The 54,906-nt window shown below is 70.5% G+C and carries 54 protein-coding genes and 4 pseudogenes (1 of these 58 running past the window's edge); 20 read left to right on the top strand and 38 right to left on the bottom strand.

Features of this window, described 5'->3' with window-relative positions; all coding sequences use genetic code 11:
- Positions 1 to 311 carry the 5' portion of a hypothetical protein gene (locus tag OHS33_RS36375; RefSeq protein ID WP_330334700.1) on the bottom strand. Its footprint begins 163 nt before the window's first position, so 311 of the gene's 474 nt are visible here — the first part of the coding sequence; the start codon lies at positions 309 to 311; its stop codon lies off the left edge, out of view.
- Between the two features lie 104 nt (positions 312 to 415).
- Here OHS33_RS36375 and OHS33_RS36370 point away from each other — a divergent pair.
- Together OHS33_RS36370 and OHS33_RS36365 are read left to right on the top strand one after the other, a co-directional pair.
- Positions 416 to 1,113, top strand: a pseudogene (locus OHS33_RS36370) (transposase); the annotation flags it as partial.
- Positions 1,114 to 1,245: 132 nt separating this feature from the next.
- The gene (locus OHS33_RS36365; protein WP_330334699.1) at positions 1,246 to 1,968 is read left to right on the top strand and encodes a hypothetical protein; all 723 of its coding nucleotides are present in this window, start codon (positions 1,246 to 1,248) and stop codon (positions 1,966 to 1,968) included.
- Positions 1,969 to 2,010: 42 nt separating this feature from the next.
- Here OHS33_RS36365 and OHS33_RS36360 read toward each other — a convergent pair whose 3' ends face one another.
- Complete coding sequence (locus tag OHS33_RS36360; protein WP_330334698.1) at positions 2,011 to 2,424, bottom strand: hypothetical protein; 414 nt, start codon at positions 2,422 to 2,424, stop codon at positions 2,011 to 2,013.
- A 223-nt stretch (positions 2,425 to 2,647) separates the two neighbouring features.
- Here OHS33_RS36360 and OHS33_RS36355 point away from each other — a divergent pair, with 223 nt between their 5' ends.
- Positions 2,648 to 3,655 carry a competence protein CoiA family protein gene (locus tag OHS33_RS36355; RefSeq protein ID WP_330334697.1) on the top strand — a complete coding sequence of 336 codons (1,008 nt, stop codon included), beginning with the start codon at positions 2,648 to 2,650 and terminating at the stop codon, positions 3,653 to 3,655.
- Between the two features lie 286 nt (positions 3,656 to 3,941).
- Here the strand turns inward: OHS33_RS36355 and OHS33_RS36350 are convergent, their stop codons facing one another.
- The gene (locus OHS33_RS36350; protein ID WP_330334696.1) at positions 3,942 to 5,600 is read right to left on the bottom strand and encodes a carboxylesterase/lipase family protein; all 1,659 of its coding nucleotides are present in this window, start codon (positions 5,598 to 5,600) and stop codon (positions 3,942 to 3,944) included.
- A 239-nt stretch (positions 5,601 to 5,839) separates the two neighbouring features.
- On the opposite strand from OHS33_RS36350, the gene OHS33_RS36345 reads away from it, so the two are divergent.
- Positions 5,840 to 6,811, top strand: coding sequence for a MerR family transcriptional regulator (locus tag OHS33_RS36345; protein WP_330334695.1), 972 nt, complete (start codon positions 5,840 to 5,842; stop codon positions 6,809 to 6,811).
- 915 nt (positions 6,812 to 7,726) lie between these two features.
- Here OHS33_RS36345 and OHS33_RS36340 read toward each other — a convergent pair.
- The 11 genes and pseudogenes from OHS33_RS36340 to OHS33_RS36290 all read right to left on the bottom strand — a co-directional run.
- Positions 7,727 to 8,155: pseudogene (locus OHS33_RS36340) on the bottom strand (chitinase C-terminal domain-containing protein); the annotation flags it as partial.
- Between the two features lie 65 nt (positions 8,156 to 8,220).
- Positions 8,221 to 8,829 carry a DJ-1/PfpI family protein gene (locus tag OHS33_RS36335; protein ID WP_330334694.1) on the bottom strand — a complete coding sequence of 203 codons (609 nt, stop codon included), beginning with the start codon at positions 8,827 to 8,829 and terminating at the stop codon, positions 8,221 to 8,223.
- A gap of 920 nt (positions 8,830 to 9,749) precedes the next feature.
- Positions 9,750 to 10,271, bottom strand: coding sequence for a hypothetical protein (locus tag OHS33_RS36330; RefSeq protein ID WP_330334693.1), 522 nt, complete (start codon positions 10,269 to 10,271; stop codon positions 9,750 to 9,752).
- Positions 10,272 to 10,391: 120 nt separating this feature from the next.
- Entirely contained in the window at positions 10,392 to 10,928 is a 537-nt protein-coding gene (locus tag OHS33_RS36325) for a MepB family protein (protein WP_330334692.1), read from the bottom strand.
- Positions 10,925 to 14,503: an ABC transporter ATP-binding protein gene (locus OHS33_RS36320; RefSeq protein ID WP_330334691.1), complete on the bottom strand. Its 3,579-nt coding sequence runs from the start codon at positions 14,501 to 14,503 to the stop codon at positions 10,925 to 10,927. Before OHS33_RS36320 ends, OHS33_RS36325 begins: the two co-directional genes overlap by 4 nt.
- A gap of 11 nt (positions 14,504 to 14,514) precedes the next feature.
- A complete protein-coding gene (locus OHS33_RS36315; RefSeq protein ID WP_330334690.1) occupies positions 14,515 to 15,015 on the bottom strand; it encodes a hypothetical protein in 501 nt (166 codons plus the stop codon).
- An 83-nt stretch (positions 15,016 to 15,098) separates the two neighbouring features.
- A complete protein-coding gene (gene queD, locus OHS33_RS36310) occupies positions 15,099 to 15,452 on the bottom strand; it encodes a 6-carboxytetrahydropterin synthase QueD (RefSeq protein WP_330334689.1) in 354 nt (117 codons plus the stop codon).
- The gene (queE, locus tag OHS33_RS36305) at positions 15,453 to 16,100 is read right to left on the bottom strand and encodes a 7-carboxy-7-deazaguanine synthase (RefSeq protein ID WP_330334688.1); all 648 of its coding nucleotides are present in this window, start codon (positions 16,098 to 16,100) and stop codon (positions 15,453 to 15,455) included.
- Entirely contained in the window at positions 16,100 to 16,735 is a 636-nt protein-coding gene (locus OHS33_RS36300) for a hypothetical protein (RefSeq protein ID WP_330334687.1), read from the bottom strand. Before OHS33_RS36300 ends, queE begins: the two co-directional genes overlap by 1 nt.
- Positions 16,736 to 16,786: 51 nt before the next feature.
- The gene (queC, locus tag OHS33_RS36295) at positions 16,787 to 17,587 is read right to left on the bottom strand and encodes a 7-cyano-7-deazaguanine synthase QueC (protein WP_330334686.1); all 801 of its coding nucleotides are present in this window, start codon (positions 17,585 to 17,587) and stop codon (positions 16,787 to 16,789) included.
- Positions 17,587 to 17,925 carry an NHLP leader peptide family RiPP precursor gene (locus OHS33_RS36290; RefSeq protein ID WP_330334685.1) on the bottom strand — a complete coding sequence of 113 codons (339 nt, stop codon included), beginning with the start codon at positions 17,923 to 17,925 and terminating at the stop codon, positions 17,587 to 17,589. Before OHS33_RS36290 ends, queC begins: the two co-directional genes overlap by 1 nt.
- A gap of 216 nt (positions 17,926 to 18,141) precedes the next feature.
- On the opposite strand from OHS33_RS36290, the gene OHS33_RS39900 reads away from it, so the two are divergent.
- A complete protein-coding gene (locus OHS33_RS39900; RefSeq protein WP_443065393.1) occupies positions 18,142 to 18,615 on the top strand; it encodes an FAD-dependent monooxygenase in 474 nt (157 codons plus the stop codon).
- A 160-nt stretch (positions 18,616 to 18,775) separates the two neighbouring features.
- Here the strand turns inward: OHS33_RS39900 and OHS33_RS36280 are convergent, their stop codons facing one another.
- From OHS33_RS36280 to OHS33_RS36270, 3 genes are all read right to left on the bottom strand, one after another.
- The gene (locus OHS33_RS36280) at positions 18,776 to 18,898 is read right to left on the bottom strand and encodes a hypothetical protein (protein ID WP_330335354.1); all 123 of its coding nucleotides are present in this window, start codon (positions 18,896 to 18,898) and stop codon (positions 18,776 to 18,778) included.
- Between the two features lie 117 nt (positions 18,899 to 19,015).
- The gene (locus tag OHS33_RS36275; protein WP_330334684.1) at positions 19,016 to 19,174 is read right to left on the bottom strand and encodes a hypothetical protein; all 159 of its coding nucleotides are present in this window, start codon (positions 19,172 to 19,174) and stop codon (positions 19,016 to 19,018) included.
- Positions 19,175 to 19,190: 16 nt separating this feature from the next.
- Positions 19,191 to 21,431: an MMPL family transporter gene (locus tag OHS33_RS36270; protein WP_330334683.1), complete on the bottom strand. Its 2,241-nt coding sequence runs from the start codon at positions 21,429 to 21,431 to the stop codon at positions 19,191 to 19,193.
- A 143-nt stretch (positions 21,432 to 21,574) separates the two neighbouring features.
- On the opposite strand from OHS33_RS36270, the gene OHS33_RS36265 reads away from it, so the two are divergent.
- Both OHS33_RS36265 and OHS33_RS36260 read left to right on the top strand, forming a co-directional pair.
- Positions 21,575 to 22,297 carry a TetR/AcrR family transcriptional regulator gene (locus OHS33_RS36265; RefSeq protein ID WP_330334682.1) on the top strand — a complete coding sequence of 241 codons (723 nt, stop codon included), beginning with the start codon at positions 21,575 to 21,577 and terminating at the stop codon, positions 22,295 to 22,297.
- Positions 22,298 to 22,550: 253 nt separating this feature from the next.
- On the top strand, positions 22,551 to 23,072 hold the full coding sequence (locus tag OHS33_RS36260; RefSeq protein ID WP_330334681.1) for a hypothetical protein: 522 nt from the start codon (positions 22,551 to 22,553) through the stop codon (positions 23,070 to 23,072).
- A 64-nt stretch (positions 23,073 to 23,136) separates the two neighbouring features.
- On the opposite strand, the gene OHS33_RS36255 is transcribed toward OHS33_RS36260, so the two are convergent.
- From OHS33_RS36255 to OHS33_RS36225, 6 genes and pseudogenes are all read right to left on the bottom strand, one after another.
- Positions 23,137 to 25,812 carry a glycosyl hydrolase gene (locus tag OHS33_RS36255; RefSeq protein WP_330334680.1) on the bottom strand — a complete coding sequence of 892 codons (2,676 nt, stop codon included), beginning with the start codon at positions 25,810 to 25,812 and terminating at the stop codon, positions 23,137 to 23,139.
- Between the two features lie 142 nt (positions 25,813 to 25,954).
- Complete coding sequence (locus tag OHS33_RS36250) at positions 25,955 to 26,281, bottom strand: hypothetical protein (RefSeq protein ID WP_330334679.1); 327 nt, start codon at positions 26,279 to 26,281, stop codon at positions 25,955 to 25,957.
- Between the two features lie 13 nt (positions 26,282 to 26,294).
- Positions 26,295 to 27,143 (bottom strand): dienelactone hydrolase family protein, encoded by an 849-nt coding sequence (locus tag OHS33_RS36245; RefSeq protein ID WP_330334678.1) that lies wholly within the window; start codon positions 27,141 to 27,143, stop codon positions 26,295 to 26,297.
- A gap of 41 nt (positions 27,144 to 27,184) precedes the next feature.
- Positions 27,185 to 27,658: pseudogene (locus tag OHS33_RS36240) on the bottom strand (FAD-dependent monooxygenase); the annotation flags it as partial.
- Between the two features lie 32 nt (positions 27,659 to 27,690).
- Positions 27,691 to 28,011, bottom strand: coding sequence for a hypothetical protein (locus OHS33_RS36235; protein ID WP_330335353.1), 321 nt, complete (start codon positions 28,009 to 28,011; stop codon positions 27,691 to 27,693).
- Positions 28,012 to 28,322: 311 nt separating this feature from the next.
- Positions 28,323 to 28,952, bottom strand: a complete 630-nt coding sequence (locus tag OHS33_RS36225) for a 2'-5' RNA ligase family protein (protein ID WP_330334677.1) — start codon at positions 28,950 to 28,952, stop codon at positions 28,323 to 28,325.
- A 354-nt stretch (positions 28,953 to 29,306) separates the two neighbouring features.
- Here OHS33_RS36225 and OHS33_RS36220 point away from each other — a divergent pair, with 354 nt between their 5' ends.
- Positions 29,307 to 30,014: a DUF4232 domain-containing protein gene (locus tag OHS33_RS36220; RefSeq protein WP_330334676.1), complete on the top strand. Its 708-nt coding sequence runs from the start codon at positions 29,307 to 29,309 to the stop codon at positions 30,012 to 30,014.
- 13 nt (positions 30,015 to 30,027) lie between these two features.
- On the opposite strand, the gene OHS33_RS36215 is transcribed toward OHS33_RS36220, so the two are convergent.
- On the bottom strand, positions 30,028 to 31,023 hold the full coding sequence (locus OHS33_RS36215) for a quinone oxidoreductase family protein (protein ID WP_330334675.1): 996 nt from the start codon (positions 31,021 to 31,023) through the stop codon (positions 30,028 to 30,030).
- Between the two features lie 116 nt (positions 31,024 to 31,139).
- Between OHS33_RS36215 and OHS33_RS36210 the strand changes: the two genes are divergently transcribed.
- Positions 31,140 to 31,466: an ArsR/SmtB family transcription factor gene (locus tag OHS33_RS36210; protein WP_330334674.1), complete on the top strand. Its 327-nt coding sequence runs from the start codon at positions 31,140 to 31,142 to the stop codon at positions 31,464 to 31,466.
- 484 nt (positions 31,467 to 31,950) lie between these two features.
- Here OHS33_RS36210 and OHS33_RS36205 read toward each other — a convergent pair whose 3' ends face one another.
- On the bottom strand, positions 31,951 to 33,141 hold the full coding sequence (locus tag OHS33_RS36205; RefSeq protein ID WP_443065493.1) for an IS110 family transposase: 1,191 nt from the start codon (positions 33,139 to 33,141) through the stop codon (positions 31,951 to 31,953).
- A gap of 237 nt (positions 33,142 to 33,378) precedes the next feature.
- Positions 33,379 to 34,218 (bottom strand): SDR family oxidoreductase, encoded by an 840-nt coding sequence (locus OHS33_RS36200; protein WP_330334673.1) that lies wholly within the window; start codon positions 34,216 to 34,218, stop codon positions 33,379 to 33,381.
- A 92-nt stretch (positions 34,219 to 34,310) separates the two neighbouring features.
- On the opposite strand from OHS33_RS36200, the gene OHS33_RS36195 reads away from it, so the two are divergent.
- The 3 genes and pseudogenes from OHS33_RS36195 (at position 34,311) to OHS33_RS36185 (ending at position 36,756) form a co-directional block, all read left to right on the top strand.
- Positions 34,311 to 34,682 (top strand): winged helix-turn-helix transcriptional regulator, encoded by a 372-nt coding sequence (locus tag OHS33_RS36195; protein WP_330334672.1) that lies wholly within the window; start codon positions 34,311 to 34,313, stop codon positions 34,680 to 34,682.
- A gap of 30 nt (positions 34,683 to 34,712) precedes the next feature.
- Positions 34,713 to 34,952: pseudogene (locus tag OHS33_RS36190) on the top strand (snapalysin family zinc-dependent metalloprotease); the annotation flags it as partial.
- Positions 34,953 to 35,124: 172 nt separating this feature from the next.
- Complete coding sequence (locus OHS33_RS36185) at positions 35,125 to 36,756, top strand: IS1634 family transposase (RefSeq protein WP_330334671.1); 1,632 nt, start codon at positions 35,125 to 35,127, stop codon at positions 36,754 to 36,756.
- 87 nt (positions 36,757 to 36,843) lie between these two features.
- On the opposite strand, the gene OHS33_RS36180 is transcribed toward OHS33_RS36185, so the two are convergent.
- The 3 genes from OHS33_RS36180 to OHS33_RS36170 form a co-directional block, all read right to left on the bottom strand.
- Positions 36,844 to 37,563: a DinB family protein gene (locus tag OHS33_RS36180; RefSeq protein ID WP_330334670.1), complete on the bottom strand. Its 720-nt coding sequence runs from the start codon at positions 37,561 to 37,563 to the stop codon at positions 36,844 to 36,846.
- 314 nt (positions 37,564 to 37,877) lie between these two features.
- Positions 37,878 to 38,144, bottom strand: coding sequence for a hypothetical protein (locus OHS33_RS36175; protein ID WP_330334669.1), 267 nt, complete (start codon positions 38,142 to 38,144; stop codon positions 37,878 to 37,880).
- 141 nt (positions 38,145 to 38,285) lie between these two features.
- The gene (locus OHS33_RS36170; RefSeq protein ID WP_330334668.1) at positions 38,286 to 38,864 is read right to left on the bottom strand and encodes a hypothetical protein; all 579 of its coding nucleotides are present in this window, start codon (positions 38,862 to 38,864) and stop codon (positions 38,286 to 38,288) included.
- A 181-nt stretch (positions 38,865 to 39,045) separates the two neighbouring features.
- Here OHS33_RS36170 and OHS33_RS36165 point away from each other — a divergent pair, with 181 nt between their 5' ends.
- Positions 39,046 to 39,342, top strand: coding sequence for a DUF7489 domain-containing protein (locus tag OHS33_RS36165; protein ID WP_330334667.1), 297 nt, complete (start codon positions 39,046 to 39,048; stop codon positions 39,340 to 39,342).
- A gap of 526 nt (positions 39,343 to 39,868) precedes the next feature.
- Here the strand turns inward: OHS33_RS36165 and OHS33_RS36160 are convergent.
- Positions 39,869 to 40,474 carry a dihydrofolate reductase family protein gene (locus OHS33_RS36160; RefSeq protein WP_330334666.1) on the bottom strand — a complete coding sequence of 202 codons (606 nt, stop codon included), beginning with the start codon at positions 40,472 to 40,474 and terminating at the stop codon, positions 39,869 to 39,871.
- A gap of 669 nt (positions 40,475 to 41,143) precedes the next feature.
- Here OHS33_RS36160 and OHS33_RS36155 point away from each other — a divergent pair.
- Positions 41,144 to 42,040 (top strand): alpha/beta hydrolase, encoded by an 897-nt coding sequence (locus tag OHS33_RS36155; RefSeq protein ID WP_330334665.1) that lies wholly within the window; start codon positions 41,144 to 41,146, stop codon positions 42,038 to 42,040.
- 149 nt (positions 42,041 to 42,189) lie between these two features.
- Here the strand turns inward: OHS33_RS36155 and OHS33_RS36150 are convergent, their stop codons facing one another.
- Positions 42,190 to 42,357: a hypothetical protein gene (locus tag OHS33_RS36150; RefSeq protein ID WP_330334664.1), complete on the bottom strand. Its 168-nt coding sequence runs from the start codon at positions 42,355 to 42,357 to the stop codon at positions 42,190 to 42,192.
- 134 nt (positions 42,358 to 42,491) lie between these two features.
- On the opposite strand from OHS33_RS36150, the gene OHS33_RS36145 reads away from it, so the two are divergent.
- A complete protein-coding gene (locus tag OHS33_RS36145; protein ID WP_330334663.1) occupies positions 42,492 to 43,148 on the top strand; it encodes a class I SAM-dependent methyltransferase in 657 nt (218 codons plus the stop codon).
- 128 nt (positions 43,149 to 43,276) lie between these two features.
- Positions 43,277 to 43,531: a hypothetical protein gene (locus OHS33_RS36140; protein ID WP_330334662.1), complete on the top strand. Its 255-nt coding sequence runs from the start codon at positions 43,277 to 43,279 to the stop codon at positions 43,529 to 43,531.
- A gap of 212 nt (positions 43,532 to 43,743) precedes the next feature.
- Here the strand turns inward: OHS33_RS36140 and OHS33_RS36135 are convergent, their stop codons facing one another.
- Positions 43,744 to 45,084, bottom strand: a complete 1,341-nt coding sequence (locus tag OHS33_RS36135) for a DUF3533 domain-containing protein (protein ID WP_330334661.1) — start codon at positions 45,082 to 45,084, stop codon at positions 43,744 to 43,746.
- Positions 45,085 to 45,215: 131 nt separating this feature from the next.
- Here OHS33_RS36135 and OHS33_RS36130 point away from each other — a divergent pair, with 131 nt between their 5' ends.
- Positions 45,216 to 45,884, top strand: coding sequence for a MerR family transcriptional regulator (locus tag OHS33_RS36130; protein WP_330334660.1), 669 nt, complete (start codon positions 45,216 to 45,218; stop codon positions 45,882 to 45,884).
- A 561-nt stretch (positions 45,885 to 46,445) separates the two neighbouring features.
- Here OHS33_RS36130 and OHS33_RS36125 read toward each other — a convergent pair.
- On the bottom strand, positions 46,446 to 46,730 hold the full coding sequence (locus OHS33_RS36125; protein WP_330334659.1) for a ribosomal protein L7/L12: 285 nt from the start codon (positions 46,728 to 46,730) through the stop codon (positions 46,446 to 46,448).
- A 150-nt stretch (positions 46,731 to 46,880) separates the two neighbouring features.
- Between OHS33_RS36125 and OHS33_RS36120 the strand changes: the two genes are divergently transcribed.
- Positions 46,881 to 47,342: a hypothetical protein gene (locus tag OHS33_RS36120; protein WP_330334658.1), complete on the top strand. Its 462-nt coding sequence runs from the start codon at positions 46,881 to 46,883 to the stop codon at positions 47,340 to 47,342.
- A 146-nt stretch (positions 47,343 to 47,488) separates the two neighbouring features.
- Here the strand turns inward: OHS33_RS36120 and OHS33_RS36115 are convergent, their stop codons facing one another.
- Together OHS33_RS36115 and OHS33_RS36110 are read right to left on the bottom strand one after the other, a co-directional pair.
- A complete protein-coding gene (locus OHS33_RS36115; RefSeq protein ID WP_330334657.1) occupies positions 47,489 to 48,007 on the bottom strand; it encodes a hypothetical protein in 519 nt (172 codons plus the stop codon).
- Positions 48,008 to 48,016: 9 nt separating this feature from the next.
- Positions 48,017 to 49,678, bottom strand: a complete 1,662-nt coding sequence (locus OHS33_RS36110) for an ISL3 family transposase (RefSeq protein ID WP_330334656.1) — start codon at positions 49,676 to 49,678, stop codon at positions 48,017 to 48,019.
- A gap of 570 nt (positions 49,679 to 50,248) precedes the next feature.
- On the opposite strand from OHS33_RS36110, the gene OHS33_RS36105 reads away from it, so the two are divergent.
- A complete protein-coding gene (locus OHS33_RS36105; protein WP_330334655.1) occupies positions 50,249 to 50,473 on the top strand; it encodes a hypothetical protein in 225 nt (74 codons plus the stop codon).
- Positions 50,474 to 50,707: 234 nt separating this feature from the next.
- Here OHS33_RS36105 and OHS33_RS36100 read toward each other — a convergent pair whose 3' ends face one another.
- Positions 50,708 to 51,184 carry a MarR family winged helix-turn-helix transcriptional regulator gene (locus tag OHS33_RS36100; protein ID WP_330334654.1) on the bottom strand — a complete coding sequence of 159 codons (477 nt, stop codon included), beginning with the start codon at positions 51,182 to 51,184 and terminating at the stop codon, positions 50,708 to 50,710.
- Between the two features lie 42 nt (positions 51,185 to 51,226).
- Between OHS33_RS36100 and OHS33_RS36095 the strand changes: the two genes are divergently transcribed.
- A complete protein-coding gene (locus tag OHS33_RS36095) occupies positions 51,227 to 52,129 on the top strand; it encodes an alpha/beta hydrolase (RefSeq protein WP_330334653.1) in 903 nt (300 codons plus the stop codon).
- Between the two features lie 105 nt (positions 52,130 to 52,234).
- Here OHS33_RS36095 and OHS33_RS36090 read toward each other — a convergent pair whose 3' ends face one another.
- Together OHS33_RS36090 and OHS33_RS36085 are read right to left on the bottom strand one after the other, a co-directional pair.
- Positions 52,235 to 52,966: an SDR family NAD(P)-dependent oxidoreductase gene (locus OHS33_RS36090; RefSeq protein WP_330334652.1), complete on the bottom strand. Its 732-nt coding sequence runs from the start codon at positions 52,964 to 52,966 to the stop codon at positions 52,235 to 52,237.
- Between the two features lie 311 nt (positions 52,967 to 53,277).
- Positions 53,278 to 54,864, bottom strand: a complete 1,587-nt coding sequence (locus OHS33_RS36085; protein WP_330334651.1) for an FAD-dependent monooxygenase — start codon at positions 54,862 to 54,864, stop codon at positions 53,278 to 53,280.
- Positions 54,865 to 54,906 lie beyond the last annotated feature (42 nt).

The raw sequence follows: 54,906 nt of genomic DNA, 5'->3' as shown, positions 1-54,906 counted from the left end.
GCATCGAGCAGGGGCGAGTGGTCGACGGCCACGGCGACCTGCTCGCCGAGGACATCTTCTGTCTCGACGACGGACCACGCGTCCTGGACTGTCTGGAGTTCGACGACCGTCTTCGCCACGTCGACGGTCTCGACGACGCCGCCTTCCTCGCCATGGACCTGTATCAGCTCGGTGCACCAGAGGCCGGAGCCTTCTTCCTCGCCCAGTACACCGAGTATTCCGGCGACCCCGCGCCGCCGTCCCTGTGGCATCACTGCGTCGCCTACCGCGCGTTCATCCGTGCCAAGGTATCCCTGATCCAGGTACGCCAAGGCGCGCCCGGCGCGCGGGCGGCGTCGCGGCGACTGGTCACCACGACGGCAGCGGGAAGTCCACGCTCTCGGGCGCACTGGCCGACCGTCTGGGCGTCACGCTGCTCAGCAGCGACCGCCTCCGCAAGGAGCTGGCAGGCATCCCGGTGGAGAGATCCGCGGCCGCCGGCTATGGCGACGGCCTGTACACGCCCGAGTGGACCAACGTGACGTACGCGGCCCTGCTCGACCGCGCGGCCACTCTGCTGTCCTGCGGCGAGTCCGTCCTCCTGGACGCCACCTGGACGAACGCGGGCAGCGCGAAGCCGCGCGGCGCATGGCCGAACGCGCCGGCGCCGACCTGGTGGCCCTGCGCTGTCAGGCTCCGGGCGAACTGTCTCGGGGCCGACGGTCGACGTGTCGATCCAGTGGGTACCGGGGCGCAGCTCGGGCAGCAGTGGGGGCGGAGTTCATCGCCTGCACTGGGGGTGACATGGACGCCTTCGGCAGCGCGGGCCGGCTCGCTGGCGTCGCCGGTCTCGCTCCGGTCCCACGGGACTCCGGTCGCATCAGCGGCAACATGCGCCCGCCACACCGCCACCACCGCAGACTCCTGCGCGTCTTCTACCTCTCGGCCCAGATTGCCGCCCGCTTCTGCCCCACCTCGAAAGCCTTCTACGACCGCAAACGAGCCGAGGGCAAGAGCCACAAGCAGGCGATTCTCGCGCTCGCCCGCCGTCGCCTCGACGTCCTGTGGGCTCTCCTCCGCGACCAACGCCATTGGACGGCCCAACCACCCCAACCAGAAGCAGTGGCCGCATGAACATTCCGGCTCAGCACAAGTCTGCCGGGACGGCCTGCGGGTGACGGTCACTTCGCTGACTTTGGGGCCGGTCTGACGCCTAGCCTGAGGCCAGGCCCTCATCGGGCCATCCAACCCAGGGAGGGCAACCGAATGGCGCTGGAGATAATCCCCGATCGAGCAGGCCGGGAAGTCGCCTTTGAATCCATGCTGGATGAGCTCCTCACGGCGTTCTCCCCTGGCTGGGAGTTGCCACCGATCATGGAAGGCGAAGAACGATACCACTGCAACGAGGTCAAGCGTTTTCAGGTCGGCGAGGCCGCAACGCAAGATCTCGAAGCCACACGGCAATACGCAGACCTCCTCATACGGGCGGCCGTGCACGATCAGTGCCGGAGCGGTATTCGGCAACTGATCGAGCCCCTGGTGAAGGCGATCGGTCACCGACAGGTCCAGTCGGCGATCGTCGACTACATGAGGACCGGCTCCGACGTTGAGAAGGTCGGTGCCTCCATGGCCTGGTACTTCGCCCGGCCCGGTCTTCAGTACGCCTCCATGGAGGATCTCCGCCGAGGAGTCCCCACACAGGAGAGCAAATCGGAACTGGAGGCACTGGCCGACCTTCGCGACGACTACCGCGCGGCCTGCCTCTCCGCTTTCCTGACCTGCGAAATCCCGGAGACACGCCAGGACCTCTCCCTCGACCTCAGCCTCGACGCGACGAGCTACCCCGCAGCTCTCCAGGACAGCCACGAGAAGGCAAGGCGCATCATCCTGGCGGACCCCGAACGGTATCGCTTGCTCCTGGAACGCTGCACGCATGCGTCATCGCCCATCGAGAACCAACAAGATCGACCGACCGATCCGCACGCTTGACAACGATGATTGGAAATCAGTCACAGTGGCTGCGACTGAGCATCAGTTGGCGGATGAGTGACCTGGCTGACGAGTTGGTCCGCCAGAGACCAGCCACCGCCAGCGTCGGCGCTCCGCGACCAGAGTAGCGGTGGCCAGCAGGGTCACGGGGCCGGCCGCCCACACAGGCCAGGCCAGCCATGAGGACGTCACGGCCGCGGCGAGTTGGAGCAGCATCAGAAGGATCGTGACCCAGCCCGGCACCGCGATGATCACCTGCGCTTTGTCACCCGGCGTGGAGAAGCACGTGGGAAGGCCGACCAGGAGCACCACGGACAGAACGGCAAGCAGCCAGGAGTGGCCGACCAGCACCCAGGGCGTCGCAACCCATGCGACGAGTTCCACCGCGAAGCGCAGAACGGACGCGGCGCGGTCGTCCGGTCGGGCCGAAATCGGATCCCCCTCAGCATTGATCACCTGTGGACGGTTTCACCGCCCACACCCAACGGTCAAGTGTCTGAGCGCCGTTGCGCCGTCCGGCCCGCGCGTTTCTGACAGTGACACGGCGTGTTCGACTGTGGCCCCCGCTCGGGCCGGGGTGCAAGCGCGTCGAGTTCCGGCCGTCCGTCCGAATTCTGCGGTCTCGACTGCCAGTGGCTGACGTAACACTCTGAGCTGATTGTCGTATCGAGAGGGGCCCATGTCGTTTCGGGCTGTGCACGCGAACTGGGGAACCGTCTTCGTACATATGCCGGACCTCGGCTGCGGACAGGCGTGGGAGGCGGTCTGGAGGGTGAAGCCGCCCCCGCCGATCTCTTGCGCGCAGTACCGGCACCCGATGTACGCGAAGACCTCCCGGGCGGGGATGAGGTTCTTCGCCCACGCCCCGCACGCCCCCGACTGCGAAATAGCGCGCGAGGGGGAATCGGAGGCCCACCACCTCCTCACGCTCGAACTCGCCTGGGCCGCGCGCGATGCGGGCGCCCACGCCGAGCTGGAGGTACGGGCGCCGGACGGGTCCTGGCGTGCGGACGTGTTGGCCTCGGCCCCGGACGGCTCCTGGCGGATCGCGCTGGAGGCCCAGCTGTCGCCCATCACCGACACCGACATCACGGCCCGGACGGAGAGGATGCGCCAGCACGGCGTCGCCGCCTGCTGGTTCAGCGACCGCCCCGGCCCCCCGTGGCTGGGCGCGGCCCCCTCCGTACGCGTGGCCCGCGAACAGGACGGCGGCCCCCTGGCCGTCGCGGAGGGCCTGGTCCGCTTCGACGGCCGGTCCTGGCGCATGGTCCGGGCGGCCGCGCTGCCCGACCTCCTGCGCTGGGTCTTCTACGGGCAGGCCGTGCCGCATTCGGTGAAGAGCAGCTACGCGTACGAGGACGGGTTGCGCAGCCTGCCGGTGGCGTGGACGCACCCGCGGTACATCGCGGCCGAGGAAACACGCCTCAGGTCTGCGGCGGCGCGTACAAGCTGCCCTGGCGCCGGGTCGTTCCCGCGGCTCCGGACGGTACCGCGGCGTCACACCCTGAGCGGCCCGGCAGCCAATCGCCTTCCTCTTCCTCGGCTCCGAAGGGGAGACCGGGGTCCTCGCCCTCAACATGGGGGCCTTCCTGCGGGTGCCGGCCCACGGCTTTGGCCCACGGGAAGCAGCAATGGCACACGACCCGGAGTCCGACCATGCAGAACCGTTCCTGTCCCGGCTCGTTGAAAGAGCCGAGCTCACCCGGAGCGCCGCGTACGCCATCCCCCCGGCGTTCCCGCCGCGTTGTGATGAGCTCATGGCACACGGACCGCGGTGACAGGACCGCCCCTCGTGCCACGCGCCTGGCAGCCCACCCCCTCCCCGGACTGCCAGGCGCCCAACCGCCGAAGCCCCCCAGCAAGTACCGCAAAGGTTGTGCGGGGCCTGACCGCAGACGGCGGGAGCCGCGTTCGCCGGCACAGCGGCGGCGACGCCGTGGGCGCGGCGTTCAGCCACCCGGTTCCCCGGCGGCTCACTTCGCCAGGCGGTCCCACAAAGAGCAGCCGTGCGCGGCGAACGCGTCGACGGGGCGAATCCCACCCGGTCCCGAAGCCAGCGACTGCACCGACGGCCCCAGCGGGGACGGCACGCGGAAAGCGGGCCAGCGAGGTGCGCCGGCGGTGTTCGGGTTGCCTGTGCGCGCGAAGTTCGTCCAGTAGCCGACCATCCGGTCCGACAGGGCGGACTGCTCATCGGTCAGCGGTCGTTCGGTGGGGAAGGAGGGGAACAGGAACGGCATCTCGAAGCCGTGCGCGGCGCCGTAGGGGAAGTCGGGGTTCGCCGGCAGGCCGGCCAGAACGGGAGCCTCCGGGTCGCTGAACTCGTAGGCGTACAGCGGCAGGTCCGGGGCGCGGGCGGCGATGGCGCGGCCCGCTGCCAGAGTGGTGCACGTGAAGGACCGGTCGGTCAGCGCCGCGGCCCAGGCCAGCGCGGGAGAGCCATGGCGTGCTGCCGGGTATTGCGCCTCGACGGCCGCGGCCGCGGGCCCGAAGGCCTCCGCCAGTCGGGCGCGATAGTCGCTCTCGGTGCGGATGGGGAACGCGGCGAGCGACGCGCCGACGAACATCCGCATCTCGTCGTGGTTGGTGCCCAGGACGACCGGCACGCGGTGGAAGCGTCCCGATCGCAATGCCTCGCCCGGTGCAACCGGCAGCAGCCCGTTGCCGTAGACGGGACGGTTGAATGACTGCATCAGCTGCGCGGTGGCGAGGCGTCCGGTGCTCTGCCCGCGCAGGCACGCGAGCACCTCGTTGGCGCCGCCCTCCGTGCAGCCCAGGTGCCGGGCGGCTTCCGCGCCGGCCGTCTGGACCTCAGTCTGCGTGGCGAACGGCTCGTACGCCGGTGTTCCGGGCGCGAGGGCTCCCCGCGGGAAGGACGTCAGGCAGGAACCGCTCTGGAGGACGGCGCTCTGGAAGAGGCCCGCGGCCGTCGGTGAGGTGAGGTGCGCGCAGATGCCGAGGGCACCCGCGGACTCGCCGAACAGCGTGACCTTGCCCGGATCTCCGCTGAAGCGCGCGGCGTTGGAGCGGACCCAGCGCAGGGCGGCCTGCTGGTCGGCCAGGCCGAACGGCGGGGCGGTGCCCAGTGCGGCGTGTCCGAAGTAGCCGAAGATCCCCAGGCGGTAGTTGACCGTGACGACGACGGCGTCACCCTGGACCGCCAGGCGTTCCGCGCCGTAGTCGCTGCCGGAACCGCCCAGGAACGCGCCGCCGTGCATCCACACCAGCACGGGCCGCTTCTTCCCCGCTGGCTGCGTCGCGGGCACCGTGACGTTGAGGTAGAGGCAGTCCTCCGAACCGACGACAGCGCCCGCATCCGAGGGCCCGTCCGCCCCCGTACCCGGTGCCGGCATCTGCACACAGCGCTGCGCCGGCTGTGTCGCGTCCCGGACGCCCTGCCATGCGGCGGCGGGCACGGGTGCCTGCCAGCGCAGCGGTCCGGTCGGCGGCGCGGCGTAGGGCAGGCCTCCGAAGGTGGCGTACGCACCATGCGACACGCCACGCACCAGGCCCAGCTCGGTTCGGACGACGGGACCGCCCCGCCCCGCGGAGTCGAAGGGACCGGGACGTGCGTCGGCTGGTGTGACGGCGGCCGTGAGCAGGGCCGCCGCGCTCAGAAACGGGAGGAGCACCCTGCGAAGAGCGGCTCTCCGGCCGGAACTCGTTGCGGTCGTGGTCGGGGACATGCGCTCCCACCATTCTTGGGTCGGGGACGGCACGGGACAAGGGCGTACGGGGCCGCAATCGGTCGTACGCGGACACACCGGTCAGGCCCGGCCGCGTACATGCTCTGAACAGCGGCATCGGCGCGGACGGACGCCGCCGGTGATCAATACGCTAGAACCTCCCGCGCGCTGGAGGTTCAAGAGCTGTGACGCAAGACACGTGGAGCATCGGTGAGCTCGCGGCCGGAACGGGCCTCCCCGTCAAGACGGTCCGCTACTACTCCGACAGCGGCCTGCTGCCCGTGGCCTCCCGTAGCAGCGGTGGCCATCGCCGCTACGGCCCCGAGGCGTGGGAGCGGATCCGGCTCATCAGACGCCTGCGCGCGCTGGACACCCCCATCGCGACCATCACCCAAGTGGTCACAGGCGAGCGCACGCTCGACGAGCTGGTGTCGTCCGAGCTCGGAGCAGTGCGGGAACGCCTGGCCGAACTGCGGTGGCGCGAGGCGACGCTCAAGGCCCTGGACCACTGTGCGGGGGAGGAGCGTCTGCGGCGGCTGGAGATGCTCTCACTGGTGCAGAGGCTACCGGAGGCGCAGCACACGCTCACCGGGCACTGGTACCGGGAGCTGTCCGCAGCCATGCCCCGACGCCGACTCGACATCATGATCGCCATGTTGGCCCCGGAGCCACCACAGGACCCCACCCCCGTCACGGCCCTGGCCTACGCCGAGCTGCATCTGCTCATCGCCACGCCCGGCTTCACCCGCTGGACCCAGGACCACGGCGCGGAGATGCGCGACGGCCCGGCCTTCTACGCGGAGATCGACGAAGCCGCGGCCCTGACGGCCGCCGCCCTCGCCCGGGGGCTGCCGCCCGGGGCGGGACCCGTGGTGGACGCGTTCGTGTCGGCCCACGCCCGAGCCCGCCGGGAGTCGGACACCCCTGCCTTCCGCGCCTACCTGCACGGGCTGGTGTCACGGTCGTCGGCTTTCGATCCCCGCCTGGAACGGTACTGGTCCCTGGTCGGCACCGTCACGGGCGGCCGCGTGCTGAACATGACGGTGGCTCATCGATGGCTGACTGACGGCCTGTATCTCTCGATCACCGGCACCGGCACCGGCACCGGCACCGCCCCCGGCACCCCGCCGTCCCGGACGCCTCTTCACACGGCATGATGGCTCGCTGAACCGTGCGGACGCCGCCACGCTCGCCGGCGCATCGGAACCCGCCGAGGGCGTGATCGTCCGGTTCGTCCGAGCGATGCTCCCCCATTTCGGCCGGTGGCGGTGCGTGCTGGTCTGTTGCAGGCCCGGGCGAACACGCCGGCGATGGCATAGCGGCGGAGCGGAGCCAGCAACTCCCCCCTCCCTGGGCCAACCGATGAGCAGAACCAGTTGGCCGGACATCGCTGCACGCGCGGTGTCCGGCCAACTGATCTTCACTGTTACGGCGTCGGGCTCAGCCTTCTTCCAGGGCCGGCCGCCGTTGGCCTCCGCCGTGCCGGGGGCGGCGGCGGTGTACCACTGGGCGTACCAGTAGGAGCCCTGGTACTTCACGAACGCGGCCGTCGAGGCGGCCGGGTCGCCGGTGAGGAGGTGGGTTTCCCGGGCGGTGGCGCCGCCGCCGACCTCGATGTCGTTGCCCGCGGTGGAGCGGAGCTTGAACAGGCCGTTGTGCTTCGGCCCGCCGGGTGTTCCCTCGCTGCCGTTGTCGGCGATCGGGACGAGCTGCCACTTCTGCTCGTTCCGTCCGTCGCAGCCGAGGGAGGCGATGTCCTGGCGGGAGGCGGTGGCGGTCAGGCACCTGCCACCGCCGGCGATGGTGTAGAGGCCGCCTCCGGCCGACTGGATCTGCCAGTACTGGTTGGGGTTCTGTTCCGTCAGTTCCACGAGGTGGGCGCGGGACTGGTCGGGGTTGTTGTCGATCATCATGGGCTTTCCGGCGGGGCTGTCGCCGTACTCGAACATCCAGCCCTTGTCCCCCTTGTCGTACATCCGCCACAGCCGTCCGCCGTCGGGCCGGTAGACCTGGCCTTGCTTCCAGTCCGGCGCCTGGCAGGAGCTGCCCGCGGTGGGGGCGGGCGGTGTCACGGTCCGGACGTCGCGGCGCTGGTCGCCGGTCGAGCCGTACTCCCGGCCGCCGATCCTGAACGTCACGTTGGACGGCCCGGTGATCGGCAGGTAGTACTTCAGGTCGATGTCCCGGGACTTGCCCGGGGCCAGGTCCTCGCAGTAGCCGAGGGTGAGGGTCAGCCGGCGGAAGTCCCCCTTCAGCCCACCCGTGTTGGGGCCCGTATGGCCGGGGACGAGCCCCTTCATCTCCTTGTAGTCGTTGTCCTTGACAACCGGCGGCATCGAGGTGGGCAGATCGAGGGAGATTTCGGCGCCCTGGGCAAGCGTGACGCCGGAGTTGTTGGTGATCCGCAGCTTCGGCTGCACGGGGTAGAAGTCCTTCTCCCCCGTGGGGAAATCCACGAGTTCGGCCTTGACGCCAGTTCCCGCCGCCGAGCGCCCGCCCACAACCTCAACGCGCCTTCGCTCTCGTCGCTGTAGCTGCCAGTGAGCCAGAGGGCTGGCCACGGGTGTCAGCTCAGTGCGACCTCGCCTGCGTGGAGGGCACCCATCACGCGCCCGACAGTCTCATGGACTTCGCCGACCGGAGCCGCGTAGCCGATAGCGCCGCGCGCGGCATCCTCCCCGAGCGTCCGGGTGATCACCCACGCGGCAAGATACTGCGATGCCAGGCAGCCGCCCGCCGTAGCGATGTTCCCCTCCGCATGGAACGGTGCGTCCAGCACAGTGACATCGCAGGCCTCGACATAGGGCCGGCTCGTCATATCCGTACTGGCCGGCATCCCAGCCAGCAACCCGAGTCGCGCAAGTACCAGCGCGCCGGAGCACTGAGAACCGATCAGCTGCCGCGACGGCTCGAGCCGCAGCATGGCGAGCATACGGTCATCGGCGACCACGTCGCGCGTCTTCACCCCGCTGCCGATCAGCACAACGTCAGCCTCGGTGACGAACTCCATCGGACGCTGCCCGGTCACCTCGACTCCGTTCATCGACGTGATCACGGGCACGGGTGTGGTGATGAAGGCCTCCAGGCCGTCTTTGCGACACCGGTTGATCAACGCTGAGGCGATGAAACTGTCAAGCTCGTTGAACCCGTCGAAGGTGACCACGGCTACCTGCATCGCAACTCCCTGAGTATGACGTCCGGGCATCAAGCCTCTCGAATGCGCCAAGCCCGGGTCACGGGCCAATCGGCGGCTGGTGGCATACCTGCCAGAGCTCTCACAGTCCAAGACCTCCAGCACCCCGCGACCGACCGCCAGCTGAACGCCCCGAGCTCAATCGTGCTCGTCCTCGTTGGTGCCAGTCTCTTCTATCCCTCCGGCGGTGCGGTCAGCCGTGACCAGCTAGGGTCGCTCGCCAATCGGATCATCGGGCTGCCCCTCTCTCTCACCGAGGCCTGACGGTCCGACCCGTACGAGGCAGCTGGTGCTGCCCACCGAATAGAAGTAGCGGCATCACGTGGGCGCGTCCCGGCCTGGTCGGTATCTCACGAGCTGAGCATCCGAGTTGGCCGCACGAGCCAAGCCGGAGGTTCTGGCCGCGCTTCCGTGAAGGTTCCGCCATCCGCCGGCTCCGGGTCCCTTCCCGCGACAGAGCCCGACCGCTCAGGCGGTAGCCCGGCGGCTGCCGAGCCTGGACAACGCTCGCCCTTCTGGCGCAGCCATCACGGAAGAGCGGTCAGAACCCCACAATTGGCGGCACCGTGCCCTCGCGGGGCGGCCGCCTTGCTCAGCGTCTGTAGGGTGGTTCGACGGAGTGGATGCCTAGCGGTTTCAGGTGCGCCGGTCGGACGCGTTCCTGAAATCGAGCGTGGTCCTGGCTGCCTCGGACAGCTCTCCGACTCCATTCTGCGCGAACGTGCCGAGGGTGCTCGCGTCGCTCCAGGCGCAGATGGACATGGCGGGGTTGTTCTCGTGGTGCCCGCAGGCCAGACGGCCGCCAAGCGGGCCAGCAGGGTAATCCGCGGAGTCGCTGCTCCTGGCTCCTGCGAAGAAGTTCCGGAACTCCTGCGTGATCGAGTCCCTGCGCTTTTCCGCGGTCAGCTTCTGCGACCACTGGGTGGTGTCGATGTGGAGGATGCCATCGGCACGGCCGTCATCGTCCCGGTCGTAGTACCAGGTACGGCCACTGGGAAGGCGCGCGCCCCCGCCTCGCGGTAGGAAGCCGTCTCCTCCTCCGTCATCAACCGGTAGCCGTCCAGGGCCGCAGGCGGCGTGATCGTACGCGGACCGGTCGGAGCCCCGTCGGCCTCCACCAGGTCGCCTGCGGCCGCGGCGGTCTCCGCCGCGCGCGGCTCCGGCCCGTACTGGAATACGACATTCACCACCGCACCCGCCCCGAGCAGGCCCAGGATGATCAGAACCGTACGACGTCGGCGCACTCGCAGCGCCGCGGTGTGCCCATCGGCTGCCGCGCCGGGAGGCAGGGCACTGACCCGCCGCCAGGACGCGGTGGCGAACCAGAGCACGAGCATCAGCACGGCGGCGCCGAGGAGGAAGCCCAGGGCCCTCCCGCTCTCGTACGCCTCGGAGGTGGCGTCGATGGACAGATAGATCATCACCGGCGCATCGTACGTGTGTCCGAAAATCGCGCGGCGGCCGGTCCGGACCGAGCGATACGTACCTGGCCGGCACCGCGGGCAGATCTCCACGACGAGCCGGCACGGCCACCTAGCCGACCTTCAAGCGGCCTGGCCGCCCCGGTACAGCGTGCGGGCGCGGCCCAGGTCTACGGGCCAGCCCTCATCCAGGCGCAGGAAGTGGTCCAGCTGCCACTCCTGCGCCGTTCCGGCCTGCCGGTTGAGGTCGGTCACCCAGGGCGGGTACACGCGGAAGGCCCGCTTCCCGCCGTGCCCGTCGACCGCCACGACACCGTGCCGACGGAGCGCGTCCACGGGGAAGACGAACTGCCCGAAGTGGTGGCGATCGCGCGTGCTGATCACGAAGAGATCGATGCCGTCCGCGACGTCGAACGGCTGGATGGGCCCACCCGGGGCCGCCCGCTTCCACACGGTGACGAACTGCCCGACCTTGGTGGGCGTCACCTTGGCCACCCGGAACCGGACGGCCAGCCCGTCGACGCCGAACGCGTGGGCGGCGTACGCGGCGCTCTCGGCCTCGGGCACCGGCCGCGAGCAGGTGAACCCGCAGGGATCGAAGACGAGCGCCTTCGCCGCGAGCAGGTCGGGGTGGACGGTGTCCGCGCGGCGCGTCGTCATCCGCCCACTGTGTCATGGGCGAGTGCTTGGCTCTGATCCCGCCCCGGTGGCACCGGTTCCGTGGTGCCCGTCTCCATGCCCGTGTCCATGCCCGTGCCCGTACCCGTGTACGCCGCCCACAGCTCGGCGTACCGGCCACCGCGGGCGAGCAGTTCGTCGTGGCTGCCCGTCTCGGCGAGACGGCCCCGGTCCAGGACGGCGATGCGGTCGGCGCGCGCCGCGGTGCCCAGCTCGTGCACGATCAGAACGGTCGTGCGCGGCCGGGCGGCGCTCCGCGGACCGGCTCCCCGGGTGGTCGGCTCGTCGAGGAGGAGGATGTCCGGGTCCGCCAGCTCCGCGCGGGCCCGGGCGATGAGCCTGCGCTCGGTCACCGACAGCGTGCCACCGCGCCCGCTCGCGGGATGCTCGTACCCGTCGGCCAGCCGCTCGATCGCCGCGTGGGCGCCTACCGCCCGGGCCGCCCGCTCCACCTCGGCGTCACCGGCCCCCGGCCGCCCGTACCGGATGGCGTCCCGGACGGTGTCGGCGACGAGCCGCGACTCCTGCGGAACGATCCCGAGCCTGCGCCGGTACGAGGCCGGCTCGAAGGTCCGGATGTCGTGCCCGTCCACGCGGACGGCGCCGGTGGCCGGGTCGTGGAACCGGGCGATCAGCTTGGCCAGCGTGGACTTGCCCGCGCCGCTCGGTCCGACCAGGGCGAGGGTCTGACCGGCGGGTATGCGCAGGGTGACGTCCGTCAGCGCGTCCCGGTCGCTGCCCGGATAGCGGAACCCCACCCCGTCGAGGACGACCTCCCCGCGCAGCGGCGGGGCGGGCACGGCGTCCGGGGAGGTGTCGGGCAGGACCGGCACGTCACGCAGCTCCCGCAGGTGCCGCAGGCCAACGGACGCCTGCTGGTAGCTGTCGAACACCTGGGACAGCTGCTGCAAGGGGGCGAAAAACAGGTACACGTACAGCAGGCAGGCCACCAGCGCGCCCACGGACAGCGCGCCCGCGTGCACGGCGCCCGCACCCACGATCAGCACCACCGCCGCCGCGCCGGTGGAGCACAGTTCCGTCAGCGGGAAGAACAAGGCGCCGCAGTCCTGGGACCGTTGCTGCGCCCGGCGCTGCTCGGCGCAGCGCGTGCGATGGCGCTCGCGTGCCCGCTCCCACGCGCCGCAGGACTGGAGGGCGGTCAACCCGGCGGCCGACTCCCGGAGTTCGGAGTTCACGGCCCCGAGCCGGGTGCGCGCCGCGCCGTAGGCGGCGGCGGAGGCGCGCCGGAACAGCAGCGTCGCGACGGCCAGTACCGGCAAGAAGGCGAGGACCACGCCCGCGGTCCGCAGGTCGAGCGCGAGGAGGGCGACGGCCACGCCCAGGAACGAGACCACCTGAACCACCGCGACGGCCGCCCCGTTCTGCAGGAGGCCCGCCACCGCCTCGGCGTCGGAGGTGAGCAGGGTGAGGATCCGGCCGCTCGGCTCACGGTCGTAGTAGTCGAGACCGAGGCGCTGGAGCCGGGTGAACGCCTGGAGGCGCAGGCCCTGGAGCAGCCGGGCGCCGGTGCGTTCGGTGCTGCGGATGCGCCAGAACGCGGCCAGCCACTGCGCTCCCACGACCCCGAGCCCGGCCGCCGCGGCGACCAGCACCACCGAGGAGGACCCCGCGTCGATGCCCCCGTCGACGCTCTTGTGCACCACCAGGGGGAGCAGCAGGTCCGCCCCGGTGCAGAGCGCGACGAGGAGCAGCCCGAGGAGCAGGGGGCCGCGCAGCCGCCGGATGAGGTCACCCGGTCTGCCGCCGTCACCGGCTGAGTTGAGAACGTCCGGCGTGTCATCCTCGGTGTCCCGGGCATCCTTCGGCCGCGGGGCACTGTCGGGTACCTGCTCCGGCCCCGGCTCCTCCCGGAGCAGTTCGCGGTAGCGGGCGCAGCGGGCGGTCAGCTCCGCGTGCGTTCCCACGGCGACGACCCGCCCGCCGTCCACCACCGCGACGCGGTCGGCGATCAGTACGGCGGGACGCCGCCGGGAGACGAGCAGTACGGTCCGGCCGAGCAGCGCCGCGCGCAGCCCGTCCAGGATCCGCGTCTCCTGGACGGGATCGACCGCCGAGGTCGGATCGTCGAGGACCAGCACGGCTGCCGGAGTCACCAATGCCCGGGCCAGCGCTATGCGTTGACGCTGGCCCCCGGACAGCAGGCGGCCGCGCTCGCCGACCTCGGTGTCCAGGCCCCGCGGGAGGTCGCGGACCAGCTCCGCCAGCCCGGCCGCGCGCATCGCCGCGTCCAGCTCGGCGCCGGTGGCGCCGGGCCGACCCAGGGTCAGGTTGTCCCGTACGCTGCCCCGGAACAGGACCGGGTCGGCCGCGACCAGCCCGGCCGACGCCCGGAGCGGCGCGAGGGCGTAGGCGCGTACGTCGTGACCGCCGACCCGCACCTCCCCGCCGGCCGGGTCGCGGTAGCGAGCGAGCAGCCGGTGCAGGGCCCCGGCGGTGCCGGTGGCCGCGCCGACCACGGCCAGGACCTCGCCCGGGCGGACGGTGAGGGTGAAGTCGCGCAGGGCGGGCTCGCCCGGGGCGGCGCGGTCCACCTCGCGGAACGCGACCTCGGGCGCCCCGGCCGGGGGCGCGGTGGGGTGCGTGGGTTCGGTCACCGGCGCCGGGGCGTCGAGCAGCTCGAAGACGCGCAGCGCGCTGGTCCGGGACTGCCGGCCGGTGGCGAGCAGCGTGGTGAACACCCGGATCGGCGCGGAGGTCTGTTCGAGATAGGTGCAGAAGGCCAGGTAGGTGCCGAGGGTCAGCTGGCCGCGCAGGGCGAGCAGACCGCCCGCGCCCACCGCGCAGACCTGCGCGGCCGCCGTCAGCGCGCGCAGCGCGGGCCCCGAGCGCGCCCGCAACCGGGCCACGCGCAGCTGGGCGGTGAGCGTGCGGCGGGCCGCGGCGGCGAACGTACGGGTCTCGCGCCGCTCCTGCCCGAACCCCTTGACCGCCTCGACGTCCTCGATCACCCGGTCGGCGATCCGCACCAGGTCCGCGGTGCTGTCCTGCACCCCGCTGTTGGCCTCGTCGAGCCGGTGTCGCCACCGCCGCGACAACAGCGCCCACAGGGGCACCACGAGCAGCACGAACAGGCTCAACTGCCAGGACATGAGCGCCATGCACGTGATCGCGATCAGCAGGTAGAGCGCGTTGCCGACCAGGACCGGTACGAGCAGCAGCAGGCGCTGGACCGCGGCGAGGTCGGAACCGGACCGGCTGACCACGTCCGCGGTGTCCCAGCGGCCCGTCAGCCGGGGCAGCGCGGCGAACAGCTCGGTGCGCAGCCGGAATTGGATCTCCAGGGCCGCCCGGGAGCCCGCGCGCCGCCGCAGCAGCGTGGCGAGGAAGACCAGCAGGGCCGAGCCGAGCAGGTACGCCGTCAGCGCTCCGGCCGGACCGCCGCCGACCACCACCCGGTCCATGAACTCCCGCTCCAGGACCGGGACCAGGGCCGCCACGCTCAGTCCCACGGCGGCCGAGCCCACCGCGAGCGCCGCCCGCCCGCGGCAGTACCGCGTGTACCCGGCGAGACGGCGGGTCCAGTGACGCCCGGTCACCGGGCCCATGGTCAACGCGACGCCAGCGAGATGGAGTTGGCGAAGTGCGGCAGGATAGTGCGGAAGAGCAGCGAGTACCGCGGATGGCTCACCGGCTCCACGCCGTGCGCCGAGGCGGTGCGGAAGCGGACCACGTCCCCGTCGCGGAGCGGCGTCGAGGTGGCGGCCGCGCCGCGCCCCTCGATCCAGTGGGCCTCGCCGAGGTTGACGGTGACGCCCCACTCGTCGAAGCAGGCCGGGTCCACATGCGGCTTGATGCCGACACCGGGGCCGTATTCGAGGAGCAGCCCGGAGTTCCAGCGGGGGAGGTACCGCTTCCCCAGCTCCTGCACGAGCGGGTCGTCCAGGCCGGGTATCAGCACCGGTCCCGAGGTGTCGATGCCCAGCCCGTACCAGCACTCGCGCCGGCCGGCCGCGATCGGTACGTCGATGAGGTCGGCCAGCGGCTGGGCCTCGGCCCAGGCGCGCAGCCGGGGCAGGCGGTCGCCGAGGTTGTCGATGATTTCTGGCACGGGGGTCTCCGATCGGTTCACCTGACGGGGCCGGGGGCGCTCGCGCCACCGGCCCCGGGAGGACGGGGCACGGCGGGGCCGGGTCAGGCCCCGCGGTAGACGCACCCCGAGGTGGCGGTCTCGCGTACGGTCACCGAGGACAGCGGCAGGGTGCCGCTCAGCCGGTCCCAGATCCAGCGCGCGAGGACCTCGCTGGTGGGGTTCTCCAGGCCGGGCACCTCGTTGAGGTAGTGGTGGTCCAGCTCCTCGTGCAGCGGGCGGAAGGCCGCCTTGATCTCGCCGAAGTCCATCACCCAGCCGCTGTCGCCGGAGACCTCGCCGCTGACCGTGATGTCCACGCGGTACGAATGCCCGTGCAGGCGGGCGCACTTGTGGCCCTCGGGTACCAGCGGCAGCCGGTGCGCCGCCTCGAAGGTGAACTCGCGAAAGATTTCCATTTATCGGATCCCCAGGTACTTGTGACTCTGCAGGCTGAGCTGCCAGTGCGGGTGGGCCAGGCAGTACTCCACGGCCCGGCGGGTGTTGTCGTCGCGCTCGGGGCCGTCCATGGGCTGGAGCCGCAGCCGGTCGAAGGCCAGCCGCTCGAACCGCTCCGGCTGGGCCTCGGCCTCGGTCTGCGGGTAGACCAGCTTCAGCTCGTCACCGGCGGTGAGCACCAGCTCGGCGCCCGCCTTCGGGCTCACGCACAGCCAGTCGATGCCGTCCGGCGCCGGTTGGGTCCCGTTGGTCTCCACCGCGACCTCGAACCCCGCGGCGTGCAGGGCGTCCACCAGCGGCTGGTCGAGCTGGAGCAGCGGCTCGCCGCCGGTGCAGACCACCAGAGGGGCCGCGCGCGCATGGTCCGTACCGCCCCAGGCGGCGGCCACGGCCGCGGCGAGGGCGGCCGCGTACGCGAAGGAACCGCCGCCCGTTCCGTCGGTGCCGACGAAGTCGGTGTCGCAGAAGGTGCAGACGGCCCGGGCGCGCCCGGACTCGCGGCCGTTCCACAGGTTGCAGCCCGCGAACCGGCAGAAGACCGCGGGCCGGCCCGCCTGGCCGCCCTCGCCCTGCAACGTGTAGAAGATTTCCTTGATCTGATAGGCCATCAGGCGACCGGTTCGGCTTGGAACGCCCAGAGCGTGACGGTGATCTCGTCCAGCGGTACGGACTCCTTGCCGACCGGGGTGCGCACCGAGGTCCGGCGCCGGTCGCTGCTGGTCTCGTACACCGTCTCGGTCTCGCGCAGGTCGCCCGGCAGCCGCTCCAGGGCCGCGAGCCCGACCGTGTCGGCCAGGCCGAGCTCGTGCAGCCGACGCGCGAGATCGTCGAGGAACGCCGGGTTCGCCATCGCCCGTTCCGCGCGCCGGCCCAGCCGGTCCCCCTCCCCGGCCGTGTCCACGAACTCCAGCGGCCGGTAGCCCCAGGAGGCGTCGCCCCAGGACGTGTCGCCGCCGGAGAGGGTCTCGGCGCGCCAGACCGACGGAACGACCCCGGTCCAGTCCTCGCGCCGCGCGGCGCCGACGACGTAACTCCCCTCGCGGTACGAGCCGACCAGGCGCTCCCCGTCGGTGAGCTGGAAGTGCCGGTGCAGCAGGCACAGCCCGACGGACTCGTGCAGCCGGTGCCGGCAGATCACATCGCCCAGCTCCATGAGCCGGTCCATGTGCCGCTCGATCCTCTCCTTGGCCTCGTCGAACTCCCAGAGGGTGTTCACCACACCGTGGGTGTAGGCAAGTTGCATCAGCTGGGCCTTTCCATGGGTACGTTGTCGAACGGGCTCGGTCGCCCGGACTCAGTCGCGCAGCAGGAAGCGCCACACGGCGTCGGCCGACCGGGCGGCCGCGCCCGCGTACGCGGCGCGCCCCTCCTCGGTCGCCAGCTCCGGACTTCCGGAGCGGATGAGCGCCAGGTCCCGGACCCGGCAGGCACCGCACCTGCCGCACGGGCGCTCGCCGCCCTCGTAACAGGACCAGGTCCGCTTGACGGGAACCCCGAGCTCCAGGGCCTGCCGGACGATCTCCACCTTGTCCAGTTCGATCAGCGGGGCGTGGATCTCGACACCGCCGGGCCGGGCCTCGTTCGAGGTGGTCAGGAGCGCCAGCGAGCGCGTCAGCCGGAGGTACTCCGGCCCGGTGTCGGGGTAGTGGACGTCGGCGGCGGTGAACCCGAGGTGCACCGCGACCGCGCCGCGCGCCTCGGCGAGGGACAGCGCGATCGCGATGAACACGGTGTTGCGCCCCGGTACGTAGTAACTGGTCGGTGTGTCAGGGGAGTCGGCCGCGTCGTCGTCGCCATCACCATCGGCGCTGCGGGTGAGCCGGGAGCCACCCCAGGCTGACAGCGCGACGTCCACCACATGGTGCTCGACGGCTCCCACCCACTCGGCGATCGCCTCGGCGGCCAGGAGCTCCCGGGCGTGACGCTGTCCGTAGCGGTACGAGACGGCGATGACCTCGGCACCGGAATCGGCGGCCAAGGCCGCCACGACTGCGGAGTCGAGCCCTCCGGACAGCGGTACGACCACCCGCTCACCGGGGCCGGGCCGGCCGGGCGTACGCCCGGCCGGCCCGACCGAGCCGTTGTGCTCGCCCACTACTCCTCGTCGGAGTGGCCGCCGGGGCTGCACTTCAGCATGGCGTTCATGCCGGCGGCCCGCAGGGTCGACAGCTCGCCGTCGCTGAGCGCCTCGGCGCCGCCGACGATCTCCTTGACGCGGTCACGGTTCACGGGAAGGACGAGGTAGAGGACCTCTCCGTCCTCTTCCAGGACCCGCCACTGCGGGCTGTCGGGAAGCTGGGTGATCCCCAGCTCGTTGAGCACCGTGCCCTGCGGGTCGGCGATGAGCCGCTCCCTGAAGCCCGGGTCCTGCTCGGCTCGCGCGACGATCGTCTGCTCGAGTTCCTGTCGGTTGGCCACCGTGGTCTGCGACATGGGCACCTTCCTTCGCAATGAGTTCGCCACCGGAGTTTGTCCGGCGCGAAGATGCAGGCCACGGGCCTTTTGCCCGTGTCCCGCCCTGCTTGAGAAGCGTGCGCCGTGCCGCTAACAAGGCTCTAACGAACCACTAACGCGCCACCATGGACGGCCCTTAGGCCATTTCACTCCGCATGTCTTGACAACCTGTCATGTCCCTCACTGCATCAGCGCATGACCAAGCCTGAGAGCGCGGGATACGACTACGACGTCGTCATCAGCGGAGCCAGCCTCGCCGGCAGCGCCGCGGCGATCCTGCTGGCTCGACGCGGTGTCCGCGTCGCACTGCTGGAACGCCGCTCGGACCCCGCGGCGTACAAGGTGCTGTGCACCCACTCCACGAGGCACCTGGGAACGTACGGTGCCGCCGCCCTCGCCGTCACCGCCATGGTGAGCGTGCAGTCGGGGGCGGGGGTATCCACCTGGATGTTCCCCACCGCGGGTCCGCTCGGCACGGCATCGCTGCGGCTGGCCTGCGCGGCGGTCATCATGCTGGATCGACGTCATCTGGCCGCTCCTCGCGGTCCGTGGCGTCCTCGCGCTCACCCAGCCCTGGAACGGCTCGCTCGACCTGGTCGGCCTGGCATTCGGCGCCGCCTCCGGAGCGGCGCTCGGCGGCTATGTCGTCTTCACCCAGCGCGTGGGTGACCGCTTCTCCGGCGTCGACGGCGTGGCCATCTCGCTGACGGTCGCCGCGCTGTGCGCGTCGCCGTTCGCACTGGCCCGTGCCGTCCCGGTTTTCTTGCCGCCGCGTAGCCCCGCCGAAAGTACCCGGCCGCGGGCTCCAGGTCCCGCTCGGGCTGGAGCGTCAGCTCCAGGTCGTGGTGCCGTGATCACAAAGCCCCTTCACGTCTCGCGCGAAGCCGGACAAAAGGTCGACCGTCTGCTCGTCCAGGGCGGTGAAGATGCCTTCGACCAGCCGTTCAGCCATCCTCGGCGCCTCCGGCCGTAACAACGTGACCAGCACCGCCGACCTGCCTTGCAGATCCGGGATCGCTGCACCGCGGTAGCCGTACTGTGGCGTCGGCCCGGACAGCGCCTCCGCCCGTCAGCGCAGTTCGACGATGTCCGCTGCGAAGACGGTGGCCAGCGGCTCGGGCCCGACGTGCTGCCGGCAGTTGCACTGCCGGGGCTCGTACTGCAGGGGTTTGCGCTCGGCGTCCCAGGCGGTCGGCGCCTCGACCACCTCGTGGCACTTGCCCTGCAACAGGCAGGCACCGGGCTCACAGCGGGCGATGGTCCTCGGGGTGGCCCTCGATGTGCAGCTGCGGGAGGCGGCGCTCCAGCCAGGACGGCAGCCACCAGTTGCGGGTGCCCAGCAGGTGCATCAGGGCGGGCACCAGCAGCATCCGCACCAGGGTCGCGTCGATCAGGATGGCCGAGCCCATGCCGACACCGATGATCTTTATCGCGATGTCGGGTGCCGGCACGAAGGCCGCGAACACGGCGACCATGATGGCCGCCGCCGCGGTGATCACCCGGGCCGTGGTGGCAAGGCCCCGCACGATCGACTCGCCGTTGTCGCCCGAGCTCAGCCAGACCTCGCGCATCCGGCTGACCAGGAACACCTCGTAGTCCATGGAGAGGCCGAAGAGGACCGCGAAGGTGAGGACCGGCACGAAGGCCGGCAGCGGGGTGGGATTGTCGATCCCGATCGCCCGGCCGAACACCCCGCCCTGCAGGGCGAGCGCGACCACGCCGTACGCGGCGGCGACCGAGAGCAGGTTCATCACCGCCGCTTTGAAGGCCACCGCCACGCTGCGGAAGGCGACCAGGAGCAGCAGGATCGAGACCGTGACCACTCCGCCGACCAGCAGCGGGAGGCGGCCGACGATGTTCGCGGTGCTGTCGATGCTGCTGGCCGCGACGCCGCCGACGTGCACCCGCAGACCCGAGCCTGCCACCGAGGGGACGACCCGGTCGCGCAGGTCCCTGACCAGGCGGTCGGTGGCCGCGCTCTGCGGGCCGGTGGCGGGGATGACGCTGAGCACGGCGGCGCGCCCCGACGGGCTGAGCTGGGGCGGGGTCACCGCCTTGACACCGGGGGTGGCCGTCAACTTGGCGGCCAGCTCGGGCAGTTCACTCCCCTGCGCGTTGGCCGGCAGCTCGGCGACCAGCAGCAGCGGGCCGTTGGCACCCGGGCCGAAGCTGGTGGCGACGGTGTCGTAGGCGAGCCGGTTGGAGCGGCCGGCCGGGTCGTTGCCCGCGTCGGGGAAGCCGAACCGCACGCCCAGGAACGGTGCGGCAAGGGCCAGCAGGACGATCACGCTGCCGAGCGCGGCGAGGACCCGGTAGCGCTCGACGAGCTTGCTCCAGCGCAGCCAGCCAGGGCTCACCTCGTTGGCGGCCCGTCGCGCGGTGCGCCTGGGGAGCGGCAGCCGGAGCCGGTCGACGTGCCGGCCGAGGTAGCCGAGCAGCGCCGGGAAGAGGGTGCCGGCCGCCGCGAGGACGACCAGCACCGACAGGATCGCGGCGAAGGCCGCGCCGCGCATGAACGACAGGCCCATGGCGAAGAGTCCGAGCATGCTGGTGACCACGGTGATGCCCGCCACCAGGACCGAGCGTCCGGCGGTGTCCAGCGCGGCGACCGTCGCGGCCTCGGGTGCGAGCCCCTCGGCGCGCCACTCACGGAACCGGGTGACCAGCAGGAGCACGTAGTCGATGCCCACCCCGATGCCCATCATGGCGGCCAGCGAGGTGGACCAGTCGGGGACCGGCATGATGGCGGCGAGGACCGGGAGCAGGGCGCCGCTCACGGCAAGCCCGGCGAGCGCGGTGAGCAGCGGCAGGCCGGCCGCGACCACGGAGCCGAAGGTGAGCAGCAGGATGAGGGCGGCGGCGGCCATCCCGATGCCCTCGGAGCCGATGGCCCCCTGCTCGGCCTGCTGGACGGCCATGCCGCCGAGGTGGACCTGCAGCCCGTCGGTGGCGCGTGCGGCGATGTCGAGCAGCCGCTGGGTGTCCGCCTTGGGCATGTCGGGCGCGTTGGCCACGTCGAGGTGCAGCTTGCCGATGGCCGTCAATCCATCGGGCGCCACCGATCCCGACGGCGCGCCGGGGGCGGCGCCGGGCGCCGGGAAGGGGCTCTCGACCGAGCGGACGTGCGCGACCTTGGCCAGCTGCCCGAGTATCGACTCGGCCTGACTGCGGGCCTCCGGGCCGGTCAGCCCCGTACCGGAGTGCAGCACGACCGTGATCACGTCGCCGGACTGGGCGGGGAAGTCGCGGGTGATCAGTTCCTGGGCGGCCTTGGAGTCCGAGCCGGGCGCGGTGTAGTCGGCGCTGTACGTGCCGCCGAGCACCGCGGCGAGGCCGACCGCGACGCCGAGCGCCAGCAGCCACAGCAGGACGGTGCGTCCCTTGTTGCGGTAGCTCCAGCCCGCCACCCGGCCGACCGGCCCCGGGCGGCGGCGCCCCGCGGTGTCGGTGGGCACGCCCCGATCGTCGAGCAGAGCCTGGGACATGCGATCCTCCGGGCCGGGTGAGACGGTGAATGAAGCGAGTGAAGCTTCTTCAGAAAAGTTATGTCGCGTAACATTGGTGAGTCCGCGCAAAGCTTGTCAATGCCCTGTGGCTCGCGTCACAGCACCGAACGGAGGTGGTCCCGATGGGTCCCGCGAGTGCATCCAGCCGCCGCGAGCGCACCCGGGCGGCGACCGTCGAGGAGATCAAGCGGACGGCGCTGACGCTGATGCGCGAATCCGGCGCCGCCGACGTGCGCTTCACCGACATCGCCCGGGCGATGGGGCTCACCCCGCCCGCGCTCTACCGCTACTTCGCCGACCGCGACGAGCTACTCACCGCCCTGGTCGCCGACTCCTTCAACAGCCTCTCCGAGGCGCTGATCGCCACCCGGGACGCCGTCCCCGCGGACGACCTGGGCGCGCGCCTGCTGGCTACCTGTTCGGCGTACCGCAGCTGGGCACTGGGCGACCCGCAGCGGTTCGCGCTGATCTTCGGGGTGCCGGTGCCCGGGTACACCGCCCCGCCCGACGGGCCGACAGTCGAGGCCGGGCAGCGGGCGATATCTCATCTGGCCTCGCTCGTCCTGGACACCGAGCGGCTCGGCCGGCTCGGCGACCCGCTGGTGGCGCCGGCCACTTCACAGTTCTTGGAGTCGGCAGCCGAGCGGCTGGCGCCGTTCGAGGGAGCGGTGAGGCCTCAGACGTACCAGGCGCTCATGCTCAGCTGGTCGGCGGTGCACGGCTTCGTGTCGCTGGAGGCCTACGGGCACTTCGGCTGGGCGGACCAGGCAACGCGCGACCAACTCTTCACCGCCCAGGTACGAATGGCCGCGGGTGTCGCCGGGCTGGTACCGCCCGAAGCGTGATCATGCGCATGACTAATCACCGGCCGCTTCGGCGGGACCGGAGAAGTCGAGGGAACAACACTCTGCCGGACACCGGTCGGGCACGATGCGGGGGCGGGAAGCCAGCAATTTACCGAGCCCACCGGGACGCCGGTGCCGACCCACGCGACCGTCCAGTCCGCACCCGCGACAGCTGCCACAGCGGATCCTGATGTCGGAACCGATCACCGATTCGGGACGTCGGAGCTCCGGGTTCGCCGAAGAGGAGGCTGCCATGGCCGGTATGACGCGACGAAAGACCCGGCCGCCCCTGCCATGGGTGTTGCCTGTGCTGCCCGTGCTGGCCTTTCTGGCTTCCACCCTGGCAGCCTGTTCCAACGAGGGCGGCTCACCTGCGGATGCTCCACCACGAGGAGCGTCAGCTCCCGCTTCCGCCACGCACCCCACCGGTACCGAACCACCCGCCGCCACAGACTCGCCGACGCTCTCCGGCTGTGCCGCGGGTCCGGTCACGGTCACGCTGCGGCCCGGGGCATTCGCCGCGCAGCGGCTGTGTGTACGGGTCGGCACCACGGTGACGGCCGTCGTTCCGCCCGGCCCGGGCGGCCGCCGGCAAGGGCCTCGCACCAGCAACCCGGTGTTCGCGACGATCACCTCGTCGACGACCGATCCGGACGGCACCGCCCACGTCACGATCCGCGCCGCCCGCCCGGGTGCGGCCACCGTGACCTGGGGGACGGAGGGATCGAACATGCTCACACTCAGCCTCGACGTCGCCGCCTACCCCATCCCATGAACAACGGCCGGTGTGCGCCCCTTCGCAGGCCGGGGCGCACACCGGCCGTCAGGTCAGACTCAGGTCATTCGTCGCGGCCCCTCAGGCGCCGTACGTCGAAGGACCAGATGCCGCGCCCGTGCGTGGCGGCGTACAGATTGCCGTCCGGGCCGAGCTTCAGCTGCATGACGGCCGTGGTGGGCAGGTTCTTCCCGAGGACCTGCCACTGGCCGGAGCCGGCGGGCCGGTAGAAGGTGGCCAGGTCGGTGCCGAGGGCGAGGCCCCCGCCGGGCAGGAGCCTCACCGTGTCGGCGGGTACGTCCGGGAGGTTCGCCGAGATGTCGGTCCAGGCGGCGCCGCCGTTCCTCGATTCGAAGACGTGGCCGACGCCCGCGCCGGGGCCTTCGGTCCACTTGCGGGAGAAGCCGTTGACGGCGACGTACACGTGCTGGGCGTCGGCCGGGTCGATGTCAAAGCCGGAGATGTAGCGGTTGGGGACGGCGCCGTCAACGGGAAGGTCGAGCTGGTGCCAGCCGGTGCCGTCCGCGTTGCCGACGGCGATGCCGCGAGCGAAGCCCTGGTTGTTGCAGGGCCCGCACCACCCGACGTAGACCGTGCCACCGGACGAGGCAACGGCGGTGGCCACGTGGCCCGCGCCGAGGTCGAACGCGCTCTTCCACTCCGCGCCGGAGCGGATCGCGAAGCCCTTGTTCTGCACCCACACGTGCTGGCCGCCGGCCACCCAGGTGTTGAGGTCCTTGGTGTCGGAGGTGATGGGCGCGATGAAGCGGGCGCCCGCGCCGCCGAGGTCCTTGTCGGGCGGTGCGACCTCGTACTCGGTGGCCTTGGCCGGGTCGGTGGTCCAGGAGCCGTTGTTCACCCCGCAGTTCTGGGTGACCCACATGTCGAGGTAGACGTACTCCTGGGCGATGTTGCAGCCGTTGCCCGGGTCCGTGATGGTGTCGGCGCCGTCGCCGCCGAAGTTGGAGCCCATGACCTTGTCACGGCCTCGCAGGATCGACTGGCCATTGTCCTGCAGTCCGCCGGTGACCGAAACGCCGCCGTAGGTGAGGTCCTTGCCGACGCCCACCGAGTAGTACTGGAGGGTGTCGATGGTGCCGTCGTTCAGCGACTGCCAGTCCTTGGCGTGGCCGCCGGAGTCGATGGCCCCACTGACCGGGCGGCGGTAAATCCCGCCGTCATTGCCGACATAGGCGTAGGCCTTGCCCTGGTAGCTGCCGATCGCGACCGCGTGCTGGTCCGGATGTGTGGTCGAGGAGCAGTCGCCGGTCTGCTTGGCCGGGTCGATGCTCCAGCAGGGGAATCCGAAGTTCCAATACGGTCCCGGGGTGATCCAGTTCGCCCCGCCGTTCTTGGTCTCGAAGACCTCTTCCAGGCCCAGGTAGACATGGTCGGCGTTGTTCGGGTCGACCTGGAGGAACTGGTTGTACCAGGACTGGATGCCCGGCTGATAGCCATCGCCCTGGAGCGCCGAGCCGGATGCCTTCAGCTTGGTGTAGTCGGCGATCTGCGTCCACGGCCCGAACGGCGAGCCGCTCTTGGACACGTACACGCCCTTCAGCCCGCTGTTCGGGTCGGCGGCCATCTGCGCCGGGGACTGGTCAATGGCGTACATGCGCGAACCGTCCGCGGCGGACGCGAACGTCATGTTGCCGACGTCCTCGCTGTTCGACGGCAGGTCGCCTATACCGCCGACAGGCTTCCAACTGCCGTCGCCCTGCTTGGCGTACAGGCCGTTGTAGCTGTCCCCTCCGCGCCAGCCGACCGCGAGCAGCACCTTGGACGGGTCCTTCGGGTCCACCGCGATGTCATTGGCGATGTTCTTGTACGGCGCGCTGGGGTCGGACGCCTTGGAGCCACCCGGAAGATAGTCGGGGCTGGGCGCGAACTCCAGCTTCCACGGCCCCGAGAGAGTGGTGGTGGAGTGCGACCACACGCCCCGGCTGGTGGCCGCCCACACGGTGGTGCCGGCGAAGCGCAGGGCGTGGATGGTGGTGCTCTCCAGTTCCGCGCCGCCGACGCGGCCGCCGGGCTGGAACTGCCCGTGCTGCGGGTCGGCGAGCACGTACACGCCGGTCCCGACATACGAGGTGGCACCGGTGTTGGACTCTCCGGTGGCGTACCAGAGCCGCTTGGAGCCGTCCAGGGCCAGGGTGCCGGTGGAGAGCGAGGGCAGCCTGTCAGCGATCGGCTCCCAGTGCCCGCCGCCGGTCTTCGACCGGAACACCCCGCCGTTGGCGCCGCCCGCGTACACGTAGCCCTGGTCGTCGGCGGCGACCCCGGTGATGCGCCCGGTCACGTTGCCCGCGCCGCCGCTGGAGTTGGAGTTCTGGTCCCGGTAGCGGGGGTCGTCGGAGTTGTACGCCTTCTTGGTGACGTGGTCCCAGTCCCCGTTCGTGTGCCTCATGGACTGCAGCTGGTCCCAGGCCGCCCCGTAGGCGCCGGGGGCGACGACACCGGGGGCGGTGCGGGCCTCGGTGTACTGGGCGGTGCCTTCGGCGGAGTTCTCCGCCTCGTCGGAACCACCGTCCTCGCTCCCGGACGCCGCGAAGGCGGACCTGCCGTGCCCGCCGTTCACCGCCTTGACGTGCTGGCGGCCGATGTCGGCCTGGTGGCGCGCGTTCCAGGGCCGGGGCCTGGTGTCACCGGATGCCGCGAATGACTGGCTGCTCACCAGACCGAACGCGGCCGCCACGACGGTGCAGGTCATGAACCGCCGCCGATGCCGTTGGGGCATCATGCGCTCTCCTCCCTCGGGCGGGCACCGGATACGGCCCGCCCACTCAGGAGAGATCTTGGCGTGGACGCGACAGGAGCGGAAGGAAGGGTTCGATCAATTGGTAGTCAATTAAAGGTACTTGACGGTCACTCAAGGTCGGATGTCAGGCGTCGTAGCCCGTTCGTCTTGACGGCGTCCACTCGTGGTCGAGCAGCCGTGTCGCGTGGAACGTGCGGACCAGCCGACCGACGAGCAGCTCGCGCAGACCGGTGTCAGGTCTCCGAGTTCGCCGCCATCCAGCAGCTCCGCGTACGTCGTGGCGCCGCCTGCACTGTCGGCTGGAGGTGACCGGGTCCTCCTCGAAGACGACCGGATCCTCGATGCCAGCCTCGTCGAGGGCGAGGTTCTGCCGGGCGGTCGACTGCCGGGCGGTCGAGACCCGCTTGTAGACCAGGTTCGCCACCGAGGGCCCCTTCTTTCCCCACTCCACATTCACCCCTCCCCTATGCCTCGAAAGCGGCGAGCGGTGAGTCCTCCCCGAGCAGTCGTGTGCGGAACAGGTCGAGGACCGTGTCGAGTGCCTGCCGTGTAGGCTGTCCGGGCTCGTCGACGAGGTGCTCCGTCAGGACGGAGTGCGGCGGAAGGGGGCTCGCAGGATTCGCTGCGCTGTCGTCCAACTCGACGGCTACGAAGGCGTCGCCGAGCTCGCGGCGCAGGTACGCGAACCGGTCGCCGGGTACCAGCCGGTCGCCCGCGAACCGCAGCCCGAGGACCTGGAGCCCGTCGCGCTCGCAGCGCCCGCGGACGACCGCGAGCTCCCCGGCGCTGATGTCGATGGAGCGCGCGCGGCGCGAGGTGCAGGCAAGCGGTAGTGACGGCTGGGACAGCACGGGGGCGACGATCCGCGCGTCCACGGCCATGGCCAGGGCGAAGCCGCCGGTCAGGCACATGCCGACGGCGCCGACTCCGGGGCCGCCGCAGCGCTCGTGTTCAGCGGTGGCCAGGGCGCGCAGCCACCGTACGACCCGCGAACTCCGCCCCGTGGCCAACAGCGTGAACTCCCGGCTCACGCACACCTCCCACAGAGTCGAGGCCAAGGCACGGCCGGCCCTCGGCCTGCCCACGGCGCCGGGATCCGCATCCCGGCCGGGTGTACCGAAGAGCACCGGGAGTACGGCCGTGCAACCGGTCTCGGCCACGCGGTCGGCGAACTCGATGACCTTGGGGGTGATGCCGGGGATCTCCGCCATGACGATCACCGCCGGGCCTGTGCCCCGGCGCAGCACCCGGCGGGTGGCACCGTCATGCGTGAACGTGCTCTGCGTGAAGCCGGTCAGGTCGTGGTCTGGCACGCGCCTGCTCCCTTCCGTCGACTCTCCTGAGTGAAGGAAAATTACCGGTAAGTAGTCCTTCGTGATACGGCCCGCCCGGCTCGACCTCGGCGCCGCGAATTCGACCCGCCTGGACCCCACCCTCCGGTGCCGCTACACGCTGCGGACCGTCTCCGTCGAGACGCACGCCCTCGTGACGCCGCCGGGAGCCCTTCACCGCCTTCCGGTCGATTCCCTCCTTGCGGTGGAGCGACCGGAACTCCCGCTTCGTCGATCTCACCGCCGGCCGGCAGCGGTTCGATGACCTGGGTGTGGGCGAGGCGCTGAAGGCCTTGGGTGGCCACGGTGGTGGGCCGGCGACGGGTTTGGACGCGGCGGACGTCGCGGAGGCCTACGCTACCGTCGCGCAGGGGACAAACGAGGTGGCGGACCGCGGCCACCTCGTCCTGGACGGCGAGGTTGATGCCGATGCCGAAGACGGGTGATATCGCGTGGGCGGCGTCGCCGATGCAGAGCAGCCCGGGGCGGTGCCAGCGGCGCAGGCGTTCGAGCCGTACATCCAGCAGTTTCACCTCGTCCCAGGAGGTGACGGCGTGGCTCCGGTCGGCCGGCCGGCCGGCCAGGGGGCGGCGGCCGCGAACCGGGTCGTGAAGCGCTCCAGGCCTTCGGCGCGGCGTTCGGTGTCGGTTCCCTTGGGGATGAGCGTGGCGCACTGCCAGTAGTCGCCGCGGTCGATGAGCGCGGTGAAGAACCTGTCGCCCAGGCCGCCCACGAGTCCGCTGGGGTCGTCGTCGCGCCGCGGCAGGCGGAACCACCAGGCGTCCATGGGGCACGCGAAGCGTTCGGCGAGGCCGATGTCGTCCAGCAGGAACAGGGTGGAGGGGTGCACGGTGTCGCCGCGGAAGTCGCGTAGGAAGTCGCCGTGCTTGCTTCTCCAGCACCGTCACGTCCACACCGGCCCGGGCCGGCAGCAGGGCCAGCACCATTCCGGCCGGCCCGCCTCCCACCACGCAGCACGTCGTGCGCTCCACGGCAACCACTCCCTTCGGGGGGGAGCGGGTGAGCCCCACGGGACGTATACCGCACTGGGGCGGCGAGGCCCGTAGCGGTGGGGGCGGTAACGGTGGGGGCGGCCTGACGCGCCTTCAGGGGATCCTCATCCTCGGCGATTCCACCACGCTCGTGTCAGTGCCGAACGAGTTACCGTTCCGGCACTGGCGAGGTTCCCGAGTCGTGGTGCCAGCGCAGTCCGCCGGTGCCCAGGGTGATCGTGGCGCGGGGTTGCATGGGCTCGTCTCCGCCGCGACGGGAGAGCAGCACGATCTCCTGGACCTGCGCCGACATGCTGCCCAGGAGGGCGGCGCATTCCGCGGACAGGTGCCGCGGGTCACGGCTGTGCCCGAGTGACAGGTGTGGTGTGAAGTGCGGGAATCGGCTGCGGCACAGGGGAAACGGCTCCACCAGGGTGTCCTGGAGCGCTGTCCAGGGAGCCAGGCCGGCTGCGGCGGGGTCCAGCCACACGGTGGCGTACGCACGGTGCCGGAAGCTGCGCACACCGCTGAGGCGGATGGTGAAGGGCTCGATCTCGGTGGCCGCGGCTGCCAGCAGCGGGGCCGCCGAGTCGAAGTCGGCCTCCGGGACGAAGCCGAAGACCAGGTTGACGTGCGGTGGCCAGCGTCGGATTTGGGGGTCGTGTTCGACACGGATGATCTGGATGGGGGGCCACAGTGCGGCGGGAGGGAGCCATACGACGGCCGTCCGGGGTGTGGGAGCGACGTTGAGGGATCCTGGGACAGCGGCTCCGCCACCGGCGGTCGGGGACGCGTTCACATGGCCATGATGCCCTCGGCGGTACGGCGGAGCCGGAACCTGGAGTTCGGGTGTGGGGTCGTCGTGGTCCTTGTCTCCGACAGCACTGCCCCCCTCCCCCAGGAGAACGATCGGTTTGCCGTGGTCGTAGGCCCAGCCGATTTCAACGTGGGTGCCGGGGACACAGGGTTGTCGGGGGCAGCTCCGGCGCCCCCAGGGGCGTCCCGATGGCGCACGGCCTGGCCTTCGTCGTTCGTCATGGCCGTGTCACGGAACCGCCACGGTGCGGCGTCGTGGAGAACCGGGGTGGGGCGTGATGGTGTGTCCCTCCGCGAGTACCGGTGCGGGACCGGTCGTGAACCTCGGGGAGTGGTCATGCAGTACACAGCAGGTGTCGGCCGTACCGTGGCGGCGCTGGTGGCGGCGGTGGCGGTCACCGCTCTGGCGACGGGCTGCACGCCGGCCGGTGAGGACGGCGCGGTCGCCAAGCCGTCGACGCCGCCCGCGGGTTCGGCGTCGGCGAAGCCGGTTCCCCCGGGCGGTACCTCCTCTCCCGGGGGCGGCACGGGCGGCACGGGCGGCACGGGTGGCACGGGCAAACCCACCCCCTCGGAGCCCGGCCCGGGCGGCGGCGGGGCGAAGGCCTGCACGATCGACCAGCTCAAGGCCTCCGATGCCCACCAGGCCGATGTCCGGCCGTCGGGTACGGGAACGGGAGCCGCCATCGTTTCGGTGACCAACACCTCGAAGCATCCCTGCACGCTCCTCGGGTTCCCGACGGTCGCCGGAGCCGGCAACGGCTCGCCGGGCAAGAACCTCCCCCTCGCCACCACCCACAGCGGATCGGCATCCATGGTGTCCCTGGCCCCGGGCGCCCGGGCCTGGACGAAGCTCACCTTCGTCAACGTCCAGGGCGAAGCCGACGGCTACTGCGTGTCCGGCGCCACGCCCGCCAGCTTCCCCACCCTCGTCATCGGCGTCCCCGGCGCGGGCTCGCACCAGATCGCCATGGACGACGGCGTCTTCGCCGAATGCGACAACAAGGTGACCGTCACCGCCTTCTCCCCCACCAAGCCCTCCTGAGGACCGGCGACGGTCACGGCCGGACGGCGCCGACGCGGGCGACGTACTTGCCGGTGGCGCGCCCCTCGGCAAGGAGGTCGTGGGCCGCGGGGACCTCGGCGAGTGACGGCAGTTCGGTCAGGGGGAGCGTGAGGCGGCCTTCCGCCAGGAAGGCGAGGATGCGGGTGGTGGCTGCGGCGACCCGGGCGGGGGCCGCGGCGACCAGGCCGCGGTGGCTGAAACCTGTCACTGTGAGGTTGCCCGCGAGCAAGCGTCCGGCGGGCGGCAGAGCGTCCATGGAGCCGCCGCCGGCGTTGCCGAAGAGGACGATGCGGCCGCCGGGCGCGGCCACGTCGAGGTCGAGGGCGAGGGCCGTGGTGCCGAGCGGGTCCAGGACGAGGTCGACGCCGTGGCCGTCGGTCGCGGCGCGGATCGCCTCGGCGAGGCCGTCGCCGCGGGCGAGTCCGATGTCGTAGCCGCCCTTCTCGACGTCGGCGGCCTTCTCCGGCCGCCCCACGGTGCCGATCAGCCGGCCGCCGCCGAGCAGCGGTACGAGCTGGGCGATCGCGCTGCCGATGCCTCCGCCGGCCGAGTGCACCAGGACGCTGTCACCCGGCCTGAACCGGCCGGCGTCGGTGAGCAGGAGCAGCGCCGTCGCCAGCCCCAGTGGGGTGGCGACGGCCTGCCGCAGCGGCACCGCATCGGGCACCGCGACGACCAGCTCGGCCCGGGCGACCGCCACTTCGGCGAGGCCCCGGCCGGTGGGCACGGCGGCAACCCTGTCACCGACGGAGAAGCCGGTGACGCCCGGCCCGAGCTCGCGGACGGTGCCGGAGATCTCCAGGCCGGGCACGTGGGGCCAGTGTGCGGCGTAGCCGCTGTCGCCTCGCCGGGCCATCACGTCGACGAAGTTCAGCCCCGCGTACGCGACATCGACCGACACCTCTCCCGGACCGGGGTGGGGTACGTCGATCTCCCGTACCTCCGAGTTCTCCGATCCTCCAGGCGCGGTCATCACCAAGGCACGCATCTCCGGCTCCCCTTCCGACAGGTACGATGTGCGCTGTTCGATGTTCGATGTTTCACGAACATCGAACAATGAATTAGTACATCGTAATTCGATGATTGTCGAACATGGAGCCGCACGTGCCCCGTTCACGCCAACGCCGCGCGCCACTGGCCCACCCGGCCGCGGACGAGATCGACCTGCTCGATGTCCTGCACGCGCTCTCCGACCCCACCCGGATGACGATCGTCCGGACACTTCTGGCCGAATCGGAGCGGGCCTGTGGCACGTTCCCGGTCGACGTGGCGCCGTCCACCCTCAGCCACCACTTCAAGGTCCTGCGCGAGGCCGGTCTCATCCACCAGCGCGAGGAGGCCAACCGCCGCCTCACCGCACTTCGCCGCGACGACCTGGAGGCCCGCTTCCCGGGCGTGCTGGACGCGATCCTCGCCGCCGCCGCAAACTGAAGTGCCCGGAGCCTTGGGGGCTCCGGGCACTTTTAGGCCATGCAGGTCATGTAGGTCACGCAGGCCATGCGCGGACGGCTACTCGGAGGGCAGCATCGGGACACCGCAGCACAGCCTTCGCGACGTGCTCGACGCTGTGCTTCACGTGGCCCGCACCGGCATTCCGCGCACTCACGGATGTCCACGCACGTCGGAGACTCAACAGTTCGCTTCACGAGCGGGGGATGGATGCGGCGCTGCGCGATCGTGCCGAGGCTGGCGACAGTGGAGCCCCCTATCACCTTGTGAACTTGCTGTGCGAGAAGGGCCGACTCCAGGAGGCCTGCGAAGCGGTTCAGGAATTCGGTCCGGAGGATGAGTACGCGCACCAGCTCATGGCCGGCTTTCGAATGGCCTCGGGCGGTGCCCGGTAGGTCTCTGCATCTGCCGATCCCACCCGTCTACGTCCGTTCTACGTCCGTGAAATAACTTCCCAATGAGGAAGTCAAGCCGTCGTGGTGACGGTTGGTGCGGCTTGGTAGCACGCTCCGTCGCGGATCATTGCCCATAGAACGTTGGCTCGACGTCGGGCGAGAGACAGCACTGCCTGCTTGTGTCCCTTCCCCTCGGCGCGTTTGCGTTCGTAGTACGCGCGTGACGCTGGGCACGATCTCAGGCTGGCCATGGCGGATAGGTAAAAGGCTCGCAGAAGGCCGCGGTGGTAGCGGCGGGGCCGGCGCATGTTGCCGCTGACGCGGCCGGAGTCGCGTGGCACCGGGGACAGGCCGGCAAACGCAGCGAGGCGGTCAGCGGTGCCGAAGGCTTCCATGTCCCCACCGGTGGCGGCGATGAATGTGGCGCCGAGCGTGGCCCCCATACCGGGCATGCTCTGGATCACCTCGGCATGCGAGTGCTCGTGAAACCTGGCCTCGATGAGTGCGTCGAGTTCACCGATCTCCTCTTCGAGGGCCATCACCCCCTTCGCGAGCCGGGCCACCATGGACGCGGCCAGCTTCTCTCCGGGCAAGGCGGTGTGCTGGGCCTGGGCCGCCTCGACGACGGCCCGAGCGATGGTCTCGGCGCCGCGGACCTTGCGGTTCTTCAGCCAGGTCTCGATCCGCTTGACACCGCTGCGGCGGATCGCGGCCGGGGTCTGGTAGCCGGTCAGAAGCATGACCGGTCCCTTGTTCGTCAGGCTGAGTGCCCGCTCCAACGCCGGAAAGATTTCCAGGAGTTGTTCCCGGAGCCGGTTGATCTGGCGGGTTCGGTCGTTGACGAGATCGGTGCGGCGCCTGACCAGGATCTTGAGGTCGACGGCTATCTCGTCGCCTGGCCGGAGTGCACCGAGGTCCTTGCGCATGCGGGCCTGGTCGGCGATGACAAAGGCGTCCTTGGCGTCCGTCTTGCCCTGGCCTCGATAGGCGGCCGATGCCTGGTGAACGGCCAGACCGGTGAGATAGACCATCGGCTGATCATGGCCGAGCAGGAGACCGATCAGCAGGGCGGCCCCGCCGTGGTTGATGTCGACCGCCCACAGCACATCCTCGGACAGAGCCAGTACGTCGCTGATCAGCTCAAGCAGCGCTGTCTCGTCGTTGAGGACACGCCGTGACAGCAGGCGTTCGCCTTCCGCGTCGATCACCACGCAGTGGTGGTGTTCCTTGCCGATGTCCACGCCGGCCCAGATCTGGGGCACGGTCACCTCCGCCAGCTCGTCGTCCAACAGCAGCCCAGCAGACGACCTCGCCGACGTTGTCCTACACAGCGATCGAGTCGCATATCCCAATTAGCGGTCGAGTCGTCGCGGGGCTCCGGGCGGCCAAGTTCTTTGAGCCATCCAACGGCGACAAGCTCACAGCCATACCCGGAACCCCCGGGCCCGACGATCTTACGAATGACCGCCTCAGACCCACGCTTAGAAGGTAGGACAAGCTCAGCGGAAAGCGGCGATGTTGCGGGCGACCCAGTCGCTGAAGGGGCGTGGGGCCCGGCCGAGGACTCGTTCCACGTCCGGGCTGATCCGTAGTTCGGCCGGGTTCGGGGCGGCGATGATGTCCAGGGTGTCGTCGGCGAGCTCCGGCGGCACGAACTGGGCCATCGCGGCCTTGGCTTCGTCGCGGGTGAGTTCATGGAACCGCACCGGCGAGCCGAGCGCGGCGGCAATCGCCTCTGCCTGCTGACGTGGCGTGATCACCTCCGGCCCGGTCAGCTCGTACACCCCGCCGGAGTGCCGGTCGTCGAGCAGACAGGCCGCCGCGACCTCGGCGATGTCGGCGGGGTCGATGACCGGCACTCCGACGTCGCCGAAGGGTGCCGCGACCGCCCCTTGTATGCGGACGGATTCCGCCCAGGCCAAGGCGTTGGAGGCGAAGCCTCCCGGCCGCAGGACGGCCCACTCCAGGCCGGACTCGCGCAACGTGTCCTCCAGCGCGCGCATCGCGATCCGCGAGGGGCCGAGCGGCCTGGTCGCCACGCCCTGCGAGGACAGCAGGACGACCCGGCGGACCCCGCTGGCTGCGGCCAGGCCGATGAGGTCGGCCGGCCTGGCCTCGGGGGCGTGCAGGTCGCCGGACAGCAGGAGGAACAGCGCCTTCGCCCCGTCCAACGCGGGCGCAAGGCCCGCCGGTTCGGACAAATCGGCCGCCACATGCCGGACGCCGTCCGCCGCCGCTGCCGCGTGCCGCGACACCGCTGTCACCTGCTCGCCCGCCTCGGTCAGGGCCCGCGTCAAAGGCCGGCCCACATTCCCGGTAGCCCCGGTCACCACGATCATGTTCAGCTCCTAGTCCGTTGTGCACTGCGGTAATTGACGCTAGGCGCCGGGCTTACCTTCCGTAAGGACATACCCAGAGGTAAGCTCCTGACATGAAGGAAGGCGCGCAGTTGACACAGGCCGGGACGGGCAATCGGTATGACGTGTTTCACACTGACTGCCCCGCGCGCGAGGTGGTCGACCACGTGACCAGCAGGTGGGGCATCTGGGTGCTGATCTCCTTGCGGAGCAACGACCTTCGGTTCTACGAGCTGCGCGACAGCATCCAGGGCATCAGCGAGAAGATGCTTGCCCAGACCCTGCGCGCGCTGGTCCAGGACGGCCTGGTCTGGCGAGAGGTCGAACCGACGACGCCGCCCCAAGTCACCTACGGGCTGACCGAGTTCGGTCAGGAGATCGGCGAGCCGCTGACGGACTTGTTCGACCGGATCACACAGCGGCTGCCACCGCGCAGCGCGGGATAGTGCGGCAGTGGCTGACCGCGAAGGCGCGTCATCTTCCTGGACCACTCGCGGAACGAGCAGCCCAACTCGACCCGCGTGACCGCCCACGAGACGGGCCACGTACTGGGTCTGCCGGACCACTACTCGGGCCCGTCCAGCGAGCCGATGTCGGGCGGCGGCCCCGGGCCGTCGTGTACGAATCCCTACCCCGACAGCGCCGAGCGCTCACGCGTGAACCAGCTGTGGCGAAACGGCCTCGTCGTCGCCTCCGGTCTTGGCACCGAGGGCTGACGGAGCGAGCAGCTCCGGGAAGAGCCCCGGGCAGAGCTAGTCCCGTAGTTCGCATGTCCTGATTTCGGCTGGACTCGTTTTGGGGCTGTTTCTGTTGCGAGATCATGGTCGTTGGCCGGGTGTGTCGAAATCGAATTCGAAGTCGCCGAGGGCGCGGACGGTGCGCCCGGTCATGATCTCCGTGGTCGAGGCTGAGGTGAGGAAGCGGTTGGGCGGTCTGCCGGCGGCGGTGGAGATCCTGCGGCGGTTGGACGTGGCCGGGATCGTCGACGAGCGGTGCCCGGTGCGCAGCGACGCCGATCTCACGCACGGCCAGGTGATCGAAGTGCTCATCGCGAACCGCCTGACCAGCCCGATGCCGCTGCAGCGGGTTGGGGACTGGGCGTCGGCGTGGGCGGTGGAGGAGACGTTCGGCGTCGAGGCCGAACTGCTCAACGACGACCGGCTGGCCCGGGCGCTGGACGCGGTCGCCCCGCATCTGGCGGAGATATCCGGCACGGTGGCCGCCACCGCGATCAGCGGGTTCGGGATCGACGTGGCGAAGATCCACTGGGACATGACCAGCATGTCGATGTCCGGCGCCTACCCGGAGCCCGACCAGGACCCGGCGTTCCCGCAGATCAAGCACGGCCATCCGAAAGACCGCCGGTTCGACCTCAAGCAGGTCCAGGCCGGGATCGCGGTGGCCGGCGACGGCGGGATCCCGGTGTTCTCCAAGGTGTTCGACGGCGGCGCGGCCGAGGTGTCGCAGGTCGTGGACACGATGAAGGCGCTCAAGGAGATAGCCGGGCCGCGCAGGTTCCTGATGGTCGCCGACTCCAAGCTGGTGTCCTGGGCGAATGTGACCGCGCTGTGCGCCGCGGAGGTGGATTTCACCGCGCCGCTGCCGGCGGCCCGGGTCGCCGACGGCTTCTACGCCGGGCTCGACCTGGACGCGGCCCGGATCGTGGACCACGTCCCGGCCCGGGCCAAGAACAGTCCCGCCGACCGGCGGGACGTCTACCGGGTCCTGGAGGACACCGTCACCCTGGCCGGGCCGCGCAAGAAGGACACCCCGGTCACGCTGCGCCGGGTGCTGGTGCACTCCACCGGCAACGCCGCCGGCCAGCAGCAGGCCCGGGACAAGCACCTGGCCAAAGCCGCCGCCGAGTTGGACAAGCTGGCCGCCGGGGCCGGCGGCCGCTACTACAACACCAGCGAGAAGATCTCCGCCCGGGCCGGAGTGATCGCCAAGACCCGGCGTGTGGCCAAGGTGCTGCACACAATCACCGGCACTCATCCTGACACCGGAAAACCCACGTTCACCTGGTGGTTTGATACCGAAGCGCTGACGGCTGAGACCGCCGCCGACGGCTGGTACGCACTGGTCGCCCCGTTGCCGGCCCCCGGCGGCCAGACGCGCGCCGCCGAGCAGATCCTGCTGGACTACAAGTGCCAATCCGGTGTTGAACGCCGCTACGCCGACTTCAAAGGCCCCCTCGCGGTCACCCCGGTCTTCGTTCAGAAGAACAGCCGCGTCGCAGCGCTCATCCAAGTGATCTGCCTGGCGCTGCTGGTGTTCTGTCTGATCGAGCGCGAGGTCCGCCGGGCCCTGGGCGGCGACGGCAAGATGGCCGGGCTCTACCCCGACTCCCGCCGCGTCGCCCCGACCGCCCGCATCATCCTCTACACCCTGTCCATCCTGGAGTTGCGCATCGGCAACATCATGGACCCCCCGACCGTTGTGTTCGCCCGAGGAATCCACGTCCACCTACTCGAACTCCTCGGGATCGAAGTCATACAGCCCCGATGGACCCACACATGACAACCCGATGTGACTCTCAGCTTTAGTTGGCGAGTCCCAGCTTAAGTCGGCGGCCTCGCCCGAACGATGCTGAGTCCATAGCCGGCCCTACTCGGCATCCTGTGCCTCGATCAGGTCGAGGTCGCGGACGCAGAAGCCGTGGTGCTCGAAGGTCTCGTTGAGCACCGTGCCGAGGCACTGCCGCACCGAGCGACCCCGGGCGTACGGCGGCCAGACATCGTCGTCGGGCACCGGCGCTCGCGCCGCGAGCGCCGCATCGGTGGCCTCGTCGAGCCACGCCTCGAGCTCGGCGGCCTGTGCGTCACGCACGCTCACGATCTCGTCGAGGGCCGGATCGAGCGAGAGGTCAAGCCCGTGCGCTCCACGGTAGGGCTCGACGGTCGTCCCGATGCCCATCGGCGTGAACGGCTCCGTCGAGCCCAGGCAGCAGCGGCGGAACCACGAGTCGTAGACGAAGACCAGGTGGCGCATCGTCTGCACCGCCGACCACTCGTCGTTCACGCTGCGGTGTTCGATGCCGGGCGTACGCCGGATTCGCTCGATCGTGGCGGCCCAGCCGACATGGAGCCGACGCGATGCCTCTCGCAGGTCGGCAGGGTCCTCGGAGCGGATCAGCACCCGCACCGGATGACGCCGGTCGAGCTCTGCCTCGACGTACTCGGTGACCTCAACACCGTTCACCACAAGGTTGGTGATGAACCCGTCGATCACGGCATCCTGCATGACGACGCCGATCAAGCGTGCCCCGGTCAGATCGCACTCGCGGAACTCCGCACCGTGCAGATCCTCGTCAACATAACGTGTCATGCTCCGCATGTTAGGTCCGAGCACCGACAAGCCAGCCTCCCCGGCTTGATTCGGCCTCTTCCAGGTCCCGACCGAGCGCGAAGAATGATCCACACCGGGTTTCTGAGAGGCCCGGTTCCGGCGGCCTGGCCAACCACCGCGCGCCCTGCTCTCCCTCACGATCGATCGTGCTTCGTATGAATGGCTCTGGGATCTCGATCACGCAAGTGCCCTACGCACGCGGGCACCGCGTCGGGCGAGCCGCCAACTAGACTTGGGAACCGCCAACTAAAACTTGTGGTCACACCCGAACGAACTACATGCGAACTACGGGGCTAGTAACCGGCTGTCTCGGCTTCGTACTCTGAGCAGTCCGGGTTCCGGCAGGGACCCGGCACCCACTCCGGGATGAAGATCCCGAGCGCCTTGCGCCGCCTGACCACCGTGTCGACATGGCGCCCGCAGGCCGGGCAGTTCTCCTGTTCGCGCCCGGCCTGCGGGGCGACCGTCCCGCGCGCGTGCTGCTGCGGATGCCGCTGCTGTTGCTGTTGCTGTTGCTGTTGCTGTTGCTGTTGCTGTTGCTGTTGCTGTTCACCAGCCATACCTCCACGGTAGGCCGGTTTCGCGCGTCCGGCAGGGCCGGAACGGGGCCGATATACCGCGGGTGAAGTACTTCGGCACCCGGCTGCTTCGGCCTACGCTCCCCCGCGCCCGGACGGCGGCTCTGTCGGCGTCCGTCGCAATCAGGAGGCATCTCCCGACGCGCCGCGCCGGGCGGCCTGGACCTGGTGCCAGGGGTGCTGGGCTCGGGACTGCGCGTGGTCGAGGTACTCGCGTTTGACGGTCGAGGAGCCGGGTTTCCACCGGCCCCGCTGTGTCGGGTCGCGCCCGCGTCGGCGATCTCCTGGGCGCCGCCGCGCCGTAGGCCGCGGGAGGTGGCGCGGTGGCGGACCCAGTCGTTGAGGGCGTCGCCGCTCACGTGGGCGCCGCGCTTCATTGCCGTGGCCCGGTTCTGCAGCCGCCCCTGGGAGGTGAGGGCGCGTACGTATGGCCCCCTCGTGTACGCCCATCCGGTGCAGGCAGTTCAGCCGGTCCCGTACGGCGGCCACCGGATCGTACCGAGGGGTGCCCGTCTCCGCGGAGATGAAGGTGGACTCGCCGCCCGCCGCCTTGTAGGTCTTGGAGTAGGCGATCCACAGGTCGATCCCGCTGTCCTCGACGTCGACATCTGCGATGGTCAGATCGGCGAGTTCGATACGCCGGTCGAGCGCTCCGCGGCTGGGCGACTCGATCAGGCAGACGGTGGCAGACTGGCGGCACATCGAGGCTCCGGTGACGCAGGGCGACTTCGGTCGGTCACCCCGTCAACCCCGGACCATGAATCAGCCCTGACCCCGGACCGGGGCCGAACAGCCCCTCTGCGTATGCCTTCTGGGCTGGCGACCACAAGACCGGTACGCTGCCGTGGATGGCCTGTGCCGTCGTCGATGCGGGGGGTCGCACATGTCGAACACCGTTGTCCTGCTCCTCTCCATCGGCCCGCTCGCCATGGTCCTGGCGATGATCGCCTCGCAGCGGGTGGGCGAGGTCAAGGACGCCTACACCGGGGAGGTCACCGGCCGGTGGGTGAGCAGTTCGACCGGTACCTACGGCCCGACCGGCCACTGCATGATGGGGATCCGCACCGACGAGGGGCGGGAGCTCAGCATCGAGGTGAACAGCCGGACGTATCGGTCGCTCGGCGTCGGCGACCGGGTGGTCAAGGTGCCGGGTGCGCGCTGGCCGGTGCGGTCGGAGTAACGGAGCGAACAGCTCTGCCGCATCGTCCGGCACGCCCTCGCCACCCGCGACCACCTCACGGCCCTTTACCAGGCACTCGGCTTGCCCGAAGGCCCGCAGGCACGCCGACCGGACCCGGGTCGCACCGGGACACCGCAGACCGCGCGCGACTCGCGCACCGACACCCTCCGTCAGGTCGGCAACCGCAGCATCGCGGCTAGCCTGCACGAGATCTCCTACGCGCCCCACACCCGCCCCTCTAAGTCTCGGCTGTGGCTGAGCGCTTCAGTTGGCCCCATCGGCCATGTAGAGCCCTCAGGCCGCGAGGCTCTGCCCAGGGAAGCGTCCAGCGGCGCATCCGTATCCGTATCCGGAAGGTTGGTCTTTGTGGAGACTGCGGTCTGGGAGGGACGTACATGGGCTGACCTGCGACGGCTCGGGGTCAGGCAGACCGGGCGTCCTGACGTTGGCCGACCCCCGTTAGGTCTTGGTCCGCACCCGACGGCGCCCGGCCTGATGGCCGTCCAGACCGGCGGACAGGGCGACGTCACTCAGGGACGCCGAGCGGCGGGTGCTCGAGCACGCGGGGCTTGTACTCGACCAGCTGAATGCGGCCGTCGAAGGTGCGGTGCTCGATCATCTCGAGGGCAACGTCCGGGTAGCCGTCGTAGATGCGTTCTTCGCCCGTGGCCCCGGTGATCACCGGGAACATTACGACCCGGAAGCGGTCGACGAGTCCGGCTCGTAGCAGGGACCGGCACAGGCTGAGGCTGCCGATCGTGCTGAGGAGCCCCGAGCCACTCGACTTCATGGCGCGGACCGCCTCAACGGCGTCGTCGCGGACGAGCGTGGAGTTGGCCCACGTCAGCGGCTCCTCGAGTGAGGAGGAGAACACCACCTTGGACGCTTGCGTGAGCTCGTCGACGGACGCTTCTTCTTCGGGCCTGAACTCGTCTTGGCCCTTGGGGACCTCGCCCGCAGCGAAGCCCGACATGAGGCGGTAGGTGTTCGCTCCCATCAGGTAGGTGGCCTGGGGCTGCTCGCCGAGCCAGGCGAGGTACTCCGGGCCCTCAAGGCCCCAGAATCCGGGCCATCCCTCTCCCGATGCGTGTCCGTCGAGGGAGGTGATGAAGTCGACGAGTAGCTCCGACATGGCGGTGTCCTTTCCTCGGGTGTCACGAGCTTGGACCGGCCGGGAGCCACAAACTCATCGGCCGCGCTGTGGAGTAACGAGAAACCCATGACGCCGCAGCCGAACAGATCGCTGGACCCGCACCTACGAGGCGCTCTCCCAGCTCACCCCCACGCCGGGCGGCACCGACCCGCGTCGCCGGCTCATCGACCTCTCCAGGGCACTGGCTTCCCACCGCTACCGGGCCACCTCCGGATGCTCGCCCGCCATGCGCGCCGAGCCGGTGCGCATGGCGGGCGCGTACACCCGGGAGGCGGCGGCGTGATCCGGCTGAAGGCCCGCAGGATTCTGACCCTTCCACGGAACTCCAAGGGCAGCGCAGGAGCGTATGGAGGTTCGCCCGCGTCCGGGCCTTCGCCGCCAGTCGCGCCGCGCCGCGGTGCCCAGCAACGTGCGGCTCGCGGCCACCCCGGTGGTCTCCGCCCGGCCCACGGCGCCGTACCGCTGCACTACGCGCGCAGCGGCGCGAGGATGCACGGGTCAGAGACTCCCGCATCCAGGGTCGTCTGGAAGATCCACGGCGACGTCGAGCCGGTCGATACCGCCTGTGTTGCCTCGGCGATGGCTGCCGCGACCACGTCCGGAGGAACCCGCCCGGCCCCGGGCACTACGGCAGGAGCTCGAGACCGTATGACCAGCTGGCAGACCAAGGCCGTCAGCGCCGTGGTGCGCGTGTCGGGCGTGAAGAAGATGATGTCCTCCACGGACCGCGTACGGGCACGCGTAGAGGCAGTGTCACTGCGCCCGTCCTCCTTCGCGCCGCCGAAGCACCTTGACCGCGCGGTCACCCTCTCGGTGGGCCACCGAAACCACTGGCCCGTGTACGAGATCGCCCCAAAGGGCCCGGCAGCCGGGCGCCGGATCCTGTACCTGCACGGCGGCGCGTACATCGAGGAGATCCTCATCCACCACTGGCGGCTCGCCGCCCAGCTCGCCCGCCAAGTCCCGGCACGCGTCTGCGTACCCGTCTATCCGCTGGCACCCCACGGCCGGGCCACCACGGTAGTGCCCGCCGCCACGGACATCCTCGCCGACGTGATCGAGGAGTCAGGACCGGACAACGTCATCGTCATGGGCGACTCTGCCGGAGGCGGAATGGCGCTCGCCGTGGCGCAACAGCTGCGCGACCGGTACGGGGTACAGCCGGCCAGGATCGTGCTCATCTCGCCGTGGCTGGACGTCACCATGACCCATCCCGACCAGGCCCGCATCGAACGCCTCGACCCGATGCTCGCCCGCGCGGGACTGGCCGAAGCCGGACGCCTGTACGCCGACCCCCTCGACCCGGCAGACCCCCAGGTGAGCCCCCTGCACGGAACACTGGACGGCCTCGCGCCCCTCACGGTGTTCAGCGGCACCCACGACATCCTCCTCACCGACAGCGACTCCCTGGCCGCCAAGGCCACCAAAGCCGGCGTCCCCATCGACTACCACCGGGCCGATTGCCTGCCCCACGTGTACCCGCTCATGCCCGTCCCCGAAGGCCGCACCGCCCGTGACCTGATCGTCAAAGCCTGCCAACAGTGACCCGCAAGCCCTGGCCCGGGCACGCCCTCCACGCCGAACCGGTCCCTGCTGATGGGCGCCCAACGGCCCGCCCGCCCGGACACCGCGCCCGCCGCGTCCGCCGCGTCCGCCGCGTCCGCTTGAGGGGACTTGGGCCGGCGCCGTCTCGCTCACTGCAGATGGCCAGCAGCGGCCAGTACCTCGTCGAGGAGGGTATCCACGTCCGCGGTGGTCGTGAGGTGGTTGCAGACACAGGCGTGCAGGACCGTCTGCCCGTCGTGGCTGACCGTGGCCAGATAGGCGTGGCCACGGGCCTGGACGCGCGCGGCGAGGGGCACGCACACCCGCCCACCGCGCGGCAGGGTCGCCCACGGCCGATCGCACTTCCTCGGGCCGGCTCGCGGGGCTGCGCCAGGACCGCGCTCGGCGGTGAGGTGAAGCGGTGTCAGTGGAGGATGACACGATGGCCGGCATGTCTGATCCCACCGCTGCCATCACCGCGTACTGGGACGCCGCCGCGTCGGCGTTCGACGACGAGCCGGACCACGGGCTGCGCCGCGAGGACACCCGTACCGCCTGGGCCCGGCTCTTGAGTTCCTGGGTCCCCGCCGGTCCGTTGGATGTCCTCGATGTCGGCTGCGGTACCGGTTCGCTGGCTCTGCTACTCGCGGAAGCCGGGCATCGCGTCACCGGAGTGGACCTGGCGCCGCGGATGGTGGATCAGGCCGAGGCCAAGCTGGCGGCCGCGGGCCTTCCGGGCCGATTCCTCGTCGGTGACGCGGCCGTTCCCCCGACCGGGCCGGAACGATACGACGTCCTGCTGTCCCGGCACCTGTTGTGGACCCTGCCGAACCCCGAGGGCGCACTGCGCGAATGGGTCGCAAGGCTACGACCCGGTGGCCGTTTGGTACTGGTCGAGGGACGTTGGCGGGAGGCCGGGCAGAGTGGCGTTCCCTATGTCACCGGAGCCGAGTCACTACCTTGGCACGGCGGCGTCACCGCCTCGTTCTTGGCCGCAGCCGTCCGCCCCATGGTGTCCGACCTCCGCGTCGAGCCGCTCAGCAGTGACCCTGAGCTGTGGGGCGGACCCGTCACGGACGAGAGGTACGCGGTGATCGCCAGCCTCTGACCGGCCGCGGCGGGCCGTGCGGGCGGGGACGGCTGCGCGCGGACTTCTGTTCGAGTGAGCTGGCCGAGGCCCGGCTGGAAGGCCGGCGGCTGGGCCCCGTGGGGCCGCACCGACCCCTGCACCCGGTTGTGCGCCGTCTGCGGGCTCTGATGGTCCCGCTGGTCCCGCTGGTCCCGCTGCTGACGATCGCCTCGTTCGAATGGGACAGAGGCACCCAGGGCTGGGTCCCGTACGAGGATCAAGCCGCCGCGCCCGCCCGTGGGCACACCACCGGTGACAGCCCCGCGCAACCGACCGGAGCCGAAGTCGGCAGCACCGCCACCATGCAGCTCTACGTCTGCCCGGCGTCCCCGGACCATCCGCACACCGACCTCATTCAGTGAGCCGTCCGCGGCTGTGGCCGGTGGGCCCCGGAGAGCACCCTGCGTCCATGCCGATCCGGAGGGAGCCGTACGGAGCGTCGCCCAGGGTGGTGCCACAGGTCGCGATGCCGATCGCGCGCCGCAGCAGCCGCCTGCGGTCCGGTCCCTCCCCACACGCGCCGGGGCGCCCCGCGAGATGCGGGACGCCCCGGTCGGGTCGGATGCTCTGCCGCTCAGGCGGTGGCGGGTGCGGCAGTCTCTGAGTCTTCAGAGCGCTCAGAGGATTCAGGGGCCTGGGTGACGGGGTGGGGGATGCGGTGCAGTCCCCGGCGGTCGTAGAGGCGGGTGACGGCGAAGCCGAAGGCCAGGGCGGCGACGAGGGCGATGCCCATCGCGGCCCATGCCCGGGTGAGGCCCGCGTCGGCCTGGGCTCCGTAGTAGAGGAGCGAGCGCATCCCCTCGGTGATCTGGCGCAGCGGCTCGAACTCGGCGAGGGCGCGGAAGAAGCCGGGCAGCGCCTGGATCGGCACGGTCGCGCCGGAGGAGGGGACGGCCATCGCGACGAAGACGATGGTGGCCAGCAGCATGCCGGGCGTACCGAAGGCGGCGAACAGGGCCAGGCTGCCCACGCCGACGACCGCGATGGTGGCCACCGAGTAGAGCCACAGCAGGCCGAGGTGGGAGGCGTCCATGTCGAGGATGCCGACCGTGGCGACCTCGACCAGGGAGCCCATGACCAGCGACAGGCCGAGCATGAGCGCGATGCCGATGGCCAGGGTGCGGACGCGGCTGGTGTGCTGGACGGGTTCGCGCTTGCGGATGGGACCGAAGTCGGTGTGCAGGTAGCCGAGCGCGGTGTCGACCTGAGAGTTGACCAAGTTGGCGCCGAGCATGCCGCAGACCACCAGGACCAGCGCGTAGTAGAAGGCGCTGAGGCCCATGGCGCTGCGGGAGCCGATCGGGTGGCCGTCGGCGACGGTCACCGTCACCGGGTCGGCCAGCTTGAGCTGGGCCGCCGTCGGGAGCGGGGTCTTCTGGGCTCCGGCCTGCTTCAGGAGTTCCCGTCCGAGCTGGGCGGAGGCGGCGTGTGCGGCCTTCTGGGCGGCCTGGGACGACATGGAGGAGCCGATGCTTCCGGCGGCCTGGTTGGTCAGCACGGTCAGGGTCGGCGGAACCGCCTTGCCCTGGGGCGCGGGCTGCGGGGCGCCGAGCGCGGTCACCGTGGCGCTGAAGTCCTTGGGGATGACGAGGGCGCCGAAGAGCTTGCCGCGACCGAGGCGTTCGTCGGCCTCCGCGCGGGTGATCACCTGCCAGTCGATGCTCTTGTCGCCCTCGGCGGCCTTCTGTATGCCCGCGACGATCTGCTCGCCGAGGTTGACGTGGCGGCCGCCCGCATCGGCGCCGCTGTCGGAGTTGACCAGCGCGACGGGCAGGTCGCGCAGGTTGCCCCTCGGGTTGACGTTTCCGCCCACGTAGAGCAGGGCGAACAGCATCGAGACCACTGCGGCGATGAGTCCGGTCCCGATCCACAACTGAGGTCGGCGGAGCACGGAGGGGGGCGTGGGGTGAGGCATCGATTCTCCGGTGCGGCTGCGTTTCCGTACTGGATACTTCAGGTATCCAGCTGCTAGATACTGGCAGTACCTTGTTGTGGTGTCCAATCGCCGAAGCCGGGGTACGGGCGCATGAGCAGCAGGGAGGACGCATGAAGATTTCGGAACTCAGCCGACGGACCGGCGTGCCGGTTGCCAGCATCAAGTACTTCCGGCGCCAGGGTCTGCTGCCCGCCGGACGGGCGACGGCGGCGACCCTGGCCGAGTACGGGGAGGAGCACGCGGAACGGCTGCGGTTGATCAAGGCACTGACCACCCTCGGCGGCCTGTCCATCGCCGCCACGCGTGACGTGCTCGGAGCCGTCGACCAGGCCGACACCTCCGAAGGCGCCCTCGGAGCGATCAGCTACGCCTTGCCGGTGCCCGTCGCGTCCCAGGGCCCCGCGGGCGACGACGAGGAGGCGGCGGCCGACGCGGCGGCCGGCACGGAGGTCGCGGAGCTGCTCGCGACCCTGGACTGGCAGGCTCCCGGCACCTCACCCCACGTAGCGGGGCTGACCGCCGCACTGAAGGAGCTGCGGCGGCTGGACGCCCAGTACGCCCCGGGCGAGCTGGCCGCCTACGCGCGACTGGCCGAGTCGGTGGCCCGGCTGGACCTGGAACGCGCGGCCGGCCTCGACGACCCGGTCGCCCTGGCCGAACGGGCGGTCATCGTCTTCGCGATCTGCGCCCCGGTGTTCGAGCTGCTGCGACGCCTCGCCCAGGAGGACCAGGTTCGCCGCCGCGTAGCGGGCGGCGGAACCGCCTCCGCCGCCCCCTAGTGCTGTGACGGAGCCCGCACCCCGGGTACCGGGCACCGCCGGCCCATGGGAGCAGTCCCCCACGTGAGCGAGCAGCCCCCTGGGTCCCGCCCCGGTCCGCAGGGAGTCGAGCTTCGAGTCCGGGGGCCGCGGGCAGGGGGCAGGGGGCGACGTGCGGCTTCGGCGGCCAGTCCGGCCTCCAGAGTGGTGATCGCGCGCTCGGCGAGTTTCTGCTGCCGGCCCAGCCCCACGCCAGGACGGCCCGTCAGTTCTCCAGCCGGGTCTCCGCGCCGGGTTGACCACCTTTGGACCGTCGGTTGCGCGGCCGCCGAGCCACGCTGTGGGCAAGCCGCGCGGGTGGCGTGCCCAGGGTCGTCGCAGGCTTGCCCGGGTCGCATCGGTCTGCGCCGGGCAGTCAGTGGCGGCCGGGGAGCGCGCGGGGCAGATGGTGCCCGGGACGGGCGACCCCCAGTCGTCGGGGTAGACATCCTTCCCGCACACCGGGCTCGCCCAGCGGGACGCGGCCCGTGGCCTGCGCCCGTTCCGCTGCGCAGGGCCAGAGACGGCAGGCGCTGCGGCTTGTCAGCTCATCCGCTCGACAGCGTCCTTGGACTCTTTGAGCCCTTCACCGGTGAGCTGCCGATGCACCTTGATGGCCTCGATCTTCTTGCCCTGCCGAAGCAGTTCATGCACCCGCTCCATGCCGGGTATCGGCGGCTCCTCCACTCCGAAGTGGTCGAGCAGCAGATCCATTTTCCGCTCCAGACGGGCAAGCCGCCGCTCGACACTCGTGATCTTCCCCGACGGGGACGACACAAAGAGCAGGGCGACGAGCACGAGAACGGCGGACAGCAGTACGGATTCCATGATCGAATCCTATGGCTTCGCGACGACCGTCCTGTCTGCTGCGGTCCACAGCCCCCGGATCGAGCGCGTCGGCCCCATCCCGGCGCAGCGGCATCAGGGCGCGCTCGAACGGGGCGATCAGGCCGGCATCGCGCATGGAATCCTGGCTGCATGGATACGTTCGCGAACCGGCTCGACGGTGGGTGGAAGTGGTGGGAGGCCGCCATCGAAGAAGCGCAGGAAGGGCGCTGGGTCCGTGACGCCGTGGAACGGCAAGTGATTAAGGACATCGGGGCCGCCACAAACCCTCTCCATGGTGGGCGGGTGGCCCCGTTCACCGAGGACTCGTGGCACGTGCGCATCGGGCGGATCGCGAACTGGGCCGGGGTGCTGCGGCTCGCTGCCCGGTCAGGCGGGTGGGTACTCCAACCGGTCGCCGGAGTCCACCCACCGCACCCCGCGGGGATGGCCGAGCTGTTGTCTGGCATCTACACGGTCGGCGAGCAGGGAGAGATCTGGATGCAGCAGCTCTTGAAGGGCGAACTGCCACCAGAAGAGGAGATCGCGAAGGCCGAGGGCTTCCTCACCGGGCCGGGGTCCATCGAGGACCTCGAGCTCTTCTTTTACGACTGAATCACCGCTCAGTCGACGATCGATGTCCAGAACAGCCGAAATACTCGTCGCTCACGCGTCCAAGGTGGAGTCACTTCTCGGGTCTTACAAGATTTTCGTAGGCGTTGATCAGGTGCGGTCGGTAATGGTTCGAGGTGTCCGTGATCTCAGTCGTCGGCGGCGACGAGCAGGGTCAGGGACGACTCCTGGCGATCGATGACCACGAACTCGTGGAAGTCGATGTGCACGCCTCCCCAGTCGTGGAACGCCTCGGGCCCGAGATTCGAGAGTTCGTAGCAGCTGGTAGCCGCCCGGAGCGCGGGATGCACCTCGCGTGCCAGCGCCTCCTCCAGGGAGCTGGGAAGCGGGCCATGTTGGCCGGCCCAGCTCTGGAGGGCTCTGGCCGCGTCGTCCCGGGTGATCGCCCGGTAGGCGTCGGAGGTGACGTTCTGGGTCCAGTACGGGCCGTGCCGGGTGCCGGCCGGGTCGACGCCGCCCCCCGCGTAGTCGTCGCGGAACTGGACATTGACGATCAAGGCCACGATGAGGTCGAGATCGCTGGGCGCGTCAGCCGGCAGGCGGAACCTCTTGATGTCGATCCAGCGGTAGCCGTGCCCTCCGGAATCGCTGAAGACATGGTCACGGAAGTTGATGAAGATACTGTCCGAGTGAGTGAGTTCCTGCACGTCACCAGCCTATGGGCGGATCAGCCACGGGTCAGCGCTGGGATCCTCTGCGGTTGGTGGGGCAGTGCGGCGTGAGGCTGCGACGAGCAGGACGCGCTTGCGCAGCAGAGGGATCCGGGCCCGGCCTCCCATCTGGCGTTTGATCAGTTTCAGGTCGGTGACGCGGCCTTCATTGATGCCGGAGTTGTAGGTGAGGGTGAGTCCCGAGCGGACAGCATCAAGGTCCGCGGCCAGGCCCCGGGCGAAACTGTGCAGGGCGGGCAGACCGCTGGCGCGGACGGTGTCGATCCAGGTGTCCAGGCCGTTGTCGGTGCCTGAGGTGAGCAGAGTGCCGAAGGCCCGAACATGCTGATCAGTGGCTTCGAGTTCCGGGCAGCGGGCCAGGACCTTCTTGAGTTGGGTCCGCTGGTCCTCGGTGAGGTTCTCGGGGCGGCAGGTGAGCCAGCGCGTCATCTCCAGAACACCGGGTGCCGCGGGCTGGGGCACTGGCCCCGCCGGATGCCCGCGTTCGGCGGCGCGGTGCGGGGCGAGGAAGTCGCGGACGGTGCCGTAGCTGCCGGTGTAGCCGCGCGCGGTGATCTCGCGGTGCAGGGCGGTGCTGCTGTGTTCGCCTTCGTCCCATCGTCGCAGCAGGTAGTCGCGGTGCGGGTCCAGCAGGCTCGGTCTTCTGGGCCAGAGCGGGACCTTGTCCTGCCAGCGTTCCACCCGTGCGTAGCGTTGGACCGTCTTGCGGCCGATACCCAGTTGGCGGGCCACCGCCCGTAGGCCCATGCCCTGGGCGAGGAGGTCGTGGATGGCGGTGTGGGTGCCACGGGCCCGGTCAGCGGCCCGGCCGGTGGGCTCGGGCGGTACGGCATTGTGGGCGACGGTTTCCGGATCGGGTCCTGCCATCGGTACGGTGCCACGTGGCGGAGGCGTCAGGCAGGCGCGGTGGGCCGCGACCACGTCCCGGACCCGTCGGGTCAGCCCTTGCCACAGGTGGAAACGGTCACTGACCTGCACTGCTTCGGGCGCGCCCGCCGTGATGCCTGCACGATAGACCTCCGACCCGTCCCGACACACCACCTGCACACCAGGGTGCGCGCGCTGCCACTCGGACAGTGTCTCGGCGGTACGGCCTTCCCACACCTCGATCGGCAGCCGGGTCAGCGTGTCTACCAAAATCGTTCCATAGCTCTGCCCCCGGAGCAGGGCGAAGTCGTCGACACCCAGTACCTGGGGCACCGCTGCCGGAGGGTCCGGCAGCGCCATGACGCAGCGCAGCAGGGTGCTCCAACTGACCCTCTGATGAAGGTGGACCAGCAGGCGGGCTCCCGCGCTGCCGGCCAGGGCGACCGCGACGGTCTCAACCACGCGCTGCAGAGCCGGGGTCCGGCGCTGGTAGCGCACCGTCAACCCGCCGACCTGCTCCGCGAACGTCACCTTCGGACACGCAGCGTTTTCGCAGTACAGCCGACGCACCGATATATCGATCCGCACCGCCCGCCCGCCGACGGCCTCATCTCCGAGGTGACGCACGTAGCGACTGCGCTCCCATGCCGACCACTGCCCGCAGGCCGGACATTCCGCGGGCGCCGCACGAGTACGTGCGGTCACCACCAGCATGTCCCTCTCGACGTCCACCGACTCGACCACGACCGTGCCGAACTGCGGCAAGAGCGTCCTCAGCATCTCGTCACACCGTCGCAGCATCCCGCTGCAGGGAACGGATGTCACGCCCCGTCAGCGATCTCGATCAAGCCCTACGAAAATCTTGTAAGACCCCAGTTGTCACTGACGCAGGCGCCACGCCCGCGGAGTGCGCGTCGTCATCAGGATGGCTGCGAGGGAGCGGACGCCCGGGACCGGATCGGCGAGTGCCGTGGCGAGTAGGTCTCGGCCGTGTTCTCGCTGGGCGGCCAGGGCGCGGTACACGGCAGCAGGGTGCTCGCAGCAACCGGGCAGCTTCGGCTTCCATGTCGATGCCGCCGCCGAGCTGATGGGGCTCGAGAATCTGGCTCTGCCTGGAGTTGCGTGAAGTCCCAGGTCAGGAGCCGTGTGAGGGAAACGTTCTGGCAGGGCATGTCTCGCCGGTGGGGGTTTGCTCGCCAGACGATGCGCTGTTCACGGACGTCGATGTGCGGTTGGAGGCCCTGGCCCTGGAGTTCACGGCCGATGTGTTGGTGGTCGTAGCGGCTGCGTGCGGCGCGCCGCCGAGGTGCCCTGGGTGTCGTGCGCAGTCTCGTCGGGTGCATTCCTGCTATGAACGACGTCTTGCCGAGCGGCCTTTGCCTGGAAGGAAGTTACGCACACGACTGCTTGAACTGCCGGATCCCCCGCCAGTGCCGGAGCGAGCCCCGCGGGTTTCTCGGTGTCGACGGGTTCGCCTTCCGCAAAGGCCGCGCCTACGGAACCATCCTCGTCGACGTGGAGGTCGGCCACGTCGTGGACGTGCTGCCCACTTCGGAGCCCCCGCCCACGCCGTGACCGTCAGCCTCATCACCGTCCTGGCCAGCACCGCCATCTGCCTGCCTGCCCGCCGTACGCCTCGTCCCCGAGAGCACACCCGGGGAAGGCCTCGCGCACACCCCGGCCGGATGACGCTCACCGACCTGCCGGTCCCGGCTCTTGGCAACCTGCGAGGCGAGCGTCTTGAGGTTGCCGCCCCGCGGGCCTGGCCGGTGCACAAGCGGGTGGCAGCGTGCGACGGGGCTCGCGCTTTCAGCCGGTGGGTGTGCCGATCTGGTCGTGTTCAAGGGTGGCGCGCAGCCGGCGCAGTGCCCGTGCGGCATCGGCCGTCGCGGACGGGTCGAGGGCGCCTTCAACCAGCTCCTTCAAGCGTGCGGTGAAAGTGGTCTCGGCGGCACCCAGAAGCTGTGCGCCCTCATCGGTCAGTGCGAGGAGCGAGGACCTGCGGTCTGCCGGATTGCTCTGGCGGATGATCCACCCCCGCTTCTCCAAGCGGTCGACACCCTTGCTGGTCGCGCCGGCGCCGATGGCGAACTCCGCGGCGAGATCGGCCACCCGGGACCCCGGGTGCTCGCGCAGAAACCGCAGGAACTCGAACTGTGAGGTCACGATCCCGTGCGCCTCGCGCAGACCGTCGTTCAGTGTGTTGTAGAGGCGCGTCTCGCAGCGCACAAGGTCCGCGAAGAAGCCCTGCAGGTCAGCGACGTCGTCCGACGATTTATATGCCACGACATATAGTGTAGAGGAAGGTATTTCAGAGGAGAAAACAAGATGAGCAAGCAGCAGCTCGCCAAGGTCGACGCGATGCTCCGCCAGCCCCGCCCGGAAGGTCAACGCTCCGTCGAGCAGCTGCGCGCCGGGTTCAGGGCGCTCATGGCCACGATGATCATGCCGGACGACGTTTGCACCGTACGGACAACGCTCGGCGGCAGGCCCGCCCTGCACGTCACGCCGGACAAGGGGGCGCGTGCGGGCACGATCCTGTACTTCCACGGCGGCGGCTTCGTCTTCGGGTCACCCGAGACCGCGCTCTCACTGACCGCGCAGCTCGTCTCCAAGACCGGGTTCGACGCGTACTCGGTGGATTACCGGCTGGCCCCCGAGCATCCTTTCCCGGCCGGTCTCGAAGACAACCTGAGTGCATACCGTGCCCTCCTCGACAGCCGCCTTGACCCTGCCGCCATCGCGTTCGCCGGGGACTCCGCCGGTGGCGGATACTCCATCACCACCGCTCTCGCCGCGCGCGACGAGGGCCTGGCGCTGCCCGCCGCGATCGTGGCTTTCTCCCCGGGCCTGGACGCCACCCGTACCGGAGAAAGCATGACGACCAAGGACGGCATCGACCCGATCTTCACCCGCGAGGCCGTGATGCACACCGGGGCCATGTACCTAGCGGGCCAGGACCCCGAACAACCCCTGCTCAGCCCGGCGCTCTTCGCCGACCTGACCGGATTCCCCCCGCTCCTCATCCAGGTGGGCACCAACGAGATCCTCCTCGACGACTCCACCCGCCTCGCCGCCCGCGCACGCGACGCCGGAGTCGACGTCATCCTCGACATCACGGCCGATGCCCCCCACGTCTTCCAGTCCTTCGCCGGCGGCACCCTCGACGAAGCCGACCACGCACTCGACCGCGCCGCCCTCTTCCTCACTCAGCACATCCCCGCGCCCTGACACCGCGCCCACGACCGTCGGCAGCGCCCCCGGCTCGCGGCCGGGCCCCAGCCCGCCCGGTCGGCAAGCTGAACGTCACCTGGGCAACGTTGCGGCGTGTGTGGGTCAGGCGGCGGGACGGTTGTTGCTGAAGAGCTGTCCGGTGGGGCCGTCGGCGCCGAGCGTGGCGGCCTGCACGATGTCGCGGGCGCTGTCGGCGGCCGCCCGGTCGCCGGCGTCGTCGCCGCGATCGGGGTGGGTGGCAGTGTTGCCGGGGTCGACGGTGTTCACCAGGATCGAGGTCCCGGACAGGGCCCGCGCGAGGACTCCGGTCAGGGCGTTGAGGGCGTACTTGGCCATCGAGTACGCCGGGGAGCGCAGGGGGGCGCCGAGGTCGAGGCCGGTGGCGATCTGCTGGGCCGACAGGCTGGATACGTTGACGATCCGGGCCGCAGGCGCGGCCTTCAGCAGCGGCAGCAGCGCCTGGGTCAGTGCCCAGGGGCCGATCACGGAGACCTCCATCGCCATGCGCACGGCGTCCATGTCGGCGTCCAGGGCGTCGAGGATCTGGAAGTCGGGCATCGCGCTCGCGTTGTTCACCAGGACATCCAGGTGGCCGAAGGTCTCGGCGAGGTAGCCGGCCGCCTCGTCCATGCTCGCGCGGTCGGACAGGTCCAGGCGCAGGGCCGTGGCCGTGTGGCCGTCCTGGCGGAGTCGGGCGGCCAGCGGTTCGGCTGCGGCCTGATCGCGGGCGGTGAGGATCACGTGGTAACCGTGAGCGGCCAGACCTCGGGCGACGGCGAAACCGAGTCCGGCCGGACGGCTGGTCCCGGTGATCAGAGCTGTCTTGATGGCCACGATGTTCACCTTTCAGTCGATATGGGAATTTGGGAAGGTTGTAGGTATGTGTGGCGGCCCTGCTCGCCTTCGCGCCCGACGGCGCCGTCGGCGTGGCCCTGATCGACCGCCCGTTCACCGTGGCCTGTGCCCGCCCTCCCCCAGCTACACCGCCATTGACAAGCTGTGGCCCCCCGCGGTGGCGGCGGACGGGCAGGGCAGGGCAGGGGCAGGGGCAGGGGCAGGAAGACCCTGGCGCCCCGCCCCTCAGGCCCGAGTTGCGCCCCTACCAGCTGGTGCTGTGACCCGCAGTCGGGCCCGGCAGGCCAGGCTCACGGTCGGCCTGCGGCACCCGTGTTCAAGGTGGCGTCCGCGGGGTGGGTTGCGGACGGCACTCCGGTCCTGGCGGCAGCACCGAACCAGCGGCCCGCGGCCCGCTCAAAGGCCTCGCGATCAGGCTGCCGGTCACCCGCCCAGGCAACCACGCCGTCCGGCCGCACCAGCACGGCACCCGCCCCGAGGTCGTTCTCCGCTGCCCCGGCGGCGTACCGGATCCGGCCCGCCCAACCCACCGCCGCAGCCCGCAGGGTCTGCCCGGCGCTGAAGTCGAGCAGCAGCCCCCGCCCGTCCGCCATGAGGTCGCCGAGCCGGGTCCCGTCCTCCATCGCGAAGTCCGGGGCGCTCAGGCCAACCAGCGGGTGCTCGCTGCCGAGGTCGTAGCGGATCCACGCCCCCGACAACTTCTCGTAGACGTAGGTCGCCCCGTCGCGGGTCCCTATGAGATCGCGCACCACTGACTGGATGGCCTGGGCGTACGGGTCCGGCCGCATGGTCGCCACCTGGGCGCGCGTCCAGTCCAGGACCGCGGCGCCGACCGGATGGCGTTCCTCGGCGTAGGTGTCGAGGAGTCCGTCCGGCGCGTACCCGTGCACGGTGGCCGCGAGCTTCCACCCCAGGTTCACGGCGTCGCCGATGCCGGTGTTCAGGCCCTGGCCGCCGAGGGGCGAGTGGATGTGGGCCGCGTCGCCCGCGAGCAGGACGCGCCCCCGCCGATAGGCCGTCGCCTGCATCGCCCGGTCGGTGAACGAAGAGGCGATGTGGACCTCGGTGATGGTCACGTCGGTACCGGACACCCGGCGCAGCACCTCTTGGAGGTGTTCGTGGGTCGGCGGCAGCGAGCGGTCGAAGGCACCGCCGTCGAAGTCCATCATGGCGATGTGTCCGCGGGCGGGCATCAGGAGGTACATGCCCGTCGGCGTCAGGTTGAACCCGTGACCCAGCTGCTCCGGATCGGCCAGGGTGGCCCGCATCGTGTATCCGGTGAACTGCGGCTCGGTGCCGACGAACTCGAAGCCAGTGAGCCTGCGCACCGTACTGCGTCCGCCGTCGCAGCCGACGAGCCAGCGTGCCTCGTACGCGTCCGCGCCGGCGCGGACGACCACGCTCTCCCGGTCCTGGAGGACGTCCGAGACCGTGACGCCCCGCTTGATCTCCACCCCCAGCTTGGACGCCTGCTCGGACAACACCGTCTCGACCGCTTCGAGGTCCGTCCGCATGGATTCCTCCGCCGGGCTGGGCAACCGGAACGGAAGGGCGGCGAGGTCGATCAGGGCCCCGTCGAGGATCATCCCCGCGAAGTGGCCGCCGATCCGGGGCCCGGACGACGCACCCGCTCCGGAGATCGGAGCCCACATCTCCTGGACGCCCGACGCCGCCAGCAGCGGATCCAGCAGGTCTCGCCGGTAGAACGCCTCGACGGACGCGGCGGACAGGCCCCTCATCCCGAGCGGGGCCGCCCGTAACGGGGAGCCGAGTTCCGGCTCCCGTTCGAGCACCAGTACCGAGCAACCCGCGAGGCCGAGCTCACAGGCCAGGATCAGACCGACCGGGCCGGCTCCTACGATCACTACGTCGTGCACGCGAGATCTCCTCCTCGAACGCCGCGCCGGACGAACCGTCCG

It is taken from the genome of Streptomyces sp. NBC_00536 (assembly GCF_036346295.1).
GTDB lineage: Bacteria > Actinomycetota > Actinomycetes > Streptomycetales > Streptomycetaceae > Streptomyces.
This window is presented reverse-complemented; position numbering and strand designations above follow the sequence as displayed.

What these genes read in the sequence shown, in the direction of transcription:
- OHS33_RS36365 (WP_330334699.1), top strand. Translation starts at nt 1,246, where the DNA reads ATGGCGCTGGAGATAATCCCCGATCGAGCAGGCCGGGAAGTCGCCTTT.
- OHS33_RS36355 (WP_330334697.1), top strand. Translation starts at nt 2,648, where the DNA reads ATGTCGTTTCGGGCTGTGCACGCGAACTGGGGAACCGTCTTCGTACAT.
- OHS33_RS36335 (WP_330334694.1), bottom strand. Translation starts at nt 8,829, where the DNA reads ATGCAGGTAGCCGTGGTCACCTTCGACGGGTTCAACGAGCTTGACAGT.
- OHS33_RS36325 (WP_330334692.1), bottom strand. Translation starts at nt 10,928, where the DNA reads ATGACGACGCGCCGCGCGGACACCGTCCACCCCGACCTGCTCGCGGCG.
- queD (WP_330334689.1), bottom strand. Translation starts at nt 15,452, where the DNA reads ATGGAAATCTTTCGCGAGTTCACCTTCGAGGCGGCGCACCGGCTGCCG.
- queE (WP_330334688.1), bottom strand. Translation starts at nt 16,100, where the DNA reads ATGGCCTATCAGATCAAGGAAATCTTCTACACGTTGCAGGGCGAGGGC.
- OHS33_RS36300 (WP_330334687.1), bottom strand. Translation starts at nt 16,735, where the DNA reads ATGCAACTTGCCTACACCCACGGTGTGGTGAACACCCTCTGGGAGTTC.
- OHS33_RS36290 (WP_330334685.1), bottom strand. Translation starts at nt 17,925, where the DNA reads ATGTCGCAGACCACGGTGGCCAACCGACAGGAACTCGAGCAGACGATC.
- OHS33_RS39900 (WP_443065393.1), top strand. Translation starts at nt 18,142, where the DNA reads ATGACCAAGCCTGAGAGCGCGGGATACGACTACGACGTCGTCATCAGC.
- OHS33_RS36280 (WP_330335354.1), bottom strand. Translation starts at nt 18,898, where the DNA reads ATGGCTGAACGGCTGGTCGAAGGCATCTTCACCGCCCTGGACGAGCAG.
- OHS33_RS36270 (WP_330334683.1), bottom strand. Translation starts at nt 21,431, where the DNA reads ATGTCCCAGGCTCTGCTCGACGATCGGGGCGTGCCCACCGACACCGCG.
- OHS33_RS36265 (WP_330334682.1), top strand. Translation starts at nt 21,575, where the DNA reads ATGGGTCCCGCGAGTGCATCCAGCCGCCGCGAGCGCACCCGGGCGGCG.
- OHS33_RS36260 (WP_330334681.1), top strand. Translation starts at nt 22,551, where the DNA reads ATGGCCGGTATGACGCGACGAAAGACCCGGCCGCCCCTGCCATGGGTG.
- OHS33_RS36255 (WP_330334680.1), bottom strand. Translation starts at nt 25,812, where the DNA reads ATGATGCCCCAACGGCATCGGCGGCGGTTCATGACCTGCACCGTCGTG.
- OHS33_RS36220 (WP_330334676.1), top strand. Translation starts at nt 29,307, where the DNA reads ATGCAGTACACAGCAGGTGTCGGCCGTACCGTGGCGGCGCTGGTGGCG.
- OHS33_RS36215 (WP_330334675.1), bottom strand. Translation starts at nt 31,023, where the DNA reads ATGCGTGCCTTGGTGATGACCGCGCCTGGAGGATCGGAGAACTCGGAG.
- OHS33_RS36200 (WP_330334673.1), bottom strand. Translation starts at nt 34,218, where the DNA reads ATGATCGTGGTGACCGGGGCTACCGGGAATGTGGGCCGGCCTTTGACG.
- OHS33_RS36195 (WP_330334672.1), top strand. Translation starts at nt 34,311, where the DNA reads ATGAAGGAAGGCGCGCAGTTGACACAGGCCGGGACGGGCAATCGGTAT.
- OHS33_RS36185 (WP_330334671.1), top strand. Translation starts at nt 35,125, where the DNA reads ATGATCTCCGTGGTCGAGGCTGAGGTGAGGAAGCGGTTGGGCGGTCTG.
- OHS33_RS36180 (WP_330334670.1), bottom strand. Translation starts at nt 37,563, where the DNA reads ATGACACGTTATGTTGACGAGGATCTGCACGGTGCGGAGTTCCGCGAG.
- OHS33_RS36175 (WP_330334669.1), bottom strand. Translation starts at nt 38,144, where the DNA reads ATGGCTGGTGAACAGCAACAGCAACAGCAACAGCAACAGCAACAGCAA.
- OHS33_RS36170 (WP_330334668.1), bottom strand. Translation starts at nt 38,864, where the DNA reads ATGTGCCGCCAGTCTGCCACCGTCTGCCTGATCGAGTCGCCCAGCCGC.
- OHS33_RS36165 (WP_330334667.1), top strand. Translation starts at nt 39,046, where the DNA reads ATGTCGAACACCGTTGTCCTGCTCCTCTCCATCGGCCCGCTCGCCATG.
- OHS33_RS36160 (WP_330334666.1), bottom strand. Translation starts at nt 40,474, where the DNA reads ATGTCGGAGCTACTCGTCGACTTCATCACCTCCCTCGACGGACACGCA.
- OHS33_RS36155 (WP_330334665.1), top strand. Translation starts at nt 41,144, where the DNA reads ATGACCAGCTGGCAGACCAAGGCCGTCAGCGCCGTGGTGCGCGTGTCG.
- OHS33_RS36145 (WP_330334663.1), top strand. Translation starts at nt 42,492, where the DNA reads ATGTCTGATCCCACCGCTGCCATCACCGCGTACTGGGACGCCGCCGCG.
- OHS33_RS36135 (WP_330334661.1), bottom strand. Translation starts at nt 45,084, where the DNA reads ATGCCTCACCCCACGCCCCCCTCCGTGCTCCGCCGACCTCAGTTGTGG.
- OHS33_RS36130 (WP_330334660.1), top strand. Translation starts at nt 45,216, where the DNA reads ATGAAGATTTCGGAACTCAGCCGACGGACCGGCGTGCCGGTTGCCAGC.
- OHS33_RS36125 (WP_330334659.1), bottom strand. Translation starts at nt 46,730, where the DNA reads ATGGAATCCGTACTGCTGTCCGCCGTTCTCGTGCTCGTCGCCCTGCTC.
- OHS33_RS36120 (WP_330334658.1), top strand. Translation starts at nt 46,881, where the DNA reads ATGGATACGTTCGCGAACCGGCTCGACGGTGGGTGGAAGTGGTGGGAG.
- OHS33_RS36110 (WP_330334656.1), bottom strand. Translation starts at nt 49,678, where the DNA reads ATGCTGAGGACGCTCTTGCCGCAGTTCGGCACGGTCGTGGTCGAGTCG.
- OHS33_RS36105 (WP_330334655.1), top strand. Translation starts at nt 50,249, where the DNA reads ATGAACGACGTCTTGCCGAGCGGCCTTTGCCTGGAAGGAAGTTACGCA.
- OHS33_RS36095 (WP_330334653.1), top strand. Translation starts at nt 51,227, where the DNA reads ATGAGCAAGCAGCAGCTCGCCAAGGTCGACGCGATGCTCCGCCAGCCC.